Below are 57,671 nucleotides of genomic sequence, written 5' to 3'. Positions count from 1 at the left end.
TAACGGTTGCCCTTCACTAATACTTGATAATATAAGTACATCCATCGATGGTAAATATTCCATGATATTTACTTCCCCAGTAAAGAAAACATCGGAAATATTTAGCATATGCAACAGCTGTATGCACTCTTCATAATACTCTTTATCCTCATCGGTTGGTCCCATGATAAAGAATTTAGCATGAGGGATTTCTTTCTTCACAATAGCGAAGCATTGGAGCATCGTTTTAATGTCTTTAATAGGAACGACTCTTAATACAGAACCAATAAATATTTCATCCTTAACTTTATTCAGTACCGGTTTAAGGTTCATATAGGAATCAACATTTACGCCATTGGGAATAATCGAGATTTTTTCATTTGAACAACCTAATTCTACTTGGATCTCCTTATTCTTTTTAAATAAAGTGATAACTTCATCAGCAGATTCATAAGCACAATTGGACATGTTATAGAAATATTGAATCCAAATATCCTTAAATTGCCCTTTAACCCAAGGAGATTTAATAATTTCCTCTTCCCTTTCTCGCGTATAAATCCCATGTTCCGTTAAAAGGAATGGTTTTTGATATCTATACTTCGCTAAAGCACCTATAACACCAGCGTATCCAGTCGAAACACTGTGGTACAAATCAGCTTTTGGTATGGAATGATTAATAGATAAGAATAATGGAAGAACCATGGAACGCACTGTCCAAAACATGTCTGTAAAAGGTAGATACGGATAATGCTCCAAACAAATTTCCTGAATGATATCAAAAAAATCTTTACTAGTTAACAGATTAGAAACGGAATCTATTTTTCCGCTTGAAAATAACTGAAATAAATCATTCCAACTATTTTTATCCTTTTCCAATATGGATTTTAGCCCTTGTAGTTCATTTTGTGTTAACTTATATCTTTTACCCCATTTCACATTTTGCTTTATATAGGAATCTAAGAAAACCTCAGTAATGCTTTCTACATTCTTAGGAATGGTATATTTGTATTTTCCTTTTTGTGAATTTTCAGCACCAATTGCATAAATCACAAATTGATGCTCAGGCATACTGTTAATTAACGAATGTATCCAGCTAGAAACCCCCCCTGTTATGAATGGGTATGATCCTTCTGCAATAATACAAATTTTCATATACTACCTCAGCTCTACCTCAAAGATTTCCTTATTGGCTATCACATAATAAATACCATTGCTAATCTTTTCTACTTTACAGCCTTTCGTAACTCCAATTTTTTTATTAGTACGTAGAATAAAACTTAACTCCCCACTAAATTGGTCAATGTAGCCAATCTTTTTATCACCTTGATCTTCAATTAGAACTTTAGCCAGCTCATATTGCTTTAAAGAAAGGGTTCCTTCTTTAGCTGTCATGCTCTTTAACCATGAGTACCTTTGATTTACGTCTTTAAAGAGTCTGTTCAATCCATCCGATATATCATCCCAGTTACTAAGATTGGCACGGTTTTCATCAAGGATATCATCTGGATGTATGAAATGAGAGAATACCCCTATCGAAGTGATAGCATTAGCAATAACCCATTTAGCTTCCGGGTTAAAGTGATGTCCTGATGTGATTCTGGGTAAATGAACAAATCCATCTTTCTCCTCGTATTCTTGTATATATGCTGTATTATCAGCATCAGGTAAATAAATGGAAGAAATATTCTTTATGGAAGGAAGAGTATTTTTAAGTGCTTCAATCCCTGTTTGATCAATTACATTTGAAGGCGGTACATATGTGGAAATATCATAATTCGGAAATGCCCTATTAATATGAGTTTGAACCATCTTTAAAGAGGATTCCATATTATCCTGTGTAGGCCAAGCCTTATATCCAAATTGTGATACCCTATCTTGATTAATGACAAGTGATTGATGGTTATATCCATGTATACCAATTTCCCCACCCATCTTGAGAAGTTCCCTTCCATACTTGACTAAATCCTTTGAATCCTCATGCTCAGAGCTAAAGGGTGGTGAAACTTGATTATTATAAGTTTCAATGACTACCCCTGTATAAGTAAGCTCATGTTTAGCAGATTGCTTTTGGATGAATGGCCACCAGACATTCCGATAAAATGTTGGAATATCCAGTTTTAATTCCTGATAAATTTTTTCATTATACCCTTGAGGGACTGGTGCAGGAAAGTCATCTAAGTATACTAATTTCATGTTCATAATCGGATATATGAAATCATCCGCTAGTACACTTATAGCTCCTGCAATCATACCTCTATTATCCTTAGTACTTAGCATCGTCCCATTAAAAACCATGATTTTTCCTTTATCATAAGGAACATCCCATAATAAAGGTTGGTCGTTCGTAATAGATTTTGCATAAATCGTACATTCAGAATCCAAACCAACAGCCAGTGAAGAATTACTAATCAATTTTCCTTTAATGGATAATCCCTTTTGGTTTATTAATATATTCGAAGTCAGCTGGATTCCGTATTCTTCAGTAAAATTCCCTAGCTCAAAAATTCCTAGTTTACGGTAGATTTTGTAGGTTGCACTTTCCAGTCCTGGACGGATAGCAAAAAACAACTTACCTCCATTTGAAACATAGGAATCAAGTTTATCAAAATTCTGTATCTTACCAATATCCTCAAAAGTAAGAATGACCATTTGATAGGAATCATAATTTTGCGGTAATGAATGAACGCTAAGGAGCTCTACTTTCTGCTTCATATAGTGTAACGTCTGTTTGAAGTTCTCCTTTATTCCAACACTGTCAATGTTATTTTCATCATAAAGAATTAAAAAAGGTACCTGTTCTTTTCCCTTTAGGATCTGGGGAGGCAATGTAATGGGTGTTACCTCCTTGACTACCTGATTTGAAGAGTTATTTTGGTAAGTTTTCAAAATCAAATCCGTTTGAGTAATCTCTAAAAACACTCCAAAAATGAAAATGAAGAATACTATTAAATATATACTCTTACCAATACGAAATTTATGATTTTTCATTGTTCTACACCATTTAGCCAAAATCGAAACAGCTTCATTCCTTCAGGTGAAATTTTGACAGGAGCGTTTTTTAACTGAAGAATAACTGAATCGAATTTTTCTTTATTCTTAATAAGATAATAAAACTTCATCGATGAAAAATAGGCTTCTTCTTCATTCCCGCAATTCTTAATAAACAATTTACAATAATACTCCACTTTCTCCAGTTCGTTTAATTCTAAATCGTAATTAATTTTTTCAATATAATTCGATTTGTCTTGCGGTAAGAACTCTATTAATCTTTCTAATAGTGAAGAGTATTTGTACATATAGATTTTTTTGGACTGCTCATCTAACAAATTACTTTCAACATACTTCTTTAAAGATTCTGCATAGGAAGTTAATATCTTTACATCATTCATTTGCTGATTTGCAAGTCTTTCCAATGAATGAATAGAATTTAACATTTTCCTTTTGATTTCCATAATAGCAGTTGCAGCATAGTGAGCAGTCTCAGAATCGTTGTTCACTAGGGCGTTTGACAAAATGTCCACGTTGTTAATAGTTTCTGTTTTTAATAGATTTAATAAAGCTCTGCGCTTTAAACTATCATCATTGAGTACTAATGTGTCATTGATAGGGACTACGCTTAGCTCCGTATCAATATCAGGCATAATCAAGGAACTTTCCTTTTCTTCTTCTTCACGCTGTTTTATTAACCAGTCTGGAAGGTTAGTAGATTTGTCTTTATATTCCCTATTCATTTCAAATAGGATGATGATTCCAACTACTGGACAGAACAGTAGGATGAATAACTGAGTTAACCAATTTTTCTTCTTACGGATGTAATAGATTATGATATAGATCATCGACACACCATAATAGGCAAGCAAAGCGTTAAACATATAATTCTTCCTCTTTAGCAATTCTTAAAGATAAACCTAAGTTCATTAATCTTTGCGTAACTATATTTGCTTCTTTATCCGTTGTGTTTGATAGAATGATCCATAAATCCCCATTTTTATCTCTACCTATCACATCTGTTTCACGAAGAGCATTTCTAGTTTTCCTCAATACTTCATTTAGTTGATCGGTATGTTTAACTTCAACAATGTTAAAGGGAATATTTAATTCCTCTTTCGCCCTTCTTTTACTTTCCACTATTTTTGTGAAATAATCTGGCTTTAAAATAGGAGTATCATGGATATATCTATTAGGATGAGTGACAGAAACAAATTCGAAAGCGCGAGTCATGGAGGAAGAAATCAATCTGATTACAACTTCAAATAAATTTTGATAATACAAAGTCAATCTTTCAAAGTTCACTTCATTTAAGCAAACTATACCAATCACCCTGCCATCCGTAATAATTGGTGCCATAAGAATCGGTAGATTGGGTTCTAAATGATGATTTAAAACCGTCTTCTTTTCAGAAATAACCTTATAATAATAATCATCTTCACTAACTCGAATTGAATTCGCAATCGTAAGATCTCCTCTATTTGACTTCGAAATCAGTCTTAAATAGTCTGAGTTCTTACTAACTAAATAGATGGAAACAGCTTTCGTCTTCATAATTTTTTCAATCATATTTATCGAACCGTTAAATATATCCTCTGGTTCTAAGCTATCTAATTTACTTGCCAACTCAAAAATTTTCCCCACACTATCTTCGGTGTACATAATTTGTTCTTGCAGCTGACCTTTGATTTTTCGTGTTTCTTTAAAAATTTCATCAAGGAATTCATATTTATTATGCAAGGACATATATTCCTCTTTTAACGTTTCGAGTGCAATATTCTTTTTATCCATAATGTAGCCTAATACCAAACCAAAGAATAAATACATAGCTATGTGGGAAAGAGTATTGTTATCAAGGAAAAGGGACACAAATTCTCTTCCGTGCGCTAGATTTTCATAGATATATAAAATAACAGTTAAAAAGCAAGCTAATATAGCTTGAGTTTTACCTAAAAACATTCCAATCATCAAAACATATACCAGCTTATAGTCGATAAGATGATTAGTTTGGAAGGTTCCATAATCCAAAACTGCGAATATCAAGAATTGGATGATATTTTCGATAAAAGGAACAAGAAATTTATAGGTCTTGTAAAGATTTTTTCTCCATTCCAAAATCCCCTTGAATGAATACTTCTTCTTTCGAGATAACTGTTTATAATTCCATTGGAATGTCTTTTCTAGTCCTTCTTCTAATGAGTACTTCGGTACCCAATCCAAATCAAGGGCAATCTTTTTGTTACTTAATACAGAATGATTTATATCACCATTTCTAGAACCCTTGTAGATGGACTTAGGTAACTCATGTATATCTTCCAATTTAAAAAGTAATTGGTTTATACTTTCCGGGCTATTGGTAGATAAATTATATACACCTGAGATATTACTAATTACGGATCGATAAATCGCATCACTAACATCTTCGACATAAATAAAATCACGAATTTGATCTCCATCACCAAATATATGAATAACTTGTTGTTCCAAGATTTTTTCTATAAAAATAGAAATAACTCCACGTTCTTTCGATTTTCGATCTCTCGGTCCATACACATTAGGAAGCCTAAAGATGACTGTTTTTAAACCATGTGTTTCAGACCATCTATTGCAAAGATTTTCTCCCATTAGTTTATGATAACCATATACTGTAGATGGACGTGGCTCACTCGTTTCAGTCATTGTTTCTTCATTTTGATAATTATAAACGGCTGCAGATGAAAGAAAAATAAATTTTGGAACATTATATTTTCCTGACAAGTGAAGAAAATTCTCCAATCCTATTACACTTGAAAGTGAGTCTTTTGTAGGGTTTGAATAAGAACTAGAAGCATTTGAATTCGTTACAGAAAAAATAACAGCATCAAAAGAATTAGATCTGAAAATCGTTTCGCATTCTTCACTTTCTACATTTAAAATAAATGATTTATGCCTAAAAGAAAGGTTTTCGGCGACACCTGTTGATAAATTATCTACAATGTAAACGTCATGGCCTTCCTTGTAAAGCCGTTCAGCTATAAAGGAACCAATAAAACCATATCCACCAGCCACTAGTACCTTCATAATTTCCCCTCTTTACTACGACAGCACATAATTTTTATACCTTGCAATACAATGATCGATAATACTGCATGGTTTCTGTAATTCCATCCATAAAGTCAGATTCAGGTATCCATTTTAATAATTCTTTGGCTTTTTTGTTAGAAAGTGAGCTTTTATCAATATCCCCAATGCGATTAGGTTTAAAATTAACCACAGCTTCTTTTCCTAAAACAGTTTGAATTTGATTCAATAGATGTAAAATAGATACTTGTGTATCCGTGCTAATATTAAAAATTTCATTGTGTCCAAAACTTATAGCTTGAATGTTTGCCTTGGCAACATCTTTAACAAAAATAAAATCCCTTGTTTGGCATCCTTCTCCATAAATTGTAACAGGAGAATCTCTCAAGATTCTATCAAAGAAAATACTAACTACTCCTGCTTCTCCTAATGGATTTTGCCTCATCCCATAAACATTTCCATACCTTAGGATGGTAAATGAAAGTCCAAAATTATCATGATAAAGCCTTATGTATTGTTCTGCATTCAATTTAGATAACCCATAAAAAGACTTAGGACATAATGAGGAGTCTTCTTCAATTGGTAAACATGAAGTTTCACCATACACGGCAGCTGAGGAAGCAAAGATTATTTTAGTAACCTTATATTTTACACAGTTGTTTAGGATATTTAACGTACCAGCTACATTAATCTCATTATTTAGTATTGGATTCATTTTCGAATATTCCACAGATGTTTGAGCAGCTTGATGTATAACAATCGTGGGATTGTATTCTCGGAAAACTTGTTCCAAGGAGTTTGAGCAAATATCAACATTATAAAAAGGAACATTTTGAGGAACATACATATGGTTTCCAGTGCTAAGATTATCCACAATAATTGGATTCCAACCTTGCTTAATTACTTCCTCAACGATAAATGAACCTATGAAACCTGCTCCGCCTGTGATGAGTACATTCATTTTTCCACCATTCATTTCTTTAACATTAAGGTAAAATCCCAAATATCTATATTTCTACTATAATTAACTTTATAATACTTTAGTCCTATTTGAAAGTTTATTCATGTTATCTATATTCAGAAAGATATATGCTTTGTACTATAAATGCAAAATATCCGTACAGCTTTTGAAAAAAGACTTCCATAAAAAATTGATATAAATATCCTATAAAGTATTATCTGATTTTATTCGACAAATTTCTACAACATCTTTTTACCAATTAAAACCAAAAAGAGTCTGGCCACGTCATCCTCAATGACATTTAGAAATAACCTACACCTCTAAATACATTGATTTGACAGTGGGACCAGACCCGGGATTGTTTTATTCAGTTATTTCGACTACAAATGGAAAGACTCGAACCTTACCATCCTGTTGGAATTCTCCCCAGATTTTATACTTTCCAGGTTTGTTGAATTGTGTTTCAAATATTGGTTTATCATGATCGCTTGGATGGACGTGCAAGTATTGATTGGCTTGTTCGTCTAGGATGACTACGTGCCCCATGGCTCCTAGGTATGGCTCTAGATTTTCCATGTTCAGTTCAAAATCTAGTGTGACAGGTTCGTTTGCTTTCATGGAGTTCATATTTAATATGACAGTTTCGCCATCTACTGTTTTCGTTAATGTATCATCGACTTTTAAGACGTCCCCATGCTCATGTGAGCCTTCCACATTTCCAACAGAGAATGGTAATGGATTGACTGCATACTCTAAATCTTTCGGTTTGATATCTACAAACGCTTTGTATTCTCCGTCTGGTAAAGTTTGTGTGATTTCGAATTTTCCATCCTCTACTTTTTGTGGATGGAGGTGATAATACTCATCCAGATGGCTATTTACGACAATCAAATGCAATAGTTTTTCGTGATTCACTTCTAGGTCTTTGACTGGTTTACCATCTTGATCAGAAAGTGAAATCATAATCTGATTATTTTCATAGTTTAAAGCGACCTCGACCTCACTCGCCCCGCTCTCATGTGATGAATCCTCACCATGAGCGTGCTCGGATTCTTCTTCGTGTCCCGCTTCTTCCCCGTGTCCTTCCGAAGCAGTCTCGTGTTCGCTACCATGTTGTTCCACTACCTTTTCCTCTCGGATAAACTCTGCATAGACAGTATATCCCGCTATAACTACTACTAGATAGAGTGCTGCTGATACTATCCATTTTTTCATTTTCCCCAACTCCTGAAATTCATTATAATTTCACTCTTTGTAAACGAAGAGCATTGATAACAACCGATACTGAACTAAAGGCCATTGCAGCACCCGCAAGCCATGGAGCTAACAAACCAATAGCTGCGATAGGAATGCCTAGCGTATTGTAACCGAACGCCCAGAATAGGTTTTGTTTGATATTGCTGATTGTTTTCTTACTCATGAAAATAGCGTCTGCGATATTATTCAGATCGCCTCTCATCAAAGTAATATCCGCTGCTTCCATGGCAACGTCTGTACCTGTTCCAATTGCCATACCGATATCAGCAATCGCTAATGCAGGGGCATCGTTGATTCCATCACCAACCATCGCCACCTTCTTACCTTGGCTTTGAAGCTTCTTCACTTCCTCGGCTTTTCCTTCTGGGAGAACCTCTGCAATCACGTTTTCAATTCCGACTTGAGCAGCAATGGCATTGGCCGTTTGTTTGTTGTCCCCAGTAATCATGATGACTTCAAGTCCCATATCTTTAAGACGTTTAACTGCTTGTTTGGATGTTTCTTTAACGGTATCAGCAACCGCGACAATACCAGCATACTTTCCATCGATGGAAACCAACATAGCTGTCTTACCTTCTTTTTCAAGAGCCGTCATTTGATCTAACTTATTTTCAACATCTATATGATTTTGAATCATAAGCTTCCTAGTTCCCACTAGAAGTTCATTCCCGTTTACTACGGCTTTAATTCCAAACCCAGGAATGGCCTCAAAGTGCTCTACACCTTGAAATGGAATACCTTTATTCTTGATTCCTGCTGCAATGGCTTCGGCAAGTGGATGCTCAGATTGCTTTTCGGCAGAACCTACTAATGATAAAAACTCTTCTTCCTGTTGACCTTCTGCCAAAATTACATCTGTTAAAACCGGAGTTCCATTTGTGACCGTTCCCGTTTTATCTAGAATGACCGTAGTGATGCGATGAGTCATTTCTAGATGCTCTCCGCCTTTAAATAAAATTCCGTATTCAGCAGCACGACCTGAACCAGCCATAATTGAAGTTGGTGTCGCTAGTCCTAGTGCACACGGACATGCAATAACTAAAACGGCAATTAATTTTTCCAATGCTTCAGCAAAATTCCCTGGGTCGACCCACATATACCAAACCAAAAACGTTACAACCGCAATCCCTACAACGATTGGAACGAAAATTCCTGAGATTTGGTCGGCCAGTCGTTGAATCGGCGCTTTCGATCCTTGCGCTTCTTCTACTACTTTAATAATCTGAGCTAAAGCCGTATCCTTGCCTACTTTGGTAGCTTTTATTTTCAAAAAACCATTTTTATTAATAGTCGCCCCTATGACTGAATCTCCGACTGTTTTATCGACCGGGACACTTTCTCCCGTCAGCATCGATTCATCCAATGCAGAACGACCTTCTACGATTTCTCCATCAACTGGAACCTTCTCACCTGGCTTCACATAAAGGATGTCACCTACTAACACATCTTCTAGAGCAACTTCGAGCTCCACGCCATCTCTTACGACAGTAGCTGTTTTTGCTTGTAGGCCCATCAGCTTTTTAATGGCTTCTGATGATCTTCCTTTCGCTTTCGCCTCAAATAGTTTACCTAGGATGATAAGCGTGATTAAGACTGCACTCGTTTCAAAATAGAGCTCAACCATATGAGCATCCGAACCGATGGATTGAATCGATAAATACAAGCTATAAAAATAAGCAGCCGATGTTCCTAATGAAACAAGAACATCCATGTTGGCGCTAAAGTTGTTTAACGCTTTATAGGCACCTACATAAAATTGCTTCCCGATGATAAATTGGACCGGTGTAGCCAGTGCCAGTTGGACCCAAGGATTCATAAACATCTCTGGCAAATAAATGAAAGATGTAAACTCAAAGTGACTCACCATCGCCCATAATAATGGAATGGACAAAATCAGTGAAAAAGCAAATTTTCCTTTTTGATTCTCGATTTCTTTTTCACGTAAGTCCGCTACATTTTGCTGTTTTCCTTCTTCTTTTACCTTGGCTTCATATCCAAGACTCTCGACTTTTTTAATCATCTGTTGAACCGTAACAACAGAAGGATCATATTCGACAGTGGCTTTTTCTAAAGCAAGGTTTACATTAGCCTTGGAAACACCGGCAACTTTATTTAACCCTTTTTCAATCCGTGTCGAACAGGCCGCACATGTCATCCCGATAATATCTAGTTCCACCTTTTCAGACACGACGTCATAGCCCAGGTCTCTCACTTTATTCTGTAATGCTTGAACATTAGTTTTGGCAGGATCAAACTTTACGGTCGCTTTTTCTAATGCTAAATTGACGTTAGCTTCCATGACGCCGTCTAGCTTATTCATGCCTTTTTCAATTCGGACAGCACAGGCTGCACATGTCATTCCTGTGATTTGAAGGCTTGTTTCGCTTGCTTTTTGTGCTTGCTCACTCATCATACTCTCCCTTTCCATAGAGGAGGAAGATACTCCCTCCCCCTATATAATAATTATTTCACATCATATCCTTGATCTTCAATAGCTGCTTTTATTTCAGTAACTTGAATTACACTTGGGTTAAATTCAATAAAAACTTCCGCTTTTGTTAAATCAACCATCACTATTTCGATACCCTCTAGCTTTCCAATGCTTCCTTCGATTGTCTTCACACAATGACCACAAGACATTCCTTTTACTTGTAACAATACTTGTTCCATTTATATAACCTCCTCATTATTTTTTGATTAGAATTACTAAGACACTAAAGAACGAAAGAGCAGCTATCAAAATATTGATATGCATATATCCTTCTGAACTAAGCGCAATCAAGATTCCTGCAACCGTAGGACCCATCGTTGACCCCATCGAACGTGCTAGGCTTAAATAACCAATCGCAGAGCCCGTTTCTGTCGGTTTCACATTTTGAATCATGACCATATTTAATGGAGAACCAATGATAATACCAATCCCAAATCCTATAACGGTGACAGCTATCATGAATAATGCGAAGCTTTGGACGAAAGCAATCGATAAACCACTTGCTAATGTTAACGAGAAACCTATCGCTATCGCTTTTTTCGCGCCTACCTTAGTTACTAAGAAACCACCGACCATTGAAGCAACCATCGATGCCGCAGCTAATGGAGTGACACTTAAAGCTGAATGGCTTTTATTTAATGAAAATTGAGTCTCGATATAAGATGGAAGTAAATTGATGGTACTTGCCATGATGAAACCAGATAGTAAGGATAGAACCAAAACCACTAATGTATTGAAGTTCTTAAAGTATTCGATGTTTAGAATGGGATCAGGTGTCCTTTTTTCTAATTTCACAAAGAATGGGACCAGTACGATTCCAATCAGTAGCAGCCAACCATGTTTTAATGTGATTCCTAACATGATTAAGAAAATGATGCTGACCAATAGAAGGATTCCATAGAAATCAATCGGTTTTTTAACGATTTGTTGGTGAATCTTTATTGGAGCGATGAAAACCAATACTAGAATTGAAATCGGAACATTAATTAAAAAAATCCATTGCCATTCAAAGTTGCCAATAATGAGACCACCGGCAATTGGGCCTAAGATAGTGCCTAATCCGAATACAACCCCAATGTATCCCAACATCTTCGCTCTCGTCGCATCTGGAAAACTCAACGCAATAAAGGCCGCTGTTATAGGGAATATACCCCCAGTCCCTATAGCTTGAATGACTCTTCCTAATAAGAATGCGAAAAAGCTTGGTGCAAAAGCAGATAATAGAGATCCAAAACTGAACAAAACAATCCCAATCATGAAAATTCTCTTTCTTCCAAACCGATCAGACATTTTTCCCATTAAAGGAATACTGGCTGAAAAAAACAATGTGTATATCGTAAAACTCCAAACACCCCACGAAGCTCCAATACCAAAATGCGAGTTGATGGAACTGAAGGCAGGGCCGACAATACCGTGATCAAGAGCTCCCATAAAAATACCTGTAAGAAATAAAGTCAGTGCAATGTTAACAGAGATATCAGTGTTCTTCTTACTCAATAGAACTGTATTCATCATAACTCCTCTTTTCGGATTTAATAATCTCTTGTTAATATATTTATACTATACCCCCCTATTGTATGCAACCAAAAAGTAAATTTTTTTTCCAATTCCTTGAAAATGGACGAATGCCTAATTGCGCTATTCCTAAAACGGTGTCGTATAAAGGAAAATAAAAGACATAGCAAAATACATTCGCTATGTCTTAAAGAATTCTATTTCATTGATCTTTTGATTGATAATTTCATAATACAATTTCGATGACTCCCAGCTCATGCCCCCAATTAACCCAATTGTTTTCATGCGTCCATTCTCCTTTTCCAATCATTACTATTAATGTAACATTTCCTTATTCAAAAGGTATGCATGTAATCGAAAAACAGCTCCCTTTATTCGGAAGCTGTTCAAGTAACTCAATATACGGTAATCGTTTGTCCTGTTTGAATGCCTTCAACGCTTTTTCTGTATGCTTGAACCACCCTGCTGGCAGGAACAGGTACAAAGCCAGGGAAATATGGTCCATACTTTTTTATAGATTCTTCTAACATATTAGGACTTACGTTATTAATTCGGATTCCTCGAGGCATTTCGAAAGCGGCAGACTGAACGAATGCCTTAACCGCCCCACTAGCCATTGCCGCAGAAGCCCCACCTAATATCGGATCATCCATTATGATTCCAGTCGTTAAAGTAAAACTTCCACGATCACGCACATGATGGTGTCCCAATAAAACTAAATTGATTTGTCCCTTTAATTTGCTCATAATTGAAACCTCATTGTCTTCAGGTGTCAGTTCACTTAATGGGCCAAAGTGAGTAGCCCCAGTCGTGCTTATAACGGCATCCACTTTGCCAACCTCGTGATACATGCGTTTGATACTTTCTGGTGAAGTAATATCTACCGTTACATCAGCTCCATTTCTTCCAGCAGAAATGATATTATGATGAGCTGCCAATTCATTACGGACCGCACTTCCAATTGTTCCACTTGCTCCTACTAATAAGATTTTCATTTTTATTCCTCCATATTTAGGTCTATTTTCGTTTTAATATACTATACCCCCCTATTGTATGAAAAGAGTTTTGATTTATGAACAGGAATGAAAAAATAGTACAATACCTGGCTAGCGCCAAGTCTTAGCGCACCGTCACTTTATTCTAAAATTGTCCACTTCAACTTTCAAAAGTAAAAAGAAAAAAGCGCCGTTAAGCACCTTTTTTCATAAACCAGCTATAGAATTCAGCGTTTACACGTATTGATTTGATCTTTTACATCCATCTTTCCTTCGGTCATTGCCAATATGTCATGATTTCAAGAATCCCTAATAGGATCATAAATACTCCTGCAATACGCTGGACTTTTTCGCCAAGCATTCTTCCCTTTTTCAAGAGGCTTCCTTTTCCTCCAAACTCCCAAATAAAATACATAACAATCAACAGAGGCAGTGAAGTACCTAATGCAAACATAGGAGGAAGAACTAATCCAGTTGGATGGGACAAGGCAATAGGCATCAATGTCACAAAAAACAAAACGAACATCGTAGGACAAAATGCTAAAGAAAAACTAAATCCGAGAAAAAATGAACTCAGACCTGAATTTCTAAACCAAGGAAACTTTAAGCTTTTAATCGTCCAATTCAAACGAATGAACCCCATCATAAATAATCCAACAACTAAAAGTAATGGGCCAATCATTTTTCTTAACCAAGGAAAATAAACAGTTAAATTTTCTTGTGCTTCTCTGCCTACTATCCAAACAAGAATACCTAACAAAGAGAAAGCAACAATTTTCCCTATAACAAATCCAAATACATCCTTCCAGACCACATTCTTTTGTAGTGAACGATTTCCATAAAGAGTTACTGCACTAATATTCGTAACAAATTGACAAGGCGCGAGAGCTCCCACTACACCGAGTATAAAAGTGAATAGTAGCGGCACCGCTCTTACACTTTCGGCCAGATTCAATAATGGGCCACTAAACCACGAGCTAATCTCATTAAAAAAACTGTACATGCTATCTCCTTGAATAGAATTAATCCATCTTATATTTCAAAGAGTACCATAAAATTTCGCAGAAAATATAAAGTGAAATTTATTATTCTCGGAAAATAGCTAACTTGATTCCAAAAACCATTAGAAGGATGCCGGTTACTGAGTTAATGATTCGATATGCAGTGGGGGTCATAACATGAGAGTATTTATCGATGATTGCAATATAAATGGAAAAAAATACGATGGTTAACAAAAGATGCGTGAATCCTAGTATTAAAAATTGTCCCATATGATTGGATGCTGCATTAATGAATTGGGGTAAAAAACTTAGAAAAAATAATACCACCTTTGGATTAAGTAGATTGGATAGCAAGCCTTGACGGAAACAGTGGTCATCTTTAGAAAGGCTCGTTGAATAATCAACTTTGGATTTTCTTCTAAGTGCAGCTAACGAATTAATCCCAATATAAATGAGATAAATGGCACCAGAAAATTTAATGATATTAAACCAGAATACAGATCTCTCTAACATGCTAGATAATCCAATAACAGCTAAAATGATATGTGCAATAAGTGCACAGCAAATTCCAAGAACCGTCATGACTCCTCCTTTTTTCCCATGGTTCATTGTATTTGTTAAAACTAGAGCCGTATCCGGTCCAGGAATTAACAAAAGACAGACTAAAGATAGAATAAATAAAAAATAATTTTCCATACAAATTCCCCTATCTAATTTATTGATTCCTATTGTATATCTGCACCAAAGATAAATTAATGCGATTTCCAAAGTCTTTACTGCTTATAGCTTACAATGTGAAGAAATTTAATAGATGTTACTTACAATATCTATAATCGGCTTGGTTACAGAAAAAGAGAGCCCTTTTTGATTGGACTCTCCTCCTACAATGACCCCTAATATTTATTGCTACTATAGCCGCAGCCCTTAATTTTCGTCCCTTCAAAATTAACTATTTAAACCATTTACTAAAATAGTCCACATAAAAACCATAAAACATTGATACAGCATAAAAGGCGATTCCAATATAAATAAAAGACATTTTGAGAATTTTTTTCATGTTTTTAGTTTAAGTTCAAGCCAGAAAAAATATACAAAAAAGGAACCAATCCTCGAATGGTTGATTCCTTCAACGTTTTTAAACAGCTTCCTGTTTCATCTTTTTCTGGTTTTGGACGAATAGGATTCCTAACTCATGATGTTCGCCCTCATACAAGGCTCTTTGTACAAAGCGGATTTGATCTTGCGAATCGAGAACTTCCAATTTACAGTGCGCTCGATTAGGGCTAAGAGCTTCGTAAAATTGTGTTTGATTGTAAACTACCGTTCCGTTGACTTTCGTGACAATTTCTCCAATTTCTAAGCCCATTTTTTCCGCAGGCGAATCAGGAATAATTCCAAGAATCATCACACCACGGGAACGTTGAGAAAAGTAAAATGGTAGCTTTTCCTCAAACAAGCGTTGGAAGAACGTCACGCTCTCTCTTCCCAATAATCCAATGGCTGCAGCAACGATGGATATCATTGGATACCAGAAGCCTATTACTGAAATTACTGTTACTACAAACCCTAAAACCAGCACTCTACTTCCGTTCAAGGAGATACTTTCCTTAGGCAGCATCCCTTTGACTGTTTGAGAGAAACCGATTAAAAACGGCAATAGAACCGGTGTGATGGATCCGTCACCAGGTAAATCAAAAACTGGCCACCATGCAAAAGGTGAAGGCAACTCGCCACCTGGAATGAAAACAAAAAACGGAATCATCCATACTCTTCTTGAAACATGAGCTCCAACTGGCAACCCACGCTTAGATGTAATCAATTTTGGCGATGTTGCTTTGTATGCATTGCGCTTAATTAAGAAACCTTCTGCTAGCAATAACAATCCCATTAACAATGGAAGGGAAGGATAAATATTCGTTTCAAGGTCTGAAAAAGCTTGGACAAAACCTGGTAGTTGAACATCTTTTTCAAATAAGAAGAAAAGAATAAAAAAGGTGACTCCTAACGTGTAGCCCGGAGATAATAGTCTCAGCCTCAATGTCAGTGAGACAAGCATCGTGAAAACTCCCACTACCAAGACCGCAGCATATGGAATACTAATGCCTAGAACAACTGTAACTACTGATATTATCAAACCGATTAACCAAGTGGAGGCAAATAACTGCTTTAATTCGAAATAACCGTTTTGAGCTCGCACATGAAATTCGCTTCGCTCCCGTTTAACACGTATATAACCAAACACTAAACTCAATACAAAACTATAATAGAATAACGGGTGGAGAAAAAGTTTTCCCATACCTGTCCCAAATTCTATTAACCACTGTTGCAGCAACCTTTTCCACCATCCTTTTGATATGTAATAAATAGAATAACAATTACTTCTATTCTATCAAATAAGAGCATGACATGCCTATCTCAAAAGGAAAAATGTTGAAGGATGTGGAGTGGATTCACTAATTAGAGCGTTGAAGTGCAGTATTTAGCGAAATCCCTGCTTATTTTACCGAACACACCCTATTTTTTACCGAACGAGAGTGTTTTTTTACCAAACTCGCTTTTCTCGGCTCAGCCGACTGCTGGATTTACCGAACGTGCCTTGTTTTTTACCGAAATCCCTGCTTATTTTACCGAACGCACACTCGATATTACCGAACAGGAGCAGTTTATTACCAAACTCGCTTTTCTCGGCTTGACCAACTGCTGGATTTACCGAACGAGCCTTGTTTATTACGGAAATCCCACATTATTTTACCGAACGCACCCTCGATATTTCCGAACAGGAGCAGTTTATTACCAAAATCACTTTTCTCGGCTCCGCCGACTGCTTTGGTTTACCGAACGAGCCTGGTTTATTACCGAAATCCCACATTATTTTACCGAACGCACCCTCGATATTACCGAACAGGAGCAGTTTATTACCAAACTCGCTTTTCTCGGCTTGACCAACTGCTGGATTTACCGAACGAGCATTGTTTATTACGGAAATCCCTGCTTATTTTACCGAACGCACCCTATTTTTTACCGAACGAGCTTGGTTTTTTACCAAACTCGCTTTTCTCGGCTTGACCAACTGCTGGATTTACCGAACGAGCCTGGTTTATTACCGAAATCCCTGCTTATTTTACCGAACTCAGCCTCGATATTACCGAACAGGAACAGTTTATTACCAAACTCGCTTTTCTCGGCTTGACCAACTGCTGGATTTACCGAACGAGCCTGGTTTATTACCGTAATCCCACATTATTTTACCGAATGCACCCTATTTTTTACCGAACAGGAGCAGTTTATTACCAAACTCGCTTTTCTCGGCTCGGCCGACTGCTGGATTTACCGAACGAGCCTGGTTTATTACCGAAATCCCACATTATTTTACCGAACGCACACTCGATATTACCGAACAGGAGCAGTTTATTACCGAACGGAAGCAGTTTATTACCAAACTCGCTATTCTAGGTATTGATGACATGAGATTTGACGTCCCCAACTACTTTTCACCCAACACTCAAAAAGCCCGAATCACAGATTCGGGCCCGCACACTCATTTTGAAGCTAAATATCGTATCGCTGCTTTTAACTGCACATCATATGCTTCATCATTCACTCGAGATAGCACTGTATTTTCAAGTGCTGCAGCGGTCTTTTTGTCCAACACTCCTGTTGCAGTTAAGCCGTTTTGTTTTTGGAAGGCTTTTACGGCAATTTCGGTCTTTAAATCAAAGTATCCGTCTTGTCGGCTTGTTTGATAGCCTAGTCCTCGTAACATTCCTTGAGCATTCTCGATTTGTTCATGCGTCATATCTCGCTTGAAGGTTTTCTCTACATTTAACGGATGGGAAGAAAAGAGTGCTGGTTGATGGATTTCTATCGTCGGCTTTATGCCTTTTTTATGAATCCAATTGCCCTCAGGTGTAAGCCACTTAAATAGAGTCAACTTAATATTGCTTCCATCACCCATTGGAACGGCCTGTTGGACGGTTCCTTTGCCGAACGTTTTCTCGCCAATCAATGGATAGCCACCTGCCTCAGCTAGTGCACCTGCCATGATTTCGGATGCCGAGGCGCTGCCTTTATCAATCAACACCGCGATTGGATATGGCTTCTTTTCCTTCAAATCTGTATAAAATTCTTGGCGATTGCCATTTCGTTCTTCTATCAGTAAGTATGGTTTGTCACTCGGGATTAATAGTGCTAACATTTCCTGAACACTATCAAGAAGTCCACCCGGATTGCCACGAACATCAATTAATAAACCTGAAATATTTTGCTCTTCTAACTCTTTCAGTGACTTCTTAAAGTCTTTAGAAGTATTTTGCGAAAACGAAGTAATTTCTAAATAACCGATATTCTTCCCATTCTCTTCTTTGATCGCTTTATGGACGGTTTCAATCGGGATGGTATCACGAACAACTTCTAGCTTGATAGGATCCGAAACTCCAGCTCGTTTCACTTCGATCGTAACCTTCGTTCCTTTTTTGCCACGGATTTTCATGCTTGTCTCAAATAAGTCCAACCCTTCGAGACTTTCTCCATTCACTTTCAATAGTTGGTCCTTCGGTTTTAACCCTGCTTTTTCAGCTGGAGAATTCTTGTATGGAGAGACGATAATGATTTTACCATCTTCCATGCCAATTTCCGTTCCAATCCCTTCAAATGAGCTATCAAGAGAGTCATTAAATTGCTTGGCAGTCTCCTTGTCCATATAGACGGAATACGGATCCTTCAATGTTTCGAGCATGCCCTCGATGGCACCTTCTTCTAACTTTCCTTCATCTACTTCTTCCACATAATGCTTGGAGATTAGTTCATAAGCCTTTTCAACCTTAGACAGTTGAACTCCTTCTTCCTTACTCGGCACAGGGTCTTCAGTAAGTTGCTCAGAAAGGAGTTTAGGTCCATACACTGCTCCTCCTACTGCTCCTGTCGTTAATGACACGGTCACTGCCGCAGGTAATACCCAAGCTTTCTTCATATATATCCTCCTTTGAAAGAGGACCATAGGTAATCCATAAATAAAATTAAGCTGCATTCAATACTGTATTGGTCTTCTTCGATCTCCACCATTAGTAAAAAAGACACCGCACAAATGTGTGATGTCCTGTTCTTTACTATAAACTTATTCAGAGCTTGTACGTTTAGAACCAATAAAAAACACAACCTAAACATAAAGTCAGATTGTGTTTCTTGTTATGATTAGAACGGCACATAAGCCATAGGATTTACAGCTCCAGATTTCGATGCTGACCAAGGTCCTTTATGCAATTCAAAGTGTAAATGTTGTCCGTAAGAACGGCCTGTGTTACCCATGTATCCGATCAATTGACCTTTTGCAACAGTAGATCCTGTACTTACATGACGAGATTCTAAATGAGCATAAACCGTTGTGAACAATTGCCCATCAATGGAGTGTGTAATGAAAATCGCCTCTCCATACGAGCTAGAGTAGTAGGATTTCATAACTACTCCATCTGCCGCTGATAAAACAGCTACATTGGAACCACGGTTTGCAATATCGATTCCATAGTGGAATTTACCCCATCTTGCCCCGAAAGTAGAAGAAATTCTACCTGTTGTTGGAGTAGTAAAGTTTCCTGGTGAAATAGATGGGTATGAAACTGAATGTCCACCTGATGAACCACCAGAACTGTTTTGTCTACGCTTCGCTTCTTCTTCTGCACGTTTTCTAGCAGCAGCAAGCTCAGCTTGACGATTTTTTTCTAGTTTAATAGCTTGTTCGATCGCAGCTTGTTGTGATTTAAGAATATCAGCTTCTTCTTGAAGACTTAGTTTGTCAGCTTCAGCCTCTTTTTCTTTTTGTGCTAGCTGCGCCATGACTTTATCTTTTTGAGCTCTTTGTTGAGACAATTGAACTTTCATTTCTTCCAGTTCTTTTTTCATATTTACAAGACTAGCTAACTTTTCTTCCACTTGCTTTTGCTTCTCTTCTAAAGCCTGCTTATCTTCTTGGTGCTGACGAAGGATTTCTTGGTCGGCATCCATGATAGTAGAAACCGCACTTACACGGTCGACAAAATCGCTAAAGCTTTTTGCACCAAGTAATACTTCAAGATAACTAACACTTCCACCTGTTAATTGGAATGAACGTGCACGCTCTTTTAATAACTCATTACGCTTTGCAATTCGATCCTGCAACACTTTAATCTCTTCGTTTAACTTCTCAATTTCCGCTTTAGTAGCTTCAATCTGCTCACTTTTTTCACGGATTTTTTGATTCGTTTCACCAATAGCAACATCAATACGCTTAATTTCTGCATCTAATCTTTCTTGCTCTGCCTGTAAGCGATTGATTTCAGTTTCTTTACTATGTATATTGGCATTCACACCAGATCGTTTCTGTTGAATCTGTTTCTTTTTATTTTCCATATCCTTCAGAGATGATGCGTCTACACTTGAAGCAGGCAATAGCCCCCCTAAAGCAAGCATCAGAACTGTACAGATAACAAGTAACTTATTTTTCAAATCATTTTCCCCTTTCTTTCTCCCATGGACATGTGCCTTCTGAGTCAAATTGGGATTGAATCGGGCAAAAGCCCGACTCATATCTATATCTATTACACTTTCAAAAACTTACGAACGGACATTAAACTACCCCAAATTCCAATGAGTGCACCTAGCAAAATAATGACTCCTGAAATTTGATAAACAAACGGATTGAACTCTAATAACTCGACAAATTTGACAGAAATCTTTGGAGTTAAGTATTCGTATAGATTGTAGTATGAGGATGAAATTAAGATAATCGGGATAATCGCTCCTAAAACCCCTAACCACAAGCCTTCCAAGAAGAATGGCCAGCGGATGAAGGAGTTGGTTGCCCCTACTAATCTCATAATCTCAATTTCTCTTCTTCTTGCTACAATTGTAATTTTGATTGTGTTAGAAATTAGGAACATCGCTGTAAAAAGTAACCCTAAAATCAACACAATTCCTATATTTCTACTAATATCAACGAATGTAAACAATCTTTCTACATAGCCTTGTCCATATTTTACGTGTTGGATGAAATTATAGGTTTCAATTTCTTTTGCTACCTTAATTACATCCTTTGGCGTTTTCGTTTTAATAATATAAACATCACTTAATGGATTGTCCTGTTCGAAGAGTTTGAATACCTCACCTTCTTCACCGAGGTCTTCCATAAGATTGGTTAATTCCTCTTCTTTAGGTGAAAATTTCACTTTTTGAACCTGAGGGATTCCATTTATGTCCGTTGCAATCTGCTGGATGTCAGCTTCACTTGCTGCAGGGTCAATATGCGCACGGATTTCAACATCTTTTTCAATATTAGAAGCAATATTGTTGATGTTCATCATTAGTACGAAGAAAACGCCTACCAGTAGTAAAGTAACCGTTACAGCACTGATAGAAGCGAATGTCATCCAACCATTTCGTCCAAGGCTTTTAAAGCTTTCTCTAAAGTGACGACGGAGTGTTCTAATATGCATAGCCGTAGTCACCTCTTTGTTCATCACGCGCAATTCGTCCATTCTCGATCGCAATTACACGTCGTCTTAAATTATCAACAATTTCTTTATTATGTGTTGCCATGACAATCGTTGTGCCACGGTTATTAATTTCTTCAAATATGTTCATGATTTCCCAAGAAGTTTCGGGGTCCAAGTTTCCTGTTGGCTCATCCGCAATGACAAGACTTGGATTATTAACAATCGAGCGTGCAATGGAAACACGTTGTTGCTCTCCACCTGACAATTCAGTTGGTAGCATTCTTGCTTTATGCTTCAAACCAACCAAATCCAGAACTTCCATCACTCTTTTCTTGATTGCTGGAGATTCTTCTTCAATTACTTCCATGGCAAATGCTACATTTTCAAAAACAGTTAATGTAGGCAGCAGTTTAAAATCTTGGAACACGACACCCAAATTACGACGGAACAATGGTACCTTTGTATTCCTGATTTTTGATAGGTTTACTCCATTTACTAAAATATCGCCACGTGTCGGTTTTTCCTCACGGTACATCATTTTGATAAAAGTGGACTTACCTGCTCCACTAGGACCTACTACATATACAAACTCACCCTGCTTGATTTTCACGTTAATGCCGTTTACTGCAATAACACCATTCGGGTATGTTTTAAAGACATCAATCATTTCAATCATATTAAAACCACCTGTTAGCTTTTAAACCTCCATGTAAAAAAGCAATATTTGTTGATAGAAGATTGTCTCAGCAAACTTCCATTCCTGATGTTCCATTCTCTGACAAAATCTACTATAAACACACAAATTTTTCTAACTTTTTGACGTATAATGCAATTATAACATCAATTTTTGTCAAAATAAGAATAAAAATATTACAGTTTCATTTCAACGAGATTTAAAAGTTCTATCTTTTCTATGAAAAGGGGTGGGAATTTATTACTATTTTTTGTGTATGAGGGGAAAATTTGGTTTGAGGAAAAATAAAAACGCCTTGCGAACTCCAAGACGTTTATGTACTGCTTATTTTTTTGCTGCTAACCAGCTGGCAACTTTAGTAGCTTCTTCACCTTCAAGTAAACCTGGTGGCATTGCACCTTTACCTTCATGGATGACTTTTTCAATATCAGCTTGTGATAAATCGGCGCCAATTTTATTTAGTGCTGGTCCAACTCCACCTTCAAGGTTTTGCCCGTGGCAGCTTGAACATTTGTTATTAAACAATTTCGCTTCTTCACCAGCATCCGCTGTTGTTGTTTCAGTGCCTTCTTTCGGTTCTTCCGCCTCGTCATTTCCACCACAAGCGGCTAATACAAGAGACGTACCCATTAGTAAAGCCAAGAGCTTTTTCTTCATTGGAAAATCCTCCTAACCAGTAATAAAACTTCTTACCTTATTATACCATTACTAAGCCTTTTTAAAACCTTCCCCGAGTACCTCGGAAGCGTCCATAACTACGACAAATGCTTGCGTATCAATGCTTTTGACCACTTGTTTCAATTTTGTGAATTCTGTCTGTCCGACAACGCATAGAAGTACGGGGCGTTCATCTTCCGTATAGCCACCTACTCCAGAAAGTCGAGTTACACCTCGGTCGATTTCATCAAATATAGCTTGTCTCACTTCTATTTCTTTATTCGTAATAATCATCGCCATTTTTGAACGACCAAATCCTACTTGAACTAAGTCGATTGTTTTACTAGTAACATAAAGACCAATGAGTGCGTATAATCCACGTTCAATATCAAATACTATAGCCGCTGCTAATACAATCAAACCGTCAATCGCTGCTACACAAGTTCCTAATGAGAGATTGGTGTATTTATGTATGATTTGGGCAGCAAGATCCGTACCTCCTGTGGAAGCTTTACCTCGGAACACGATTCCTAAACCTAATCCTACGCCAATTCCACCACAGATTGCTCCTAATAGTGCGTCCTGTGTCCATGGATCCCAATCCTTCGTCAAGAATACAACAAAAGGCAAGAATACTGTTCCAACCAGTGTCTTAACGCCAAACGAAGCTCCTAGAAATATTAACCCTGCGATGAACAATGGTACGTTGAAAGCCCACTGTACATAAGCCGGTTCAAAACCAAAAACCGAATCCAATATCGTACTAATCCCACTAACACCACCAGAAGCGATTCTGTTAGGTAGTAAGAAAACGTTAAAGGCGATCGCGACAACTGCCGAACCAATTAAAATATACCCATACTCTATGATTTTTGAGAGAACAGGATGTAGCTCATCTTTCCGTCTTTTATTCATGCGAATAATCCTCCATGCTGCGATTTCAAACAGAATTGAGTATAGCATCCCCGGAAAAACGTGTAAATAACAGCTCATTAGCGTGGTGAAGCGATGAATTTTATAAGTTATTAAATGGTCTTTTCGTATACTGTTTTTAGATTTGAATGTTTGTACGTTGATTTCCGCTCCAGGCACTTGCTTTCCGCGGGGAGGGTGGGAGCCTCCGCGTTACGCCTGTGGGGTCTCCCACTTCCCTCTATTTCCCGCAGGAGTCAAGTGCCCTCCGCTACAATCAACTCAGATAGTAAAAAAATTATGCTTAAAGCAACAAACGTTACAATAACACCCTGTTGAAAATGCTAATAAGCATAAAAACCAAACCTATAGTCCTTCCAAATATCATAAAGTTTAATTACAACGCCAAAACCCATCCTAAGAATCATAAATCTTCTAGAAAATCTGGGCTAAGAATCACAAAATCAAAATTAAGTATGTACTCCTTAATTTCTCGCGCATTAACCACGTCTAAGGCTAGCTATAGAATCCTATTTTTTATTTACGAACCCATATATCTCGAAAAAGCCAAAAACCAAGCCCCAAAAGGACCTGGTTCATTAAAATTATGACAATTTCGAACGCAAATACGCATCAATGAACATATTGATGTCGCCATCCATGACAGCTTGCACGTTTCCACTTTCCGTACTAGTACGGTGGTCTTTTACCATGGAGTATGGATGGAATACGTAGGAGCGAATTTGGCTTCCCCAGCCAATTTCCTTTTGCTCGCCACGGATTTCATCTAACTCGGATTGTTGCTCTTCGATTTTACGTTGGTATAGCTTCGCTTTCAGCATATTCATCGCACGGTCACGGTTTTTGATCTGTGAACGTTCTGTTTGGCACGTTACAACAACACCAGTCGGGATATGCGTGATACGAACAGCTGAGTCAGTCGTATTGATATGCTGTCCACCCGCACCACTCGCACGATACGTATCAACTTTCAAATCTTCCGTTCGAATATCGATTTCGATTTCGTTATTGAACTCAGGCATAACTTCACAGCTCACAAAAGAAGTATGACGGCGGCCAGAAGAATCGAATGGCGAAATACGTACTAAACGGTGTACGCCTTTTTCCGCCTTCAAGTAACCGTAAGCATTGTGACCTTTAATTAACAACGTAACACTCTTAATTCCCGCTTCATCTCCAGCCAGGTAATCCATCGTTTCCACTTTAAAGCCTTGTTTTTCGGCCCAGCGCGTGTACATACGTAACAGCATGGAACCCCAGTCCTGTGACTCTGTTCCACCTGCACCTGGATGCAATTCAAGAATCGCATTGTTCTTATCGTATGGCTCACTTAATAGCATTTGTAGCTCATATTCGTCCAGTTTACGAACCAATTCTACAATCTCTGCTTCTAGCTCAGCCTGAAGATCAGCGTCAGGTTCTTCTTTTACCAATTCGTATGTTAACTCCAGGTTTTCTAACGTCTCACTCATGTCTGTAAACTGATCGACCATTGCTTTCAACGCATTAGATTCATTGATGACCGTTTGGGCTGCCTGCTGGTCATTCCAGAAATTAGGATGCAACATCTCATCCTCTAGTTGTGCAATTCGTGCCTCTTTTTCTTCTAAGTCAAAGAGACCCCCTAAATCCCGCTAATTTCTTAGCTGTCTTTTCGAGCTCGTTTCTAATTTCTGCTAATTCCATGCTCTTCACCTCATATGTTTTAATTTAATCAAACGTTTGATTAATTTTTTTCGTATAGATTAGTCTGTTGATTTCCGCGGGAGGGGGAGTTTCCTCCATGATAGCATCTGTAGGTCTCCCACTTTCCTCTGAATCCCACTAAATGTCCTCCGCTACAATCAACTCAGATAGTTTAAAAAGCACCTATTTTACGTAAACAATCATGATAAAAAGTAATATTAACAAAGGAAAAGAGGCGTATCGCCTCTTTTCGAAGTTATTAATAGATTATGCTCTGCCGTGACAGTTTTTGAACTTTTTGCCACTTCCGCACTCACATAATTCGTTACGACCGATGTCTACCTTCTTACGTGCAGGTTTCTTTTTCACAGTCGCTCCATCTTCTTTCGGATTGACCGCTTGTCCCTTCGCTACTTCTTGGCGCTCCAGGTTGTTGCGAATTTCCGCTTTCATGATATATTTTGCGACTTCATCTTCAATCGTCAAAATCATATCTTCGAACATTGCAAAACCTTCTTGTTGATATTCACGAAGCGGATCGATTTGGCCATAAGCACGTAAATGGATTCCTTGACGCAATTGATCCATCGCATCGATATGATCCATCCACTTGCTATCTACCGCACGAAGTACGATAACTTTCTCGAATTCACGCATTTGTTCAGGAGAAAGCTGCTCTTCCTTCTCGTTGTATCGCTCTTTCACTTTTGCCAAAATGACCTCAGTGATTTCTTCAGTGTCCTTACCTTTTAACTCATCAACTGTAACGTCACCTTCTTGAAGAAGATTCGCGTTCACATAGTCGATTAAGTGATCCAGGTTCCAGCTGCTTTGTTCTTCATGCTCTGGTGTGAATGCAGCCACATGACGCTCTACAGAAGACTCGATCATTTTTTCAATAATATCTTTAAGGTCATCATTATCTAACACTTCAAAGCGTTGTTTATAAATGATTTCACGTTGCTGACGTAATACATCGTCATATTGTAAAAGCTGCTTACGAGCATCATAGTTGTTACCCTCTACACGTTTTTGTGCAGACTCAACTGCTTTTGTGACGATTTTACTTTGGATTGGCTGAGAATCATCCATCCCTAAACGCTCCATCATCGCTTTCATATTATCAGCACCGAAACGACGCATCAATTCATCTTCCATAGAAAGATAGAATTGAGTTACCCCAGGGTCACCTTGACGTCCGGAACGACCACGAAGCTGATTATCGATACGGCGTGATTCATGGCGCTCTGTACCTACTACCGCTAGTCCACCAATCTCTTTAACGCCTTCGCCAAGCTTGATATCAGTTCCACGACCTGCCATGTTCGTCGCAATCGTTACAGCACCGATTTTACCAGCATCTGCAATGATTTCAGCTTCACGTTCATGATTTTTCGCATTCAAGACATTATGACGAATGCCGCGTTTAGTTAACAAAGTAGAAATCAATTCAGAAGTTTCAATTGCCACTGTACCAACCAAAACTGGTTGCCCAGCTTGATGACGCTCTGCAATATCCTCAACCACTGCACGGAATTTACCTTCCATACTTGCATAAATCAAATCTGGACGGTCGTCACGTGCAATATCACGATTCGTCGGGATCACGATAACATTCATATTATAGATGCTGCGGAACTCTTCTTCCTCAGTCTTCGCTGTACCAGTCATACCCGCCAATTTTTCATACATACGGAAGTAATTCTGGAATGTAATTGTCGCAAGTGTCATGCTCTCGTTTTGGATTTCCAAGCCTTCTTTCGCTTCAATCGCTTGGTGCAATCCATCACTATAACGACGTCCCTTCATTAGACGACCTGTAAATTGGTCAACAATGACAATTTCGCCCTCTTGGACTACGTAATCCACATCTAAATGCATACTCACATGTGCTTTTAACGCTTGGTTGATATGGTGGTTCAACGCAACATGAGAGATATCGAATAAGTTGTCGATTCTAAAAGCACGCTCTGCTTTGTTGATACCTTCTTCAGTCAGCTGAACGCCCTTCGTTTTTTCATCATACGTATAATCGACTTCTTTAGTTAACGTACGTACAAACGCATTTGCTTGAATATATAACTGCGTCGACTTTTGAGCTGAACCAGAAATAATCAACGGTGTACGTGCTTCATCGATTAAGATGGAGTCCACCTCGTCAATTACCGCATAGTGCAGAGGACGCTGTGCCATTTGTTCTTTATAAAGTACCATGTTATCACGCAAATAATCGAAGCCGAACTCATTGTTCGTTCCGTACGTAATATCGGCGTTATACGCTTCTTGTTTTTCTTCTTTTGAAAGACTGTTCAAGTTCAATCCAACTGTCAAACCTAGGAACTCAAATAGCTTGCCCATTTCTGTCGCATCACGGCTTGCCAAATATTCATTGACCGTGATGACATGAACGCCTTTACCAGTCAATGCGTTCAAGTACACTGGCATCGTGGAAGTTAGGGTTTTACCTTCCCCCGTTTTCATCTCTGAAATATTCCCGTCATGAAGGGCAATCCCCCCCATTAACTGAACGTAGAACGGATACATGCCAAGAACACGCTTCGCCCCTTCACGGACTACAGCGAACGCCTCTACTAATAGGTTGTCTAGCTTTTCCCCATTTTGATAACGCTTTTTAAACTCTTCCGTCTTAGCACGCAAGGCATCGTCGGATAGTGATCCCATTTCAGGGCCTAATTTTTCTATTTCGTCTGCAAGCTTCTGCAGTCTTTTTACTTCTCGTTTATTTGCATCAAATACTTTATTTAAAATCTTTAGCATTCACAGACGCTCCTCTATTTTGTGAGTATCTTGTCATCTATCTCTTGATTTCTTCATAAACTAAACAATTATCCAATTTTCATTTTACCACTTCAAGGATAGGGTGACAACTTGAGTCCTATTATGACAAGTCCTATTAGTACATGATATAAAAAATTTTCAGAATATTGAAGTTTTATTGTGTTTTTTCGGATTCTGAAATATAATTTAGTAACGGTAAAATAGGTAATTTTTCACAAACGTCCGGTTTTGAACAGAGGTGATACATGAAACGAATACATATTTCTGAAGCATCATCTGGAGATGCCCTAGCCTCTCCTATTTACGGAAAAGCAGGCAAAGTGTTGCTTGCAGAAGGAACCAAACTTACGGGTCCTTATATTTCTTCCTTAATAAAGAAGGGTATTGAATATCTTTATATCCATACTAAAAATACAGATGGCATCGTCCCGCCTAGAATCTTACATTCTCAAGTCAGACAAGAAGCCGTCTTAAAAGTATACGAAACAATGACCTCGCTATATAATGAACGAGCATTACTTCGTGCCACCTCTTCACAAGATATCGGAAAAGAATTCGAAAAGGTTTTTAAAGAGATTCTAAACCATTTATTCTCCAGTCATGACCACGTCTTCAACCTTTCAGATTTATTTATCTCAGAGGGCTACTTTTTCCATCATTCAGTCAATGTGGCGATATTAGCGGGAATCGTAGGTATTGCTAGAGGATACTCAGAAAATCAACTTTTGGAACTAGGAGTAGGCGCACTTCTTTTTGATATTGGCATGACCCAAATCCCTTCTAAGATGTGGAATAAAAAGAGCTATATTACAGTAGAAGAAAAAAGCCTCATACAACAACATACGATTACTGGATATAATATTTTGAAAAAGCAGGATAATGTTTCAGAAGGATCTGCATTTTGCGCTCTTCAGCACCACGAACGATTTGACCAAAGCGGATATCCACTGAAGCTTAAAAGTGATCAAGTCCACGAATATGCCAAAATAGTAGGCATTGCCGATGTATATGATGCACTAACAGCAAACCGAAGCCATCGAAAAAGCTATTCTTCATTAGAAGCGGCTGAATACTTGTCTGCAGCAGGAGGCATACTGTTCGACTTAGACATCATCAGAGACTTCCTACGCTGCATTGCCATCTATCCTATCGCTACACGTGTATTGCTAAGTAATGGTTTCGAAGCGGTTGTCTCGCAAATTCATCCCGAATTGCCTTTACGACCAACCGTCCGAGTCATCAAAAATCCAAAAGGTGAAGAACTTAAATCACCATTTGAGATGGACTTACGGACAAAATTCACGGTGATGATTGAAAAAACGATATGATTCAAAAGCACTTTCAATAAACGAGAGTGCTTTTTCTTATTCTCAAAATCATCCAATCTACCCTTCCATTCCCGGTATAAAAATGTTGAATAAGCAGTTATAACTATATGAAGCCCTATTTGCATCTACAGATTTAACTAAAGAAAGGGGCAATGTGTTATGAACAGAAGTGAAAGACATCAAAAGAGAAAGTGGAAGAAAATTGTTTCATCCATCTCCATTCTCTTATTAATTGGCTTAGGCATATATGCTTTTTCCGTCTATCAATCCATGAATAGTGCATTAAGTGCCATGCATGATCCTATTGGTAGAGAAAATATAAATAATAAATTATCGAAGAAAGAACCCTTCTCAGTATTGTTACTAGGTGTGGACGAACGGGAGGGTGACAGTGGCCGATCGGATACGATGATTGTCATGACGGTCCATCCAGAAAATAAATCGGTCAAAATGGTTAGTATTCCTCGTGATACAAGAACGGAAATCGTGGGTCGTGGAAAAGAGGATAAAATTAACCACGCGTACGCTTTCGGGGGACCAGAAATGTCGATAGCGACCGTGGAGAACTTTTTAAATATACCAATCGATTATTATATGAAGCTGAATATGGAAGGCTTTAAAGATATTGTAGATGCAGTAGGCGGAGTGACCGTTCAAAATGACTTAGACTTCACGTATAATGGGACTCATTTTCCAAAAGGTGAAATCAAGCTCGATGGAGAATCCGCTTTAAAATACTCCAGAATGCGTTATGACGATTCACGCGGAGATTTTGGAAGGCAACAAAGGCAACGTCAAATTATCCAGGCCGTTATGAAAGAAGGAGCAAGCCTCTCTTCACTTGCCAACTATGACGACATTTTCAAAGTCATCGGCAAAAACGTCAAAACGAACATGACTTTCTCAGAAATGATGGACATCCAGAAAAACTATAAAGATGCTACCAAAACGGTGGAACAAATTGCTGTCAAAGGAAAAGGGACAAAAATTGATGGGGTTTATTATCTTTTAGTTTCTGATGAAGAAAGACAGAGAGTTGCAGGATTTATGAAGGGTTAATGAGTTTGGGGAAGGCCCATTATAGGAGCCTTCCCCTTTTTTGATATTTTCGACCAATAGAAAAGTATCGAATGGGGTATTGAGAAACCTCATCTAACGAATAACAATTCCGGCCGTCATAAATAGTGGCTGTTTTCATTCTGTTTACATACTCTTGTAAGTCGAGCTCTCGGATTTCGTCCCATTCGGTTAAAATAAAGACAATATCGGTGGACTCGATAGTATGTAAAGCACTATCCTGATAAAGGACTTCTTTAGGCAAAACCATCTTTGCTTGTCCCATCGCAGCTGGATCGTACGCTTTTACTGTTGCCCCCAGGTTAATGAGTTCTGGAATGATGGCAAGTGAAGCAGCATTTCGAATATCATCTGTGTTTGGTTTGAACGCTAACCCGAGCACCCCAATCGTTTTCCCATTCAACTCTCCAAAGTCCTTAATAGCTTGATTCAAAAGAACATGTTGCTGTTTATCGTTTAGGTCAATCACTGCTTTCAGGATTCCGAACTCATACCCAACCTCTTCGGCGATATTCACAAGTGCCTTAGTATCCTTCGGAAAACAAGAGCCGCCATAGCCGATTCCCGCCTTCAAAAACTGCGTACCAATGCGACTATCCAAACCCATGCCCAGTGCAACCTCTTCAATATCTGCCCCTACCCTGGAGCAAATATTAGCCAATTCATTAATCAAACTAATTTTCGTCGCCAAAAAAGCATTAGAAGCATATTTAATCATTTCTGCACTATTTAAATCTGTCTCAACAATCGGAATTCCAAACGGTTCATTAATCCCTCGCATGATCTTTAAAGCATCCGGACTATCCGATCCAATTACGATTCGATCTCCATAGAAAACATCGTGAATGGCAGAACCTTCCCGTAAGAATTCTGGGTTGGACACCACATTTATGTTAGCTGGAAGCATGCTTTTTATGCGCTGATTTGTTCCGACAGGCACGGTGCTCTTAATTACAACAACGACATCATTAGAAATATAATTGGCTATCTGTTCGACTGCACGCTCTATAAAGGTCAAATTGACCGAACCATCTTCCTTTTCGGGAGTTTCTACAGCTATATATACAACATCCGCTTCTACTAACGCTTCTTCATGACTCGTAGTAAAATACAGTCTATCAGCATTCTTCACCATTAATTCGCTTAAACCTGGTTCATAAATGGGAGAAACCCCACTGTTCAACAACTTCACTTTTTCTTCATTTATATCTACACAAGTCACATAGTGGCCGATTTCCGATAAACTGACTCCGGTCACCAGTCCCACATAACCTGTGCCTATGATTGTTATGTTCATTACTTAGTATCCTTCCACACTTACTGAACCTTATTTTACTAATAGTTTGTACAATAAACCAATACAAAACCCTGCCAGTGAAACCAGCAGGGCTTATTTTATCATATTAAAATGTCGGTTCAATCAAGCCGTAGCGGCCATCTTTACGTTTGTATACGACGTTCGTTGCGTTCGTATCTGCATTTGTATAGACGAAGAAGTTATGACCTAACATGTTCATTTGAAGGATTGCTTCTTCACTATCCATCGGCTTTAAATCGAAACGCTTGTTACGAACTACCTCTAAATCCTCTGGATCATCTAACTCGACAACAGGCTCCTGTTCTTCTTCCAATACTGGTGCGAACAATTCAGCTGTACTGCCACTCGTACGGAACTTACGGTTTACTTTTGTCTTATGCTTACGAATTTGACGCTCCAATTTATCAGTGATTGTATCAATCGCTGCATACATGTCGTCTTTGCGTTCTTCTGCACGGAGTACTAGGTTCGTCATCGGAATCGTTACTTCAACCTTAGATGATTTATCATTGTACACCTTTAGATTCACATGTACATTTGCATCCGGCGTATTCCCGAAATAGCGATCCAATTTTCCAATCTTCTTCTCCACATAATCGCGTAGAGCTGGAGTTACCTCAATGTTTTCACCTCGAATGTTGTAATTCATAAGTGAACTCCTCCTTTAAATAAGACTATAATCTATAATTCTACGATACCCGTCCCAAATCCTTCTTAAACTTAATTAAATAATGACAAAATTTTGAACTAAAGAAATATCGTAGGTCTTACTACACTTATATTGTACAACTTCCAGAGTATGAAAAAAACCATCTGACAGAAAATTCAGATGGTTAGTTTGGCAATATTTAGTTTCGGACAAGAGGCATCATGAATGCTTGAACTTCCTTCTTCCAATCCATAAAAGCTGGGAAAAGACTTTCTTCGACAATTGTTTTTTTCAGCTCAGGTTGATTCATTTTACCCTCTAATTCAAGAGCCTTTTTGATTACGTGATCAAATTGACTTTGTAAGCTTTCAGAAAGTAATCCTTGATGACTTTCACCTATGCTACCTAAAGCAGTGAAAATATCAGAAAGAACTTGATCTCCTTCAGTTCGCTCAAGGTTATGGAAGCTTTCTAATACATACTGAAAACCTTGTTCTACTGTATCCAATAAATCTATATATTGCTGGACAAGCTCTAGTTGGTAGTAGTCTAATTGCATGATTTGCACCTATTTTCTCTTATCGTAGAAAACCCCATCGGTCATAAGGTTATTGTACGGATTGATGTATTTTTGATTGCCTTGTTTTTTGGCTTGTAGCTCTGTCAGGTCTTTTTTAATTGAAAGCTTCATTTCAGTTAAAAGTTGATTGAGTTTTTTTTCTACCTCAATAAGCTTCTTTCCAGTAGCTTTCTCCTCTTCAGTATAGGGAGGAACGATTTCCATAATCAAACCATCCCTACTTGCAAGCAACTTATCAACTTTATCAACTAAATCATCGCGATCAATATCCGTATTCTCTAATAATCCGATTAACTCTTTCGTCACCTGTTGAAAAGCGACAAGTCGATTCATCAAACCGCTCCACCTTGAGCATACTGCTTTTGACGGTTTAACTGGATGACTTCTTTCCAAGTATCACGTAGCTCTACAACAAGACCTTCCACTTCATCAAGAATAGAAGCATCATTCTTGATGTTCGCTTCCGTTAGTCTTCTTCCAATATACTCATACATCACAGCAAGATTTTTAGACACCTCAATGTCCATATTGAGTGTAATCACAAATTCACTAATGATATTTTGAGCTTTTTGGATATTCAAGTTTCGTTGCTCGATAGATTTATCTTCAATTGCTTTTTTTGCTGCATTGATGAATTTTAAACATCCGTTATAAAGCATCAAAGTTAATTCACCTGGTGATGCGGTCGTTACCGAATTTTGTTGATAGGCTTGATATGGATTACCCATTGCCATTTGATCCACTTCCTTTAACTACTGAATTGTTGCATCAAATACATACTTTGTTGGTTCGATTGTTGAATGGCTTTTTCCATTGCTGTGAATTGGCGCCAGTAACGGTCTTCAAGACGAACTAACTTGTCCTCAAACCTATTAATTTGAGAGTCTACCAGATTTAATTGTTTTCCTAGAGTAAATTGAGCATTAGTTGAGAAACTATTTCCAGCACGCTCTTTTAACTTGTTCATCGTATTACTAACCGTGTCATATAGTCGATGGATGATTCCCTTTTGGCTATCGGTACTACCTGAAGAGGTAAATAGTTTTTCCACATCTTCTGGATTTGTCTCGATCGCCTTTTTCAATTTCGCCTCATCAATTTCAAGCTTTCCACCTTCAAGGTAGTTAGCAGAAGTCTTAATCCCTACTGCAGTAAGCTGATTCATTAATGAGTTAATACTATCCCCTGTGACAGGAGCATAAAAATCAGATCGCATTTTAGAAAGATTGCTAGTCAAAATCGAATCACGACGAAGCATCCCACTGCGAGCTTTTTCTTCCCATTGCTCTTGTTGCTTGTCTGACAAAGATTCACGCTGTTCGTCCGTCAAAGGCTTGTAGCTTTTATAATACGTTTCGCTCACTTCACCTTGAATTTTACCAATTAATTCATTGTATTTATCAACAAACCCTTTAATATTTTCGAATACTTTATTGCCATCATTATTCACAGCAACTGTTACAGAACCTGTGGAGCCATCAAATGCTTGTTTCAGTGTAAAGGTAATACCGTTCATTTCAAAGGTATTAGAGCTTCTTTCTGTGTCTAATCCATTAATAGTGAATTTCGCATTTACGCCACCTGTTTCTGTTACACCAGCAAATTTGAATACATCTTGAATGAGTCTTCCACTAGTGGCCATTTCGTTGCCTGTTCCAGCTTTATAATCTCCCGTTTCACTTCTAGTCAATGTCATTTGTTGTTTGAAATCATCAAAAAATAAATTGACTCCAGCAACAGACCCATTTACTCTAGCCATAAGACTATTTATAGAATCAGACCCTTGTACTAAGAAATTTTCTAAAACAGGTCCTTTAGAAGTTTCAGATTGTATAGAAAAGGTTGTATAGTTTTGCTTATAATCCACTTCTATTGCGGTATCCTTAGCTATTGTGTTCGACATCTTTATAAACCCAGTTTTAGGATCTACTGACCCAACATCCTCATTTGCTCCATTCTTTACCTTCCAAGTCGCTTCGTCTACGGTATAAGTATCAGTACCTATTTTTATTGTATTAATAGACTTTATAGATTCCTTAGAAAGACTGAATTCATTTTTAGCTTCTGACATTATTAAGTTTTCAATTTTATTTGACGCAACATAGTCAACTTTAATAGTACTATCTTTGGTAATTGACTGACCGAATTTTAATGAACCATCTGATCCAACAAGAACTTGGTTGGCGCTTAATCCTCCACCAGGCATAGTCGAAACCACTTGATAAGAAGTGCCATTTACTTTCACGTTCAAATTTTGTAGTTCAGTAGGTGGAATAGAAACTCCCACTGCTAATGACAATGTGAAGTCTGTATTATTCGCTGTAACTGAAATTGATTTAGTTTCAACACTACCTTCACCCCATGTTAATAATGCTCCATTTGCAAAATCACCATCGAGTGTGCCGGAATAAAGGTCTTTTGATACATCAATTTTCTTACCTGCTGCAGATATACTTGTTCCTCCACTACCTGTTGATCCACTTATTCTTGTAGCAGCTGTCGCCAGACGATCTACTTTCGAAATTGTATAAGATGACTGTGATGCAGCACTTGTTGCTGTAGTAATAATTTTTGATTCATCTGTTGAGGTAGTAGTTCTTACACGATATTTTGAAGAAAGCTTCATCTGAGTCAGCTCAGAACGGAAATTCAATAGCAATGTATTCATGGCACGATAATCATCACGTTGCCATTCTAGAGTTTGTTTTTTCTGCTTGAGCTTATCCATACCCATACGTTCAGCTTTCATTAAATCCCCAACCAACGTATCGATATCCATTCCACTCGCTAATCCACCGATTCTCATAATCTCACCTTCTTAAATCTTTTTATCTACCATCAGCCCAATAAACTCGGTCATCGCAGCATGCATATCTAATAATTTTTTTGATGGAATTTCCCTTACAACTTCTTGAGTTTTATCGTCTATTAGTTTTACATAATACTCATTTAATTTTTCATGAAACTCAAATTTCAAGGAAGTATGAGTAGGCTGCAAAAACTTATTCATACTACTTATAATTTCTTCCACCTTATCTTTTGAAGGTGCTTTCTCATTAACCACTTCTTTTTTATTTTCTAAAATAGGCGTTTCCTGAATTACTTTCTCTTGTTGAATAGGTCTATATACTGAGGAACTACCTGTAGTAGATACACGATCCATCATCATGGATTCCTCCTAATATTTTCTCATTACTATTAATATCGGAAAAAAAGTATTTATATTTAGGGGGAGTTGTAAGTATTATAAGGTATAGGGATAAATAACTATAAAGGAGGAAGTGTATGGGAGTATCCATCGGAGGAATACAAGTTCCAGGTATAATCGCCAAACTTGTAGAAACAAATAGAGAAGTAGCTCAGCAAGCAGTAACATCAAAAATACAAGAAGTACTAAATGATCCAGCGAAGAATGTTAGAGAGATTCAACAACCTTCTCCGTTTTCACAATTTTTGGATATAAAAGTATAGATTTTTACTACCACTTGAAGATAATTAATCTTTTAGTGGTTTATTTTCGAAATAATTTATATGATGATTATATTGTTTACTGTGTATAGACAATATAACAGATTTGTCATTTGGGAGTACCTAACACCCTAGCCCTAAAATAAGATTTAAAAATAATGCAAACCAGTGTGAGTAATTGAATACAGTATCACACTGGTTATCTAGTCTTTTATCTAATAAACTAAGGTAAAAGCCTACTGAATCTATTGTCCTAACTTTTAGTTTAATTTTATTTTCTCGTTTTACACCAAAATGTATCAAACTATTTTTTATATTATAGAAATAAATTTTTTTATTCCAAATAAACAAAATATGACATTCATGGTTAAGCCCACTTAACAAATAACGTTCAGTTAATTAATATGTTTCAATAAAAAAATTTGAAATTAATTAAAGATTATTTCTTTTTGAACTACTTTTAATCCTTAAATATATTTTATTTTCAAGCTTTAGTTTTTCATAAACCTCTGAGTCTCTAAATTTTATAACCTTTGCAGGATTTCCACCTACTATAGCATATTTAGGAACATCCTTTGTAACAACAGAGCCCATGCCAATTACTGCTCCTTCACCTATACATACACCAGGAACAATACATACATTAGAACCTATCCATACGTTTTCTTCAATAACAACCGGCTTTAATATATATCTACTATCATAAGGTATTGATTTCAAATCTTCTGAATCATAATTATGGTTTCTTGTCATAATTTCGACTTTATGCGCAATTATTGTACCATTTCCAATGCTAATTCCACCACTTGCAACGTAAAAGCCTCCAAATCCAATGAAAACATCATTACCAATCTCCATGTTTTGACAATCAACAAAGGAATTTCCTTGTTCTATCTGAACATTTCTGCCATATTCTTTAAAATGTAAAGATGTATTTCTACTTTCTAGTAATTTTGTGCTCTACTCATCAAATTGACTTTCTTGGCTATTGGTTAGCAAATTTATTAATTTTTTCATAAATAACTCTTGAAGATGAAAATAATATTCAATTTTTCCGAATATCTTATCCTGAATTTCTTCATAATGCTCTTCTATATAGTCTATTTTTCGTAATAATTCACTTACGTTTACCACATCAGTAAAAATATTTAATTCTTCTAGTTCGACAGATTCAACAAAGTCGTAATTTTTCAAACCGTAGCCTAAGGATATAAACGGTTTCCCATTGGAAAAAGCTAAGATACTTGCATGCAACTTTAAGTTTATGCTGAATTTGGCTTTGTTAATTAAAGTTAATATTCCATAAGCATCATATACTTTGTTTATACTTATTATATTTGGATTTTTAAACTTTTGTACAAAAAGTTGACAAGACTCTATATCTTCAACCCAAATAGGGTAGACAATAATTTTATAACCTCTATTTAATAGTATTTGGGTAGTTATACTTAGTTGTTCTTCTAAATACTGTTCGTCAAATCCTACAATGTTATTATAAGATGTACCCCAATTTATTAGGATGACATTTTCATCATTTACAATAAATTCATTAATTTCTTGAATTTCCGGAAGATTTTTATTTAGTTTATTAAATACAATTCCAGGATCCCCTATAACTGTATTGTTACTATCATTTATTATAAAATCTCCTAACCTTCCTCGAACACCACATAAAATCGCATTAGTTAATACTTTTCTAGTTTTATTTCCTAAATAATCTATTGGTTGATTATTGTTATAAGATGAAATAATTTGGTTGATTAAGTTTCTTTCTCTTGTATCAATACCTGTTCCCCAAACTACAACTGGAATGTGTTCATCTATACCTTTTATACAAATATCTTCCCAAAAGTCTAGAGTTAGGAGTGACCCACCACCTAACACTATTAAGTCATAATTTTTTAAGTTTACTTCGTAATTACTAATTGGATAGTAAACATCTATATCAATAAGAATTTTATTGTCATGAAGCTGTCCAAATAACATTTGTTTAAAAATTGAATATAGAAGATCATCTCCTACATTTCCCTTACTTATCCAGCCTAGATATAAGATTTTCTTAAGCATTTTCTACACTTCCTATTATTTCTAGTAGATATTTACTCTCTGGTAAAGATTCAAATAAATCTTTAATTTTATCTCTAAATTCTTCTTCGATTTTTGTATATACAACAATTAAATATTCGAATATCTCATTCTCAAGAACACCATGCTCAATTGATTTTATTAAATTATCTCGAGCACCTAAATATTCTTTTTCATGATAATAACTAATACCAATTTTCTTATATAGTTGTCCTTTTCTTGAATATAAAGTGTTAAATAGAGCATTTTCAAAAAATTTAATAGCTGCTTTATACTTCTGATGTAAATAAAATACTTCTCCTATTTTCTCATTAATATCTATAATAAAATTCCTAGATAATCCCAACAACATATTAGTAGCTTCAGAATCACCAAAAATGTTCGAATAATTTAATAATTTTAGGTAGTCAGCCAAATCTTCTTCATATAATTCTTCATTTTTTTGTATACTATTAATTATTCTAAATAAGGTTGGAGATACAATTCCTCTTATTTTTTTATATTTTCCCTCATCTTTTGTTAGCATGGATGAATAAACCATTAAAATTGCAAGATCATGTCTGTAAGTTTCTTTATATAAATCAAAACTTATTTCATAAGCTTTGTTATGTTCGTTATTAAATAATAAACTTAATAGAATAGCATTATTTCCCTCACCAGTTAAATCAAATAACTTTTTTTGGAAATAGGATAGTAGTATTCCATTATTTAATGATGAAAGTGCCTCAATTAGAAATTCTATATCTTCTTCTTTATTACTTGAATATATTCGATTTAGAAACTGAATAATTTCTACTTCAGATACATCACTTAACAATTTCAATAAATGTTGTAATACATCTTTTTGCTTTTTATCAATATTTAAACATTTTGTGTACATTGATACAGCATCCATTTTTTTACTTTGAATTTCATAAATATAACCAATCATTCTATATATACTAACACTATAATTTTTCATATAATCTACTGAAAAATAATCATATGTCTCATTAAGCATTTGGGATAGTAGCAAACTTTCTAAAGAGAGATGATATCTTTTTTCATTAAATTTAATCAGCCCATCGAAGTATCTAAAAACAGGACTCTCTGGAAATATTTTTATAGCCTTATTTATCTCAAACTGTATACTAGAAGCAAATGATTTTGAATCTATCATAGATTGAATTAAAAGAATATAGGGTAACTCGGCAAAACCTAGTTGATTTATTTGACCTTTTGAAATAGATTTTTTACAATATTCATATTGTTTTTCAAAATCTTTTTCTAATCCATAAGTATCAGCTATATAATAATAAATTGCCGGATTTTCAGGGTCTTTATCCAGCTGTTTTAATAATAATTTTAAATTTCTTTCAAACTTATTCTTATTTTGAATTTGTTCCCTAGAATATCCTTTGTGAATAATTTTCATGTAGTTAGAGCCATTTATTGATTTTAATAAATCTCCTTTTTTTCTAAGATCCTCATGAATCATTCCTTCAAATTTTATAAAATTATCTTTTCTAAAAAAACGGTTTCCAATATGTGATGATTGTATATCATTATGCTCATCTACATTAATAATTTCACAAAGTATTGAATCATAATTTTTAGAATTCAAAGCTAATTCTGAATATACTTCTTTTCTTGTATCTACTAAATATTCATCTGCATCTAAAAAAATTATCCATTCACCTTTTGCTTTACTTATTGCATAATTTTTTGCTGCTGAAAAATTATCTATCCATTTATAATGATATATTTGTACACCTAGTTCTTTTGCAATTTCTATTGTCCTATCCGTGGAACCAGTATCAACAAAAATAATCTCGTCACAAACTTTTTTTAAGCTGTCTAAACAATTTTCAATAAACTGTTCTTCGTTTTTTGCAATTACACACCCAGAAATTTTCATACTTAAACACCTCAATCGCTTAGCGTTTTCTAGTAAAATAGCCGGAGATAAATAGATTATCCCCGGCTATTCTAATCAATTTATCTTAAAAGTTGAAGTACACCTTGTGGTTGTTGATTAGCTTGTGCAAGCATAGCTTGAGCAGCTTGTGAAAGAATTGAATTTTTAGTTTGATTCATCATTTCTTTCGCCATATCTACATCACGAATGCGAGATTCAGCGGCAGTTAAGTTTTCACTTGAAGTATTTAAGTTATTAATAGTGTGATCTAAACGATTCTGCCAAGCACCTAATTGAGCACGTTGAGTAGAAACATCTTTAATGGATTTATCAATCGCCTTAATATCATCATCAAAATTGTTAGTTTTTACGTTTACTGCATTTAAACTTGCTGTAGATCCGCCACTACCCGTACCGATTGCGCTTGATCTCATATCTGCAATATTAATGGCTAAAGTAGTATTCTCATTAGCACCAATCTGGAATTGAGCTTGTGTTCCAGCTGTTTGAAGTGTTGCAGCATTAATTGTTGCACCTACATAGTTTGCAGAAAAGTCTAATTTAAATCCTAATTTATCAAAGTTAAGTGATGAACCAGCTGTTACTGTAGTTGAAATATTGATAGTTTGACTAACACCATCTACAGTTGCTTTGATATGAGTTGCAGATGAAGCAAAAGTAATCGTTTTGCCATTATCTAAACCTGATAAGCTTGCAGTTACTCCAGCAGCTTTTAAAGCAGCCTCACTTCCAGCAGCACCTTTAATTTTAGATCCTAAAGATCCATCAAGCAAATTTTTTGTATTAAATTGTGTTTTATTAGCAATTCTATCTACTTCGCCTTTTAATTGGTCAATTTCTTTTTGAATAGCATCACGATCATCACCGTTATTTGTATCATTGTTAGCTTGCACAGTAAGTTCTCTCATGCGCTGAAGCATATCATGTGTTTCATTTAGAGCGCCTTCTGCAGTTTGAATTAGTGAAATACCATCTTGAGCATTACGAGAAGCTTGATCAAGACCGCGAATTTGTCCACGCATTTTTTCAGAGATTGCTAGACCTGCTGCGTCATCTCCAGCTTTGTTAATACGAAGACCTGAAGATAATTTCTCCATTGATTTCCCTTGTGCAGATGAAGCACTATTCAACTGACGATAAGTGTTTAATGCGGCAATATTATGATTAATTCTCATTTTACTTCCTCCTTGAATGTAAGGTTTACGTCCATGTAAACCTATTAATTAGGTTAAAAGTCGGCCGCCTTTCAACCTGTACACTTTTAATATCGGACTCAATCATTAATTATTTAGTAGATTTATTATTATTATTTCTGTTTTTTCAATAAATCTACTAAGTCTTGCTTTTTACCTAGTGCTTCTTGGTTTTCTTGTAGTATTTTCTCCCAAATTTCTTTTCGATAAATCTCTAAGTGATCTGGTGCTTCTATGCCAATTTTCACTTGTTCTCCTTGGATTGAAACTATTTTTACTTCAACGCCTTCTCCTATCTGAATCGATTCACCCTTTTTCCTTGTTAAAACTAACATTTATATCACCCCTTCTCTACTAGAACATGTAGGGGTTCCCTTATAGAATAATTAGTATTTTGGAGAATGACTTGTTTTGCTTTTCTATTTGTGATATTAACCACAACTGGAGCTGCTAGATTTAATGTCGAGTTATTAAAAGGATCTCTGAGAGTAATAATAGAAACTAAATTTACATCTATCTCATTTTCAATTTCTAGTTGTTGAACCGTTTTGTCGTCTAGTGTTATATCATAATCTGGTTTTACAAAGAATGGGTTGACTACCACGAACCCAATCTCCTGGTTATCAAGAGACTGTAGTACTTGATAAACTCCATCATCAGATAGAGGCAATAATACAAATCTCTTGTATTCAGGTAATCCGGGAATTCCATTATCAAAATGGATGACCAAATTTTCATCAATTTCAATTGTTTCATGGTACTTAGTATTAATCTTCATATTATTGACTCCTTATTGTAATGATTAAGATTGGAAATCGATTTTTATCGAAGAATATTGCTTTACATCAATGTTCACCTTACCAGGTGTAAAGTTAATGATTGGTAGATTAGCTTTAATATTTACTCTTGGCTTTTGTGGTTTCACATCTATATTAACCTTGCCTGGCTCATAAGACATCTTTACACTCCCTGCCTTTGGAATCCATCCGATATTAAAGTCATATATGGGGGAAACAGAATTTCTTTCAGCCTGGCCAGCAATTGCTTGAAATCCATTTTCAATTTTCATTAGCTCGTCCCCATCTTGGACATTTCTTTCGATACCTGCTAACCAATCCTGATATCCCTGCTGAGCAAATTCATCACCGCGACGGAAAAAGCTCTTCAAATCCATATCTGCCCAAGCTTCTGTCTGGTCAATACTGAGTTTCCCTATATCCGTTTCAATTTGAACCTCAGCTTTGGGCTGTTCCAAACTTATATCTGAAGGTGGTTGTTGTATCTCTAGAACTGCCTTCGTTGTCGAAATAGACATTTTTGCTGGTGTTGTGGAGACTCTTAATTTTGGAATATCCAGTGTAAACACCCTTTCTTGCAAAAAAAGCTATTCAAAATCTGAATAGCTTTTTCACATTCAATTATCGTAAGAAATCCATTAATGTTGATTGAATAATACGTGCCCCAACACTCAAAGCAGCACGATGAACGCTTTCCTGAACTTTCAAATCAGTGATTACTCGTTCGATATCAGCGTCTTCATTATCACTTAAAATACGATTCGACATAACTTCCTGTGTATCTATTCGTGACTCTATCATTTCTAGTCGGTTATATCGTGCACCTAACTCTGACCGTTCTGCAGAAAAGTTTTCAGAAATATCATCCAAATCCCCAAGTAATGTATCTAGACTACCAGCACCAGGTTCACCATCCAAACTTTCTTGAATCCCTTGTACCGTATCAAAAAGTTTCTGACTGAAAACATTATCCGGATTTACATTTGCCTTTAACTTAATTCCACGTGATATTTCAACAAAGTAATCATCTGTATTTGTAGTTGCAACTGGTGCACTACCTGAAACATTATCTGTTACAGGTGGTGAGGAAATATCCGTACCATTGTATATATACCTTCCTGCAACCTTTGTATTTGCAACCGCAACAAGATCCTTCTTCAACTGTTCGACTTCACGAGCGATTGCTTGTTGATCTTCAGGGGAGTTTGTACCATTCTTACCTTGTACAACTAATTCGCGAATTCGTTGAATGGCAGTATTCGCTTGCTCCATGCCAGCTTCTGAATTGTCCATCCAGAGATAAACTTCAGATAAGTTTCTTTTATATTGTTCAACTTCACGTAGATTCGTACGGTACGTCATACCCTTCATTGCAACAACAGGATCATCAGAAGGTTTCGTAATTTTTTTTCCGGTGGAGAGCTGATCTTGGTACACTCCTAATCGGTCATAACTTTTACTTAATTGACGTAATGAATTTGAGGATAGCATACTTTGGGTTACGCGCATTTCATTTCACCTTACCTTCCGACTGTTCCCATACCATTAATAATTTTATCTAGCATCTCATCTTGTAGTGTAATCATCCGTGCTGATGCATTGTAAGCATGTTGGAACTGAATCATGTTTGTCATTTCTTCATCAAGTGATACTGAACTTACTGACATTCTTCTTTCTTCAACCGCTTGACGAAGTGCGCCGCTGTTTCCAGAAAGTCGAACCGATTCCTGTGAATCAACTGCCATCCCACCAACAATAACTTCATAGTAGTTACGGAAGTTAGAATTCATATCGTTTCCATAGTTGAACGGTTTATTGATTACATCAGCCAATGCTAAAATATTTGAAGCATCTCCAAGAGTGGCATCTGATGGGTTACCACTTGCAGGCATAGTAGTATGAGCAATATTATCTAAGCTGTTCATTATTTCAGCAGACACTTGAATTCGACCGGCAAAGCCTTTCTTTTCACCTGGAATTGAAGCGCCTACTGAAGCAGCATTCCCTATCTTATTCCCAATAATAGAAGTTAATTTACTTCCCCAACTAGTGTCATTTAAATTGATACTCGAGCCATTTGTCGATGAAATTAGATTGTTCAACTCATTGATATCACTATGTGAAGCATCCACTACACCATGTGTCTGAATCCCATTTTGCTGTAATTTTTGCATGATATCAGTTTGTAAAGCCTTATCATCGATTCCTTCATTCGTTACAAATACAACATGCTTAAAATTAGCTCCGCCTTCATTAGGCCTAAATGAATAATTTTGAATGACTTGATCGACCGTACCCATCAAATTCTCGGTACCACCAGCGTTAGTAAGAGCGCTCAATGCATTTTTTACCGCAGTGGCATCTGTTGTCCATTGGCTTCCTGAAAAATCGACTTCATTAATCGTGGAATCATAATAAGAGACAACCCCGATTCGGTAATCATTAATTCCTTTACTAGAAAGCACGTTGACAAAATCGGAAATATTGTTAGCGACTTCTTGTTGAATTGAGCTCATACTTCCCGTATTATCTACAACAAACACAATATCAGCTTTTGGAGCAACAGGTGCTGGCGGATTAGTGCGAATATCTGCAAAAAAGGAAATGTCTAAGTCTCCGTTTTTGATTTCATTAGGGCTAAGTCCATTTTCGTGCACCTTATTAAATTCTGTTGCAAACGTATATGCCATGTTATCTAATTCTGTCAACATGGATGAATAAATACCTTTTACAATCTTATTGTTAGAGGCATCAACTGTTTGATAACCATGAGACTCAATTAATGCTTTCAATTTGCCTTTCGAATCAAAGGCATTGATATCAATCGATCCCGTTCCAAGCTTAATTTCGTTAACTGAACCATCGAGACCATCATATTTTACTTCCAGCGTGTTAGAACCACCAGCTCCTACTAGAATTCCAAGCGGCGCCCCTGCTTCACTCATTATGGAGATGAAGGCTTTTCCTTCTGCTATTGCTGAAGAATTCCCACCACTAGGACGGTAGTCTACTTTAATATTTACTAAGCTAGAAAGTTGATCAATTAATCGATCTCGCTCGTCGTACAAATCATTAGGCAAATATCCGTGCGGTTCAACATCCGCAATCTGTCCGTTTATCTTATTGATCTGTTCAGCAAGAGAATTGATTTCTTTTTCCGTTACTAATGTTTCATTTTTAATATCCTGTTTAATGGCTGTCAATGAGGATGAAAGATAATTGAACGTTTCAGCTACCGCAACCCCACGTTGACGGACTACTGACCTTGCTCCAGGATTAGAAGGATTAACCGCTAAATCCTGCAATGCCTGCCAAAACATATCCATAGATTGAGCAAGTCCAGAATCAGACGGTTCATTCATGATTTCTTCCATTTTTTTATACGATTCCGCTCTCGTTTCCCAATATCCTAGCTTGTTATTTTCACCACGATATTGAATATCAAGAAAACCTTCTCTAATTCGTTGGACGCTCTCTGCTTTTACTCCAGTACCAAATTGACCAGGAATTTGTGGGCGATTTAACGAAGCACCTGGATAAGGTTCTGTTTGTGCAAAATTGATTCTCTGACGAGTATACCCAGGTGTATTGGCATTAGAGATATTATGTCCAGTTGTATGTAAAGCACTTTGTTGGGTAAACATCCCACGTCGTGCTGTTTCAAGCCCCATGAATGTAGATCGCATTAGTATTCCTCCGTTTCTAGTAGTCTTGCTTATGCCTTGGAATCGAAGGAACCTTTCAATCCATTCGATGCGGCTATCGTTTGTTGAGATCGGTCATAATTTAAGTTCTGTGCTGGCTGCGGTCTAAGCATGTCCAGCGTCACATTCACAAATTGAAGAGATTGATAGATTAGCTGTTGATTTAACTCGTTCCGGTCTTTTAAACTGCTAATCTCGACTAATAGTTGATTTCTCAATTCTTCAATTTGAAGTCTCTCTGTTTCATCTATGAATGGAAGGCAATTTGAGAGGCTTGGCTCGCTGCTATGTTGTCCATTAGCACTCAACAACACTCTCGTTGCTTCCGCTCGCTCTTTTTCCACCGTTTCGATGGCTCTCACATGCTTCTGCTCATCTTGAATAAGCCGATTGAGGGCTTCCATATCTCCCGCTTTGACGATGTCGGTTTTTTGTTTAGCCAGATCATTTAGGCTTCTATGAAGTTTGATTAATTTCCCCATCGCATTGATGATTCTTTCGGTAGACATGAATGTGCCCCTCCTTAGTTTTTAGAAAAGAAATCGAGTATGCTTTTCGCAGTCTCTTTAGCGTTTAATTTATAGGTTCCATTTTCTACTTGAAGTTTAAGTTCATCCACCTTCGCTTGACGTTGAGCTGGAATTTGCGACATATGCTGCATTTCTTTAGCGGTCGAAGAAATTTCAAGCTTGTCAGCTTTCGTGTATCCAGTCTTACTGCTTCCTTCCATCTTTTGAAGGTTCTTTCTGTACGGGTTCACCCCAGAAGGACCAAAATTATTAATTTTCACAGAAATTCCTCGCTTTCCTATTCCGATACACATTCTTATCTCTATTATCGACTATTTGTTAAAAAATTTTATGATTTAACGTAAATTTTTAATTGACAAAATATTCATCTCCTGAAAATTTTGTCGGTTTTAAATAACTAGGCTATCGTCAATCCTCACAGTTGTATATTCTCTAATTGCACTCATAATTGGCCACCATGTCGATAGCAAAGAAAAAACTGCCTAGCGGATGCCAAGCAGTTTACTTATTTCCTTTTGTATAATAGGTAGCTTTAAGATTTCGTTCTTGGATATCTCTTTTTCTCAATTCTTCTTTTTCAAATGTAGAGAGTTGAGATTTTAATTGTGTTGCACAGGCTCCACAAAGTTTACCATCTCGTATGGTTGTACCACACTTTTCACAAGAGTATCCTAAATTCGGAAATTGTGCTAACTTCAATCTACCAGCTTTTATAAATTTTACAATCAGGTCTTCAGTTACTCCTGTCCCTTCCACTACTTGCATCATCGTAGCTGTACGATTTTCTTTTTTACGAATAAAGTTGTAAACTTTTTCAAATAATTTCTCTTCTTCTTTGAAACAAGCCTCACACACATCTCGAAAAGCCGATTTCAAAAATATCGAATCACATTTAGGGCAGTTCGCTAACTCAGCCATCCCGTTCCCTCCAAGTTGAAACTAATTTTCTAGTATATTCATTATATATCACGATTAAAGGAATGTATGATGAAATTTTTCTGACTTATCTAGCGATTGTGATGGAAGAGACTTTTGAAGCCCCTGCTACTTTGAGGATTTTTGCAGCATGGCGAATGGTTGCTCCGGTAGTGTAGATGTCGTCGATGATGAGGATTGTTTTATTTTGAATATCAGTGGTTCCGATAAACGAGAAGATTTCTTCCATGTGCAACCGTTCTCTTCTAGTCTTCTTCGACTGTTTTTCAGAATGAGTTCTTGATAACAGGTTAATAGGCTCTATACCTGCAGCTAATGATAAAGCCTCCCCTTGATTGAAGCCTCGCTCATACAAGCGATCTCCACTTAATGGAATAGTAGTTACCACATCAAATGACAGTGTTTGGAATTTTTCATCAAGTTCTAGTGCGAATACTTCAGCTAAAGCATAATCACCACGATATTTAAAACGAGCAATCAAATCTCTCAAAAAATCATTATATAAAAATAGTGAAACATTCTTTTCTAATACACCTTGCCACTCTGGTGAGCTTTCCCACTTTGTACAGTCCGGGCAAATGGGCTCCTTGTTTTGTCGATGACATTTTTCACATAAGTCTCCCGTCAGTTTCACAAATTTAGAAGAACACTCCTCACAAAGTACATGTTTTTGTCTTTGAAACAGGAATGTTTCCCAAGTAACTGCAGCAACAACTGGTTCAAAACAAACATAGCATTTACCCATCAAGTAGCCCTCTTTTCTTCGCTTCTCGGTTCATTTTTTCAATATGATAAACCGCACCTTCCATCTCGTATGTACGTCCATAATGAAAAAAGGTAATATCGCCTGTTGGAAAATCTGCTTTCCGACCAACACGACCTGCGATTTGGACAAGGGCACTTTCGGTAAAAATGGATTCCTCTGCTCCAAGAACTGCGACTTCTAAACGTGGAATTGTGACCCCTCTTTCTAAAATAGTAGTGGTGAGAAGTCCGAGCCTCTGGTCATCTCGGAGACTTTGTACTTTTTCTTTACGGAGTGGATCTTCCGCGTGAACAGATTGTAGTTGCGGATCTAATTTTTGTAGGATAGGAAGTGCTTTTTCCATTACTTCGATATTCGGAAAAAATACTAAATATGGGGTCAGATACTCGACTCTACGCTTCACCCAACACCACAGTTGTTCTGGAATGATATTTTCTTCAATCGACTTTTTCCAGTTTCCACACCATTTTAATTTTGGAACAGGAATCGGTTTCCGATGAAATCGAGCTGGAATCATGACATAAGGGAGTTTCCTAGTTTTTGCTTGTTTTTGTAACTGTATGGAAGGAGTTGCTGTTAGTAGAATGTGAGTGGATTGAGGTTTTCTAGCTTTTTCGACTGCGAATTGAAGAGACTCGTCTGCAGTATACGGAAAAGCATCTACTTCATCTATGATAGTGAGATCAAACGCTTGATAGAATCGGAGTAATTGGTGGGTGGTGGAGAGTATAAGTTGAGCGTGGATGTGTTTTTCTTCACTACCACCATACAAGACGGCAATAGAAGTTTCGGGAAAGGCATTTCGTAAACGCGGGGCTAATTCAAGGATTACATCCGTTCGAGGAGTGGTGATGCAAACTCTTTTTCCTTGTGAAAGAGCTAATGCAATGCCCTGGAATAATACCTCTGTTTTACCAGCACCGCAAACTGCCCAAACTAGTAGGGTTATAAGATTGTGTACTGCTTCGACTACTTGTTGTGAAGCTATGCTTTGAGGATTTGATAGTGTCCCTTCCCAATCTAAGGGATCCGGTTGTCTTTGGAAAATTAACTCCGGACCTGTCCATGTATAGAGCTTACTACACTCCTGCACTCGCCCCATCATGATACACTTCCGACAGTATGTACAGTCTTGGCCACATCGAGCACAAGGAAATTGATAAAAGAGAGATTTGTCTTGGTTGCCACAGCGAGTGCAATAATGTTCATTCACACCTTGGAAGTAACCGATATAACCATGTTTGAAATGTTCATCGAGTAATTCTTGGGGATAAGGGATTTCATCTAGGAGTAGTTGTTTGCCGAATAGAAATTCTTGTAGTTCTACTGAGTAGGAGTAGTCCTCCTTAAGAGGATTCTTTTGAAGAACAGTAGATTGTGGGTTCACTTTTTTAAAGAAATGAAAAATAAACAGTCACCTCACTTTTTTTAATGAAGATTTTTACGTGTATGCGTGTCTTTTTCATCGACTTGCTTTTTAATATGCTTTAACAAGCTAAGGACTGTTTCTTCTTGCTGGACTTCTATTCGAACTACAGAAAATTTAATGCTGTTAATATCATTCTCGACATTTTCTAGATGATTATTAATCCCGCTGATCTCATTTTCAACGTTTTCAAGGCGATTATTAATTCCACTAATCTCATTTTCAACGTTTTCAAGGCGATTATTAATCCCACTGATCTCATTTTCAACGTTTTCGAGGCGGTTATTGATTCCATTGATTTCATTATTAATACATTTTATATCATTCTCAACACTATCAAACTTCTTTTCTAACCGTTCTTGTCCTTCCAACAACTTTAGTAAAATTGCTTCCATCCTTTTCACCTCCTTTTTACAAATTATAACATGAAATGAGCTATTTCGGCATCGGAACAATTTAGAAAAAAATAGCCTGGACGGTGAGTCCAGACTAAATTTTATACCAGCCCATCCCCATTGCGCCTTCACCTAAATGTGTGCCAATGACGGGGCCAAAATAACTGATATCAAAAGAAACATTCGGAAACTGAGCTTGTAGCTCTTGTTTCCATTGGTTCGCTTCCTCTTCTCGGCTTGCTTGGATAATGACAGCCTGCATTGAAACTCCACTTTTCGCATCCTCTTCAAGTAAATCGACAATTCGCTTCATTGCTTTTTTGCGCGTGCGAATTTTTTCGAAAGGAACAATGACTTTGTTATCAAAGTGCAGTAACGGCTTGACCTGAAGAAGACTGCCGATGATAGCTTGTGCGCTGCTTAGTCGTCCTCCGCGCTGCAAGTGTGCAAGGTCATCTACCATAAAGTAAGCTCGTACTGATTTCTTCATTTCATCTAGTCGGGCGATGATTTCATCTGGAGTTTTGCCCGCGTTTGCCATTTTGGCTGCTTCAATTACATAGAAGCCTTGAATACGACAGCTAATCTCGGAATCAAAAGGATGGACGTCGATTCCTTCTACCATCTCTCCTGCTGAAACAGCCCCTTGAAATGTTCCACTGATCCCGCTGGATAAATGAATTGAGATGACCGCATCGTATTCTTTTGACAACTCTTCGTACTTTGTAATGAAGTCACCAATTGGAGGCTGCGATGTAGTCGGCAGCTTATCTGCATTTTTAACTTCTTCATAAAAATCACGGACAGAAATGTCAATTTCTTCTCGATACGATTCCCCACCGAAAATGACATTGAGTGACACCATATGTATGTTTAACTGATCGCGCAATTCTTTCGGGATGTACGCCGTACTATCCGTAACGACTGCCGTTTTCATAAAAAATACCTACCTTATAAATGTTTTTCTACCATTTTAATTATAGTAACCATTCTATATGAAAATGAACGCATTTGCATTAAATTGTTATGCTACACAAATAAAAGACAGGTTTCGACAATGATTGCTTTTCGAAATACTTTGACCACGCCACTGTTATTACTGAACTTCGTGGTTATTTTACCGAACGGACTCCGTATTTTACCGAAATACCTTCACTTATTACCGAACGAACCTCATTTATTACCAAACCCCCGATAAATCATAAACTGTACTCTTCCTCACACCAGTAAATGGAATCTTCGATGATTGAAAAATTCGCGTCGCTAGCTGTGGTGAAGAAATATGAAGGAATTTCTGCAATTCTTTGCTGGTGATGGTGGGCCCGATTAAGTAAAAATAATCTTTTAAAGCATGAATATGAGCATCGGTCGATTTGCTTTTACACTGAGAACAATACCAAAAGCCATGAAGTCTAGATATTGGGAGATTCATACAAGATGGGCATTGAACTCCGGTAAGAATCTCGCTTTTATTTACTTGTTGCCGGTCGAGTACCGGATAGTCTGCTGGAGTGTGTAGTTTTAGTAGAAGGCGTGATAATTTTTTGATGTCTTTTTCTGAATAAATACTAGCAGGATAAGTGGATTTTATCTCATCGATTTTGGTTGGGAGAAAGGCACTGTGTATAACCTGTTGATGATTTGAAGGTGATGAGGAACGAATAATGGAGTAAGGACTACTGATAACAATGAGTGAAACAATAGGAAGTTGTTGAAAGCCGAATAGTGCAAGCCACTTTGAAAATAGATGCCTATGTCTCCGACTTTGTAGAATCGGATCAGGGAAAGCTTCTTCTTTATTTTCATAAGTCCGAATTAACTGGTGGTAATCGCGATCAAAATAGAGAGTACCTGCCATGTTTTTTATTTCCAGACTTAAAGCATATTGAGGTGTTAGTATCAGCGTATCTAATTGAAAGAAAGATTCATTAAATTGAAGACGTAAATCTTGAAAAATACGATAGTCTTTTTCCGGGAGCAAGCTCAGTTGATAATCAACTGCAATTTCTCCTTTGTACCCAGCTTGTTGTTTCAATAGCGATTCTTGAATTTGTGGAATTTTCGGATGTGTCGGTGGTAATCTACGCAGCAATGCTTGCAATTTGATGATTGAAATAGGTATTTCGCGTTTTTTCAGTATCATTTTTCTCCTCCTTTTTAGATTACGGATAAAATTAGATACTTCTAATGAAAATTCCTGCAATTCAAATGAGACTTTACTGAAAAATGTGTGCTTTTTTCTAATCCATAACTGTTTTTGCCGAACCAGAATTTGTTGGTCGCTGACTGAACCGGGGCTTTTACCGAATGCAGTGTGTTTTTTACCGAACCGCCCTGCTTTATTACCGAACCACGCTCATTTATTACCGAACGCAACCCTTTTATTACCAAACTAGCGACTAAAGTGGTATTTGAGCGAATCCAGAATAATTTATACCGGGATCGAACTCGCCGATCGCTGACTGAACCGGGGCTTTTACCGAATGCAGTTTGTTTTTTACCGAACCGCCCTGCTTTATTACCGAACCATGCCCATTTATTACCGAACGCAACACTTTTATTACCAAACCAGCAACGTATGTGCAATTCGAACGAATCCAGAATATTTTCTACCGGGATCGAACACGCCGATCGCTGACTGAACCGTGGTTTTTACCGAAGACAGTGTACATTTTACCGGACCGCCCTGTTTTATTACCGAACCACGCTCATTTATTACCGAACGCAACGCTTTTATTACCAAACTAGCGACTAAAGTGGTATTTGAGCGAATCCAGAATATTTTCTACCGGGATCGAACACGCCGATCGCTGACTGAACCGGGGTTTTTACCGAATGCAGTGTGTTTTTTACCGAACCGCCCTGCTTTATTACCGAACCACGCTCATTTATTACCGAACGCAACCCTTTTATTACCAAACCAGTGACTTATGTGCAATTCGAGCGAATCCAGAAAACTTTTTACCTGGCCCAAGCACACCGATCGCTCACAAAACCAGTTTTTTACCGAAGGCAGTGTGTTTTTTACCGATCCGCCCTGCTTTATTACCGAACCACGCCCATTTATTACCGAACGCACCACTTTTATTACCAAACCGCCCACAACAGGACGATTTCGCCCCCACCTACAGAGAACCCAATCCACGTATTCCCCAAACCACACAAAAACCCGACGCACACCGCGCCGGGCCTCATCAATCTCATATAGCAAACCTTAATTCACTTCTACCCAACCATTTTTAATAGCCAATACTACAGCTTGGGTACGGTCGTTTACGTTCATTTTTTGCAGGATGTTACTTACGTGGTTCTTAACTGTTTTTTCTGAGATGAACAGTGTTTCACCGATTGTGCGGTTGCTTTGTCCGTCAGCTAATAATTGTAGAACTTCACATTCACGGCGCGTTAATAAGTGTAGTGGTCGGCGAATTTCAGTTGCGAACACATTGCCACCTTCAGTTCCTGTATCAGACGCTAAGCGACGGTATTCCTTCACCAAATTATGAGTCACTTTCGGATGTAAGTAAGATCCGCCATCTGCCACAACTTTAACTGCGTCAACTAGTGCATCTGCATCCATTTCCTTCAATAGGTACCCGCAAGCGCCTGTTTTCAAGGCATGTGTTACGTAGTTTTCATCGTCATGGATAGACAGGATGATCACTTTGGAATTCGGGAATTCTTCTACCAATTCCTTAGTAGCTTCAACACCATTCATGTTTGGCATGTTGATGTCCATAATGACTACATCTGGACGGTATTTTTCTACTAAATCTACTGCTTCTGTGCCGTCGTCGCCTTCAGCTACAACCTCAAAAGTTGGTTCAAAATCTAAAATGCGTTTAACCCCTTCGCGAAATAGTTGATGATCATCAATAATTACGATGCTTGTTTTCAACGTCTTCGCCTCCCTTGTTTCATCTATTTTTATAGTTAGTATGCTTGTCCATCTATTTTCCTATGAAGGTCAATCTTTAATTGGAATTTGGATGATGACCATCGTTCCAGCTCCAGGCTTGGAATCGATAGAAATCTCGCCTTCTAGCAGCTCCACCCGCTCCCTCATGCCCATTAACCCGAAAGATCCTTCTTTCTTGGATGTTGGATCGAATCCTTTTCCATTATCCTTTACGATAGCCGTACAACCGTCTTTTCGAATCTCCAATTTCACTTGGATTTCCGTAGCTTGTGCGTGCTTTAAGGCATTTTGGATGGATTCCTGGACGAGTCGGAATAAAGCGACCTCCATATTACTATTAAGCCTTTTTTCCTCCCCGATGTTAAAGAAGGAAAGTTTGGCAGACTTATTATATTCTTCGACAGTCTGTAAGTATTTTCTGAGGGTCGGAACGATTCCAAGGTCGTCTAAAGCCATAGGTCTTAAATCATAAATAATGCGACGAACTTCATACAATGCGTTTCGCACCATCCGTTTTAAGTCACGGACCTCTTGCAGCGCTTGTTCAGAACCTCTTTCGCGGAATACGCGATCAATCAAGTCTGAACGCATCATCACATTCGCCATCATTTGAGCTGGACCATCATGGATTTCACGCGACAGCTTTTTTCGTTCCTCTTCTTGCGCCTCTATAATTTTGAATCCGAATTCCTGTTTTCGCTTCGCATCTTCAAGCGCCTCTCCGACAAACGCTAAGTCACTCGTTAAAAAGTTCAATACAATACTGACTTGCGATACCAGATAATCAGCACGTTCAATCGTTTGCTGAAGACCTAACAAACGTCTTTCAAGGTCATCTCTTCGATTACGTAATTGCTTTTCGGTTTGGCGATTCATCTGTAACTCGACCTGTAGAGTGTGTGCCTTTTCGTAAGCTTCTCTGATTTGTTCCTCAGAAAAACGGTTGAATTGGCTGCTCACTTCTGAAAGGCGTTTTCGAGCCATTCGCGCATTTAATTCTAACTTATCACCTTGATCAATAACTTGTACTACCAATTGTTTAATCGTCTTTAACTCTTCAGACAAGGATTCGAAATCTTTTCTGCTTTGCTCACCGATCTGAAAGATTTCCCCTTTACTACTATCAACGGTCTCTACCATTTTCTCGAGAATCGTATCGAGTTCTTTACTATCAAGTTTTTTAATGGACATTTGGACCTGCTCCTTCAACTTCCAATGATGTATAGGGGGTTTGTACTACTCTCTCAGATGTGCATTTGACCATCGCGATGCTTATTCTACCTTACAAATGGCTTCATAACTAGTTGTTTTGAGCATAAAACAAAAAGACCCCAGAATGCTATATGTCTTTTATCCTGTTCTAATCTACTTAAAACTTTTCACAAAATACCCTTTGATGGAATATTTTTCTGATATGAAAAACAAAAAAATAAAAAACAAGATTTATGTACATCTCATTTATTGGTTTATACCCATCGTTTATTATCCTTGAATAATGATTACCCTCAGATAATGACTAATTATATCATGGCTTTAGGCTTATAATATTAAAGTTTCGTTACAGTACCTTCTCAAATCGTTACGAAAATACTATTCGTGAAAAACATATGAAACATTTCTAAAAATAAACGCTTCATTTCTATATCTATCCTACCAAAACAACTCTCTAGCAACAAATAATCTCATTTGCTCCTTCCAACCCACAACATTATAATAGAAGTTCAGAGAAAAAGACTGGGATTGTCCCCTTCATATAATGAATTGACTTTGTCATGTTAATAGACAATGGGGTTACACCCTATTAATAGAAAGTGTGGGGAATAGTATGTTGCCGGAGTATTTGACGGTGAAAGGATATGGCGAGCATGAAATCGTCATTCAGAAATCCCGTTTTATTGCGTATGTGGAGCGAGCAGAGACAGAGGAAGCCGCTCAAGACTTTATCCAAACGATTAAAAAGAAGCATTGGGATGCTACCCATAATTGCTCTGCCTATATGATTGGCGAGCACGATCAAATTCAGAAAGCAAATGACGACGGTGAGCCTAGTGGAACAGCAGGCGTGCCGATGCTTGAAGTTCTAAAGAAAAAAGGCTTGAAGGATACCGTAGTAGTTGTCACCCGTTATTTCGGTGGCATTAAGCTTGGCGGAGGTGGACTCATCCGAGCTTACGGTAAATCCACATCCGAAGGAATCAACGCTACGGGAATCGTCCGTCGTAAGCTTATGCGTGTGATGCACACGAAGGTCGACTACACTTGGCTCGGAAAACTAGAAAACGAACTACGGTCTTCTGTTTACAACTTAAAGGAAATCCACTACCTCGAAAATGTTGAAATCGAAACCTTTGTTGAAGAAGGTCAAAAGGATAACTTCCGCAACTGGATGACGGAGCTAACAAATGGGCAGTCAGACATCAGTGAAGGTGAGATTTTGTATTTAGAGGAAGAAATGGAAATCTAGTTGAAGTCGATTTGCCATACTAGTCAGAGTATATTATAGTAAACGAGAAAAACTAGGGAGACAGTAGATCCGGTTAAAAGGAGCAGTTTTATGGAGCGAACCACCCGAATTAGATATAAGAAAAAGAAGAAAAAAACGTGGAAACGTGTTTTAGGTATATTTTTATTCCTATTATTAATAGGAGGTGGAGTAGGAGCATACCTATTCTATCAAACACTTTCAGCCGCTAATGAATCGTATAGTGAACTTTTGCGCGGAGATAAATCAAAACTACGTGATGAAACGGTATATTTAAGTAAGCATCCAGTATCTATTCTTCTCCTCGGTGTTGAAAACTATACAACAAAAGGAGAAACAGGACGAGCAGATTCCATCATCGTCGCGACCTTCAATCCAAATTTGAAGACTATGAAGTTGTTAAGCATACCTCGTGATACAAGAATGTATCTACCGACAAAAGAGAGAAAAGGCAAAATTAATTCCTCTTATAATGAAGGAAAAGAAGCAACCATTGAAACCGTAGAAGAATTTTTGGATATTCCAATTGATTATTATGCGACCGTCAATTTTGATGGCTTCAAGAAAATTGTGGATGAGCTGGGCGGCGTTGAAGTGAATGTTCCGTTTAATTTCTGGGAA

At 37.3% G+C, this 57,671-nt stretch carries 53 protein-coding genes and 1 pseudogene (1 of these 54 cut by a window edge); 6 read left to right on the top strand and 48 right to left on the bottom strand.

Annotated features, from left to right (window positions below; all coding sequences use genetic code 11):
• The 14 genes and pseudogenes from pelF to DBX25_RS01605 all read right to left on the bottom strand — a co-directional run.
• On the bottom strand, positions 1-1,131 hold the 5' portion of the coding sequence (gene pelF / locus DBX25_RS01670; protein ID WP_108669034.1) for a GT4 family glycosyltransferase PelF. 282 nt of this gene lie to the left of the window's left edge; 1,131 of the gene's 1,413 nt are visible here — the first part of the coding sequence; it begins with the start codon at positions 1,129-1,131; the stop codon falls past the left edge of the window.
• Between the two features lie 3 nt (positions 1,132-1,134).
• Positions 1,135-2,967: a DUF2194 domain-containing protein gene (locus DBX25_RS01665; protein ID WP_108669033.1), complete on the bottom strand. Its 1,833-nt coding sequence runs from the start codon at positions 2,965-2,967 to the stop codon at positions 1,135-1,137.
• Positions 2,964-3,851, bottom strand: coding sequence for a hypothetical protein (locus tag DBX25_RS01660; RefSeq protein ID WP_108669032.1), 888 nt, complete (start codon positions 3,849-3,851; stop codon positions 2,964-2,966). Before DBX25_RS01660 ends, DBX25_RS01665 begins: the two co-directional genes overlap by 4 nt.
• Entirely contained in the window at positions 3,844-6,027 is a 2,184-nt protein-coding gene (locus DBX25_RS01655; protein ID WP_108669031.1) for an NAD-dependent epimerase/dehydratase family protein, read from the bottom strand. Before DBX25_RS01655 ends, DBX25_RS01660 begins: the two co-directional genes overlap by 8 nt.
• 34 nt (positions 6,028-6,061) lie before the next feature.
• Positions 6,062-6,988: an NAD-dependent epimerase/dehydratase family protein gene (locus DBX25_RS01650; RefSeq protein WP_108669058.1), complete on the bottom strand. Its 927-nt coding sequence runs from the start codon at positions 6,986-6,988 to the stop codon at positions 6,062-6,064.
• A gap of 363 nt (positions 6,989-7,351) precedes the next feature.
• Entirely contained in the window at positions 7,352-8,203 is an 852-nt protein-coding gene (locus DBX25_RS01645; RefSeq protein ID WP_108669030.1) for a hypothetical protein, read from the bottom strand.
• 22 nt (positions 8,204-8,225) lie between these two features.
• Positions 8,226-10,658 (bottom strand): heavy metal translocating P-type ATPase, encoded by a 2,433-nt coding sequence (locus DBX25_RS01640; protein WP_420812888.1) that lies wholly within the window; start codon positions 10,656-10,658, stop codon positions 8,226-8,228.
• A gap of 50 nt (positions 10,659-10,708) precedes the next feature.
• Entirely contained in the window at positions 10,709-10,915 is a 207-nt protein-coding gene (gene copZ / locus DBX25_RS01635) for a copper chaperone CopZ (RefSeq protein WP_108669028.1), read from the bottom strand.
• Between the two features lie 16 nt (positions 10,916-10,931).
• Complete coding sequence (locus DBX25_RS01630) at positions 10,932-12,251, bottom strand: MFS transporter (RefSeq protein ID WP_108669027.1); 1,320 nt, start codon at positions 12,249-12,251, stop codon at positions 10,932-10,934.
• A gap of 201 nt (positions 12,252-12,452) precedes the next feature.
• Positions 12,453-12,536 (bottom strand): annotated as a pseudogene (locus tag DBX25_RS01625) (aspartate racemase); the annotation flags it as partial.
• 110 nt (positions 12,537-12,646) lie between these two features.
• Positions 12,647-13,246 (bottom strand): short chain dehydrogenase, encoded by a 600-nt coding sequence (locus DBX25_RS01620; protein ID WP_108669026.1) that lies wholly within the window; start codon positions 13,244-13,246, stop codon positions 12,647-12,649.
• Positions 13,247-13,523: 277 nt separating this feature from the next.
• Positions 13,524-14,249, bottom strand: coding sequence for an urease accessory protein UreH domain-containing protein (locus tag DBX25_RS01615; protein WP_108669025.1), 726 nt, complete (start codon positions 14,247-14,249; stop codon positions 13,524-13,526).
• Between the two features lie 82 nt (positions 14,250-14,331).
• The gene (locus DBX25_RS01610) at positions 14,332-14,943 is read right to left on the bottom strand and encodes a LysE family translocator (RefSeq protein ID WP_108669024.1); all 612 of its coding nucleotides are present in this window, start codon (positions 14,941-14,943) and stop codon (positions 14,332-14,334) included.
• Positions 14,944-15,382: 439 nt separating this feature from the next.
• A complete protein-coding gene (locus tag DBX25_RS01605) occupies positions 15,383-16,579 on the bottom strand; it encodes a PDZ domain-containing protein (protein ID WP_205685162.1) in 1,197 nt (398 codons plus the stop codon).
• A gap of 138 nt (positions 16,580-16,717) precedes the next feature.
• Between DBX25_RS01605 and DBX25_RS20455 the strand changes: the two genes are divergently transcribed.
• Complete coding sequence (locus DBX25_RS20455; protein ID WP_157950844.1) at positions 16,718-17,437, top strand: hypothetical protein; 720 nt, start codon at positions 16,718-16,720, stop codon at positions 17,435-17,437.
• Between the two features lie 348 nt (positions 17,438-17,785).
• Here DBX25_RS20455 and DBX25_RS01600 read toward each other — a convergent pair whose 3' ends face one another.
• From DBX25_RS01600 to secA, 8 genes are all read right to left on the bottom strand, one after another.
• On the bottom strand, positions 17,786-19,216 hold the full coding sequence (locus DBX25_RS01600; RefSeq protein ID WP_108669023.1) for a S41 family peptidase: 1,431 nt from the start codon (positions 19,214-19,216) through the stop codon (positions 17,786-17,788).
• 221 nt (positions 19,217-19,437) lie between these two features.
• Positions 19,438-20,724, bottom strand: a complete 1,287-nt coding sequence (locus DBX25_RS01595; protein WP_240620109.1) for a murein hydrolase activator EnvC family protein — start codon at positions 20,722-20,724, stop codon at positions 19,438-19,440.
• Between the two features lie 92 nt (positions 20,725-20,816).
• A complete protein-coding gene (gene ftsX, locus DBX25_RS01590; RefSeq protein WP_108669021.1) occupies positions 20,817-21,710 on the bottom strand; it encodes a permease-like cell division protein FtsX in 894 nt (297 codons plus the stop codon).
• The gene (ftsE, locus tag DBX25_RS01585; protein WP_108669020.1) at positions 21,700-22,386 is read right to left on the bottom strand and encodes a cell division ATP-binding protein FtsE; all 687 of its coding nucleotides are present in this window, start codon (positions 22,384-22,386) and stop codon (positions 21,700-21,702) included. The genes ftsX and ftsE overlap by 11 nt, the downstream gene beginning before the upstream one ends.
• Positions 22,387-22,728: 342 nt before the next feature.
• Positions 22,729-23,061 carry a cytochrome c551 gene (gene cccB / locus DBX25_RS01580; RefSeq protein WP_108669019.1) on the bottom strand — a complete coding sequence of 111 codons (333 nt, stop codon included), beginning with the start codon at positions 23,059-23,061 and terminating at the stop codon, positions 22,729-22,731.
• 51 nt (positions 23,062-23,112) lie between these two features.
• Positions 23,113-23,976: a YitT family protein gene (locus DBX25_RS01575; RefSeq protein ID WP_108669018.1), complete on the bottom strand. Its 864-nt coding sequence runs from the start codon at positions 23,974-23,976 to the stop codon at positions 23,113-23,115.
• Positions 23,977-24,578: 602 nt separating this feature from the next.
• Positions 24,579-25,680, bottom strand: a protein-coding gene (gene prfB, locus DBX25_RS01570) for a peptide chain release factor 2 (protein WP_108669017.1) whose coding sequence is annotated in 2 segments (ribosomal slippage) — positions 24,579-25,607 and positions 25,609-25,680 — 1,101 coding nt in all. Because the reading frame shifts where the segments join, the coding sequence is not laid out codon by codon here.
• A 267-nt stretch (positions 25,681-25,947) separates the two neighbouring features.
• A complete protein-coding gene (gene secA / locus DBX25_RS01565; protein WP_108669016.1) occupies positions 25,948-28,458 on the bottom strand; it encodes a preprotein translocase subunit SecA in 2,511 nt (836 codons plus the stop codon).
• Between the two features lie 266 nt (positions 28,459-28,724).
• Here secA and DBX25_RS01560 point away from each other — a divergent pair, with 266 nt between their 5' ends.
• Both DBX25_RS01560 and tagU read left to right on the top strand, forming a co-directional pair.
• Positions 28,725-29,807 (top strand): HD-GYP domain-containing protein, encoded by a 1,083-nt coding sequence (locus DBX25_RS01560; protein ID WP_108669015.1) that lies wholly within the window; start codon positions 28,725-28,727, stop codon positions 29,805-29,807.
• Between the two features lie 159 nt (positions 29,808-29,966).
• Positions 29,967-30,866: a polyisoprenyl-teichoic acid--peptidoglycan teichoic acid transferase TagU gene (gene tagU, locus DBX25_RS01555; protein ID WP_108669014.1), complete on the top strand. Its 900-nt coding sequence runs from the start codon at positions 29,967-29,969 to the stop codon at positions 30,864-30,866.
• A gap of 19 nt (positions 30,867-30,885) precedes the next feature.
• On the opposite strand, the gene DBX25_RS01550 is transcribed toward tagU, so the two are convergent.
• The 7 genes from DBX25_RS01550 to flaG all read right to left on the bottom strand — a co-directional run bounded on the left by DBX25_RS01550 (position 30,886) and on the right by flaG (position 36,597).
• Positions 30,886-32,181, bottom strand: coding sequence for a UDP-glucose dehydrogenase family protein (locus DBX25_RS01550; protein WP_108669013.1), 1,296 nt, complete (start codon positions 32,179-32,181; stop codon positions 30,886-30,888).
• Positions 32,182-32,287: 106 nt separating this feature from the next.
• Positions 32,288-32,851 (bottom strand): ribosome hibernation-promoting factor, HPF/YfiA family, encoded by a 564-nt coding sequence (hpf, locus tag DBX25_RS01545; RefSeq protein WP_108669012.1) that lies wholly within the window; start codon positions 32,849-32,851, stop codon positions 32,288-32,290.
• Positions 32,852-33,050: 199 nt separating this feature from the next.
• Positions 33,051-33,410: a DUF8042 domain-containing protein gene (locus tag DBX25_RS01540; RefSeq protein ID WP_108669056.1), complete on the bottom strand. Its 360-nt coding sequence runs from the start codon at positions 33,408-33,410 to the stop codon at positions 33,051-33,053.
• Positions 33,411-33,419: 9 nt separating this feature from the next.
• A complete protein-coding gene (gene fliT / locus DBX25_RS01535; protein ID WP_108669011.1) occupies positions 33,420-33,764 on the bottom strand; it encodes a flagellar protein FliT in 345 nt (114 codons plus the stop codon).
• A complete protein-coding gene (fliS, locus tag DBX25_RS01530) occupies positions 33,764-34,165 on the bottom strand; it encodes a flagellar export chaperone FliS (protein ID WP_108669010.1) in 402 nt (133 codons plus the stop codon). The genes fliT and fliS overlap by 1 nt, the downstream gene beginning before the upstream one ends.
• Before the next feature lie 14 nt (positions 34,166-34,179).
• On the bottom strand, positions 34,180-36,237 hold the full coding sequence (gene fliD / locus DBX25_RS01525; RefSeq protein ID WP_157950840.1) for a flagellar filament capping protein FliD: 2,058 nt from the start codon (positions 36,235-36,237) through the stop codon (positions 34,180-34,182).
• A 12-nt stretch (positions 36,238-36,249) separates the two neighbouring features.
• Positions 36,250-36,597, bottom strand: a complete 348-nt coding sequence (gene flaG, locus DBX25_RS01520) for a flagellar protein FlaG (protein ID WP_108669009.1) — start codon at positions 36,595-36,597, stop codon at positions 36,250-36,252.
• Between the two features lie 119 nt (positions 36,598-36,716).
• Here flaG and DBX25_RS01515 point away from each other — a divergent pair, with 119 nt between their 5' ends.
• Complete coding sequence (locus DBX25_RS01515; protein WP_108669008.1) at positions 36,717-36,902, top strand: hypothetical protein; 186 nt, start codon at positions 36,717-36,719, stop codon at positions 36,900-36,902.
• Positions 36,903-37,331: 429 nt separating this feature from the next.
• On the opposite strand, the gene DBX25_RS21600 is transcribed toward DBX25_RS01515, so the two are convergent.
• The 19 genes from DBX25_RS21600 to DBX25_RS01410 all read right to left on the bottom strand — a co-directional run bounded on the left by DBX25_RS21600 (position 37,332) and on the right by DBX25_RS01410 (position 55,759).
• Positions 37,332-37,757: an acyltransferase gene (locus DBX25_RS21600; protein WP_108669007.1), complete on the bottom strand. Its 426-nt coding sequence runs from the start codon at positions 37,755-37,757 to the stop codon at positions 37,332-37,334.
• Between the two features lie 102 nt (positions 37,758-37,859).
• Positions 37,860-38,966, bottom strand: a complete 1,107-nt coding sequence (locus DBX25_RS01505) for a polysaccharide pyruvyl transferase family protein (protein WP_108669006.1) — start codon at positions 38,964-38,966, stop codon at positions 37,860-37,862.
• Positions 38,959-40,881: a glycosyltransferase family 2 protein gene (locus tag DBX25_RS01500; protein WP_108669005.1), complete on the bottom strand. Its 1,923-nt coding sequence runs from the start codon at positions 40,879-40,881 to the stop codon at positions 38,959-38,961. The genes DBX25_RS01505 and DBX25_RS01500 overlap by 8 nt, the downstream gene beginning before the upstream one ends.
• A gap of 80 nt (positions 40,882-40,961) precedes the next feature.
• Positions 40,962-42,077, bottom strand: coding sequence for a flagellin N-terminal helical domain-containing protein (locus DBX25_RS01495; RefSeq protein ID WP_108669004.1), 1,116 nt, complete (start codon positions 42,075-42,077; stop codon positions 40,962-40,964).
• Between the two features lie 131 nt (positions 42,078-42,208).
• Positions 42,209-42,430 carry a carbon storage regulator CsrA gene (csrA, locus tag DBX25_RS01490; RefSeq protein ID WP_108669003.1) on the bottom strand — a complete coding sequence of 74 codons (222 nt, stop codon included), beginning with the start codon at positions 42,428-42,430 and terminating at the stop codon, positions 42,209-42,211.
• A 5-nt stretch (positions 42,431-42,435) separates the two neighbouring features.
• Positions 42,436-42,873 carry a flagellar assembly protein FliW gene (gene fliW / locus DBX25_RS01485; protein ID WP_108669002.1) on the bottom strand — a complete coding sequence of 146 codons (438 nt, stop codon included), beginning with the start codon at positions 42,871-42,873 and terminating at the stop codon, positions 42,436-42,438.
• 24 nt (positions 42,874-42,897) lie between these two features.
• A complete protein-coding gene (locus tag DBX25_RS01480) occupies positions 42,898-43,473 on the bottom strand; it encodes a DUF6470 family protein (RefSeq protein ID WP_240620108.1) in 576 nt (191 codons plus the stop codon).
• 40 nt (positions 43,474-43,513) lie between these two features.
• Positions 43,514-44,401: a flagellar hook-associated protein FlgL gene (gene flgL / locus DBX25_RS01475; protein ID WP_108669001.1), complete on the bottom strand. Its 888-nt coding sequence runs from the start codon at positions 44,399-44,401 to the stop codon at positions 43,514-43,516.
• Positions 44,402-44,412: 11 nt separating this feature from the next.
• Positions 44,413-46,578, bottom strand: coding sequence for a flagellar hook-associated protein FlgK (flgK, locus tag DBX25_RS20760; RefSeq protein ID WP_170110107.1), 2,166 nt, complete (start codon positions 46,576-46,578; stop codon positions 44,413-44,415).
• Between the two features lie 29 nt (positions 46,579-46,607).
• Positions 46,608-47,105, bottom strand: a complete 498-nt coding sequence (locus DBX25_RS01460; protein WP_108669000.1) for a flagellar protein FlgN — start codon at positions 47,103-47,105, stop codon at positions 46,608-46,610.
• A 14-nt stretch (positions 47,106-47,119) separates the two neighbouring features.
• Positions 47,120-47,386 (bottom strand): flagellar biosynthesis anti-sigma factor FlgM, encoded by a 267-nt coding sequence (gene flgM / locus DBX25_RS01455; RefSeq protein ID WP_108669052.1) that lies wholly within the window; start codon positions 47,384-47,386, stop codon positions 47,120-47,122.
• 241 nt (positions 47,387-47,627) lie between these two features.
• On the bottom strand, positions 47,628-48,044 hold the full coding sequence (locus tag DBX25_RS01450) for a TIGR03826 family flagellar region protein (RefSeq protein ID WP_108668999.1): 417 nt from the start codon (positions 48,042-48,044) through the stop codon (positions 47,628-47,630).
• Positions 48,045-48,129: 85 nt separating this feature from the next.
• Positions 48,130-48,807: a ComF family protein gene (locus DBX25_RS01445; RefSeq protein WP_108668998.1), complete on the bottom strand. Its 678-nt coding sequence runs from the start codon at positions 48,805-48,807 to the stop codon at positions 48,130-48,132.
• Positions 48,800-49,933 carry an ATP-dependent helicase ComFA gene (locus DBX25_RS01440; RefSeq protein WP_240620107.1) on the bottom strand — a complete coding sequence of 378 codons (1,134 nt, stop codon included), beginning with the start codon at positions 49,931-49,933 and terminating at the stop codon, positions 48,800-48,802. The genes DBX25_RS01445 and DBX25_RS01440 overlap by 8 nt, the downstream gene beginning before the upstream one ends.
• Before the next feature lie 323 nt (positions 49,934-50,256).
• Positions 50,257-50,649, bottom strand: coding sequence for a hypothetical protein (locus tag DBX25_RS01435; protein ID WP_108668996.1), 393 nt, complete (start codon positions 50,647-50,649; stop codon positions 50,257-50,259).
• A gap of 94 nt (positions 50,650-50,743) precedes the next feature.
• The gene (locus tag DBX25_RS01430) at positions 50,744-51,586 is read right to left on the bottom strand and encodes a DegV family protein (protein WP_108668995.1); all 843 of its coding nucleotides are present in this window, start codon (positions 51,584-51,586) and stop codon (positions 50,744-50,746) included.
• 243 nt (positions 51,587-51,829) lie between these two features.
• Positions 51,830-52,792 (bottom strand): nuclease-related domain-containing protein, encoded by a 963-nt coding sequence (locus DBX25_RS01425; RefSeq protein WP_108668994.1) that lies wholly within the window; start codon positions 52,790-52,792, stop codon positions 51,830-51,832.
• 1,071 nt (positions 52,793-53,863) lie between these two features.
• Positions 53,864-54,547 carry a response regulator gene (locus DBX25_RS01415; RefSeq protein WP_108668992.1) on the bottom strand — a complete coding sequence of 228 codons (684 nt, stop codon included), beginning with the start codon at positions 54,545-54,547 and terminating at the stop codon, positions 53,864-53,866.
• Positions 54,548-54,616: 69 nt separating this feature from the next.
• Entirely contained in the window at positions 54,617-55,759 is a 1,143-nt protein-coding gene (locus DBX25_RS01410; protein ID WP_108668991.1) for a sensor histidine kinase, read from the bottom strand.
• Positions 55,760-56,393: 634 nt separating this feature from the next.
• On the opposite strand from DBX25_RS01410, the gene DBX25_RS01405 reads away from it, so the two are divergent.
• Together DBX25_RS01405 and DBX25_RS21020 are read left to right on the top strand one after the other, a co-directional pair.
• Positions 56,394-57,032 (top strand): YigZ family protein, encoded by a 639-nt coding sequence (locus DBX25_RS01405; protein WP_108668990.1) that lies wholly within the window; start codon positions 56,394-56,396, stop codon positions 57,030-57,032.
• 90 nt (positions 57,033-57,122) lie between these two features.
• A partial coding sequence (locus DBX25_RS21020) for an LCP family protein (protein ID WP_240620106.1) occupies positions 57,123-57,671 on the top strand: 549 nt, incomplete at its 3' end.

This window comes from Peribacillus acanthi (genome assembly GCF_003073175.1).
Lineage (GTDB): Bacteria > Bacillota > Bacilli > Bacillales > DSM-1321 > Bacillus_BN > Bacillus_BN acanthi.
This window is presented reverse-complemented; position numbering and strand designations above follow the sequence as displayed.

Excerpts from the sequence above, each read along its gene's own strand:
- DBX25_RS01665 (WP_108669033.1), bottom strand. The coding sequence starts at position 2,967 with ATGAAAAATCATAAATTTCGTATTGGTAAGAGTATATATTTAATAGTA.
- DBX25_RS01660 (WP_108669032.1), bottom strand. The coding sequence starts at position 3,851 with ATGTTTAACGCTTTGCTTGCCTATTATGGTGTGTCGATGATCTATATC.
- DBX25_RS01655 (WP_108669031.1), bottom strand. The coding sequence starts at position 6,027 with ATGAAGGTACTAGTGGCTGGTGGATATGGTTTTATTGGTTCCTTTATA.
- DBX25_RS01650 (WP_108669058.1), bottom strand. The coding sequence starts at position 6,988 with ATGAATGTACTCATCACAGGCGGAGCAGGTTTCATAGGTTCATTTATC.
- DBX25_RS01645 (WP_108669030.1), bottom strand. The coding sequence starts at position 8,203 with ATGAAAAAATGGATAGTATCAGCAGCACTCTATCTAGTAGTAGTTATA.
- DBX25_RS01640 (WP_420812888.1), bottom strand. The coding sequence starts at position 10,658 with ATGATGAGTGAGCAAGCACAAAAAGCAAGCGAAACAAGCCTTCAAATC.
- copZ (WP_108669028.1), bottom strand. The coding sequence starts at position 10,915 with ATGGAACAAGTATTGTTACAAGTAAAAGGAATGTCTTGTGGTCATTGT.
- DBX25_RS01630 (WP_108669027.1), bottom strand. The coding sequence starts at position 12,251 with ATGATGAATACAGTTCTATTGAGTAAGAAGAACACTGATATCTCTGTT.
- DBX25_RS01620 (WP_108669026.1), bottom strand. The coding sequence starts at position 13,246 with ATGAAAATCTTATTAGTAGGAGCAAGTGGAACAATTGGAAGTGCGGTC.
- DBX25_RS01615 (WP_108669025.1), bottom strand. The coding sequence starts at position 14,249 with ATGTACAGTTTTTTTAATGAGATTAGCTCGTGGTTTAGTGGCCCATTA.
- DBX25_RS01610 (WP_108669024.1), bottom strand. The coding sequence starts at position 14,943 with ATGGAAAATTATTTTTTATTTATTCTATCTTTAGTCTGTCTTTTGTTA.
- DBX25_RS01600 (WP_108669023.1), bottom strand. The coding sequence starts at position 19,216 with ATGAAGAAAGCTTGGGTATTACCTGCGGCAGTGACCGTGTCATTAACG.
- ftsX (WP_108669021.1), bottom strand. The coding sequence starts at position 21,710 with ATGCATATTAGAACACTCCGTCGTCACTTTAGAGAAAGCTTTAAAAGC.
- ftsE (WP_108669020.1), bottom strand. The coding sequence starts at position 22,386 with ATGATTGAAATGATTGATGTCTTTAAAACATACCCGAATGGTGTTATT.
- cccB (WP_108669019.1), bottom strand. The coding sequence starts at position 23,061 with ATGAAGAAAAAGCTCTTGGCTTTACTAATGGGTACGTCTCTTGTATTA.
- DBX25_RS01575 (WP_108669018.1), bottom strand. The coding sequence starts at position 23,976 with ATGAATAAAAGACGGAAAGATGAGCTACATCCTGTTCTCTCAAAAATC.
- secA (WP_108669016.1), bottom strand. The coding sequence starts at position 28,458 with ATGCTAAAGATTTTAAATAAAGTATTTGATGCAAATAAACGAGAAGTA.
- DBX25_RS01560 (WP_108669015.1), top strand. The coding sequence starts at position 28,725 with ATGAAACGAATACATATTTCTGAAGCATCATCTGGAGATGCCCTAGCC.
- tagU (WP_108669014.1), top strand. The coding sequence starts at position 29,967 with ATGAACAGAAGTGAAAGACATCAAAAGAGAAAGTGGAAGAAAATTGTT.
- DBX25_RS01550 (WP_108669013.1), bottom strand. The coding sequence starts at position 32,181 with ATGAACATAACAATCATAGGCACAGGTTATGTGGGACTGGTGACCGGA.
- hpf (WP_108669012.1), bottom strand. The coding sequence starts at position 32,851 with ATGAATTACAACATTCGAGGTGAAAACATTGAGGTAACTCCAGCTCTA.
- DBX25_RS01540 (WP_108669056.1), bottom strand. The coding sequence starts at position 33,410 with ATGCAATTAGACTACTACCAACTAGAGCTTGTCCAGCAATATATAGAT.
- fliT (WP_108669011.1), bottom strand. The coding sequence starts at position 33,764 with ATGAATCGACTTGTCGCTTTTCAACAGGTGACGAAAGAGTTAATCGGA.
- fliS (WP_108669010.1), bottom strand. The coding sequence starts at position 34,165 with ATGGCAATGGGTAATCCATATCAAGCCTATCAACAAAATTCGGTAACG.
- fliD (WP_157950840.1), bottom strand. The coding sequence starts at position 36,237 with ATGAGAATCGGTGGATTAGCGAGTGGAATGGATATCGATACGTTGGTT.
- flaG (WP_108669009.1), bottom strand. The coding sequence starts at position 36,597 with ATGATGGATCGTGTATCTACTACAGGTAGTTCCTCAGTATATAGACCT.
- DBX25_RS01515 (WP_108669008.1), top strand. The coding sequence starts at position 36,717 with ATGGGAGTATCCATCGGAGGAATACAAGTTCCAGGTATAATCGCCAAA.
- DBX25_RS21600 (WP_108669007.1), bottom strand. The coding sequence starts at position 37,757 with ATGGAGATTGGTAATGATGTTTTCATTGGATTTGGAGGCTTTTACGTT.
- DBX25_RS01505 (WP_108669006.1), bottom strand. The coding sequence starts at position 38,966 with ATGCTTAAGAAAATCTTATATCTAGGCTGGATAAGTAAGGGAAATGTA.
- DBX25_RS01500 (WP_108669005.1), bottom strand. The coding sequence starts at position 40,881 with ATGAAAATTTCTGGGTGTGTAATTGCAAAAAACGAAGAACAGTTTATT.
- DBX25_RS01495 (WP_108669004.1), bottom strand. The coding sequence starts at position 42,077 with ATGAGAATTAATCATAATATTGCCGCATTAAACACTTATCGTCAGTTG.
- csrA (WP_108669003.1), bottom strand. The coding sequence starts at position 42,430 with ATGTTAGTTTTAACAAGGAAAAAGGGTGAATCGATTCAGATAGGAGAA.
- fliW (WP_108669002.1), bottom strand. The coding sequence starts at position 42,873 with ATGAAGATTAATACTAAGTACCATGAAACAATTGAAATTGATGAAAAT.
- flgL (WP_108669001.1), bottom strand. The coding sequence starts at position 44,401 with ATGCGCGTAACCCAAAGTATGCTATCCTCAAATTCATTACGTCAATTA.
- flgK (WP_170110107.1), bottom strand. The coding sequence starts at position 46,578 with ATGCGATCTACATTCATGGGGCTTGAAACAGCACGACGTGGGATGTTT.
- DBX25_RS01460 (WP_108669000.1), bottom strand. The coding sequence starts at position 47,105 with ATGTCTACCGAAAGAATCATCAATGCGATGGGGAAATTAATCAAACTT.
- DBX25_RS01450 (WP_108668999.1), bottom strand. The coding sequence starts at position 48,044 with ATGGCTGAGTTAGCGAACTGCCCTAAATGTGATTCGATATTTTTGAAA.
- DBX25_RS01445 (WP_108668998.1), bottom strand. The coding sequence starts at position 48,807 with ATGGGTAAATGCTATGTTTGTTTTGAACCAGTTGTTGCTGCAGTTACT.
- DBX25_RS01440 (WP_240620107.1), bottom strand. The coding sequence starts at position 49,933 with ATGATGGGGCGAGTGCAGGAGTGTAGTAAGCTCTATACATGGACAGGT.
- DBX25_RS01435 (WP_108668996.1), bottom strand. The coding sequence starts at position 50,649 with ATGGAAGCAATTTTACTAAAGTTGTTGGAAGGACAAGAACGGTTAGAA.
- DBX25_RS01430 (WP_108668995.1), bottom strand. The coding sequence starts at position 51,586 with ATGAAAACGGCAGTCGTTACGGATAGTACGGCGTACATCCCGAAAGAA.
- DBX25_RS01425 (WP_108668994.1), bottom strand. The coding sequence starts at position 52,792 with ATGATACTGAAAAAACGCGAAATACCTATTTCAATCATCAAATTGCAA.
- DBX25_RS01410 (WP_108668991.1), bottom strand. The coding sequence starts at position 55,759 with ATGTCCATTAAAAAACTTGATAGTAAAGAACTCGATACGATTCTCGAG.
- DBX25_RS01405 (WP_108668990.1), top strand. The coding sequence starts at position 56,394 with ATGTTGCCGGAGTATTTGACGGTGAAAGGATATGGCGAGCATGAAATC.